The organism is Methylobacter sp., from assembly GCF_023227905.1.
GTDB lineage: Bacteria > Pseudomonadota > Gammaproteobacteria > Methylococcales > Methylomonadaceae > Methylobacter_A.
The window spans coordinates 57,672-106,316 of the sequence record NZ_JALOCF010000011.1 but is presented as its reverse complement, the minus strand read 5'-3'; the positions used below and the strand labels follow the sequence as shown (position 1 = coordinate 106,316).

Below are 48,645 nucleotides of genomic sequence, written 5' to 3'. Positions count from 1 at the left end.
GCGGTTACGGGCCGATTTTCGCTGGAAATAAGACAAAACCGGGGTCAGGGCAACACATCTTCGTGTTGGAAAATCATTATAACCTATTGATGAATATGATATTAATTAATTTTCATTCAAACACTACTTAGCGGAATAATCCAAGTATGCCAGAATTTTTACGGCTTCCGCCGCAAAAATTCAGAGGCTTTGAAGTTGGGCAATGGTTGTCTATCAAACTGTAAACTGTCTATAGGCTGTATTTGCTCTAGCCCATCTATGATGGCTTGCTGGACATAAAACTGCATCGAGAATAATATCTTTTTAAAACAGTCGGCTTAAACTGATTATCGGCCAAGCCTTAAATTGCCGCTCGGTTTAACCTACTTTTATCTTCCTGATAATGCTCTGCTGTGAAACGCACAAAGGCATAACGTTATTAGATTCTTCTAGCCATTACATTGAGGTGTAAGCCATGAATGACAAGGAACTTATCGCCAAACGTGCCGCCGATCAAGTGACTGACGGAATGCTGGTTGGGCTTGGCACCGGCTCGACTGCGAATTGCTTTATTGAAGAACTGGCGCATCGCAGCCGTGAACAGGGCCTTAAAGTAACCACCGTCTCCAGCTCGGTTGTAAGCGCGGTTAAGGCGCAACAGCTCGGCTTGTCGGTGCTGGGTTTCGAACAGGTAAGCCATGTCGATCTTTATGTCGATGGCGCCGATGAGGTATCGCCGGATTTAACCTTGCTCAAGGGCCAAGGGGCTGACCTGGTACGTGAAAAACTGCTGGCAACCGCTAGCAAGCAATTTTTAGTGCTGGCTGAGGCGAGCAAACTGGTTGATCGTATCGGCCAGCGTTTCCCTATCCCCATTGAAGTGATGCCTTTTGCCTGGCAACTGGTCAAAAAGCAGCTGGAAGCAAACGGAGGACAAGGCGATTTACGTCAAAATTCCAATAAAAACGGTTTTGCGATAAGCGCTTACGGCAGCTTGATATTGGATATGAACTTTGACGCACATATTGATATGGAAACGCTCAACAGTACCTTAAACAGCATCCCCGGCATTGTTGAACATGGCATTTTTTACGGACTGGCCACGACGGTTTTAATTGGCGCCAACGGTCAGGTACAGGAGCGAAAGCCGGATAGCCTGTACGGTTAAGGTTTCATTTTTTGTAATTTATCCTGATATGCACTGCGTACCCTACCTCTGAAATCCCAAGCAAACTGATGAAGCTATCGCTGGCAAACGTTTAAAGGAGTTATATAGATGACTGAGCTGGAAAGTTTCAAGCTTCTAAGCATTGCACTGGCAATAGGTTTACTCATCGGCCTGGAGCGTGGCTGGCGTACCCGTGAACTGGAAGAAGGTATGCGCGTTGCCGGATTGCGCACCTACGGGATGATTAGCCTGCTGGGCGCCTTGTCGGGCATCCTGGCTCAACAAATAAACGCTTACTTTATGGAGTTTGCTTTTCTGGGTCTAGCATCAATCTTGCTGGTTGCCTACAGCAAAGGTCTTGATAGGTTTAAGGATTTCAGCATCACCGGCACCGTTGCGTCGATGATTACCTTTACCCTGGGCGCGCTGACTGTATTCGGCCATATTGCTCTTGCTGCTGCAAGTGCAGTCGTTATTACAGCATTGCTCGGCTTTAAGCCTTTGCTCCACAGTTGGATGAAAAAACTGGAGCAGGAGGAATTGGATGCCACGCTAAAATTATTGTTGATCTCGGTTGTCGTTCTGCCGATACTGCCGGATCGGAATTATGGCCCTTTGGCTGCCGTTAACCCTTATCAAATCTGGTGGATGGTGGTACTGATTGCGGGCATTTCCTATCTGGGTTATTTTGCCGTCAAGATTGTCGGCAATCAGTATGGACCGATTTTAACGGGCGCGCTGGGAGGGTTGGTATCTTCAACCGCCGTTACCCTTAATTTATCCAGGTTATCGAAGCAATATCCAAACATGGAAAATGTGCTGGCGGGAGGCATTTTAACGGCCTGTGCCACGATGTTTATACGCACTCTTCTGCTAACTTCGGTTATGAATCCCAAGTTATCCCTGGCGCTGCTACCTGCCTTGCTAATAATGTCCGCTTTTACTTATTTTACAGCTTTTCTGTTATGGCGAAGCGGGCGAGGGTTTCGGACCGATGAAGAAATAAAATTGGAAAACCCTTTCCAGTTAGGCATGGCGTTAAAGTTCGGTGCATTTTTAGTCGTTATCATGTGGCTATCCAAACTACTCAACGTTTATTTCGGCGATATGGGCAATTATTTTCTAGCGGCAACTTCCGGTATGGCGGATGTTGATCCTATTACCCTTTTGATGTCGCAGATGAGCCGTGACGGAACAAACCTCAGCGTCGCCGCCAAGACTATTCTTATTGCGGTATCTGTTAATTCAAGCGTTAAAGGCGTTCTGATATTGACTATTGGCAGCCAAGCCCTGGCGCTTAGAGTTGGAGTTCCTTTGGTAGGAGCTGTTATAGCGGGCTTATTAATCACGCAATAGCGTTGTGCAATCATTACAAGCTACCGGCAATGTGCGCTCGCACGGCATTTTTAGCTGGGTATATTCAAGCTTATTTTCTTGAACAGTCTGCAGCACAGTTCCGCATTAAAGATGTTTGCTGCTTTCTGGCCACAGAAAAAAGGCAGACAACCGTAACAACCCCGAAACAATCGGCCAACCAATCATCAACACCCGGCATACGCCCCGGTAGCAGTATTTGATGCAATTCATCTGCCGCGCCCAGCGCAACCGCCAAAATAGCGACGTATTTAAGCGGCATGATATTGCTCATGGCTATAGCAAAGGTGAAGGTTCCAAAATAGAGAAAATGCACCAGCTTATCAACCGGAGACACAAACAAGCCGGCAGCTTGCGGTTGTGAGCCGGCTATAAACAGCGCCAAAACAAGACTCAAGGAAAATGTGATAAAGCTAAATCGATAAATATGCGATGTCGTCATAGGATAATAATGCCTTTCACAAAATTATGGTTTACGGCTGTAATGTTCAAAACAGCTACAGATATGAAGCGCTTCAGCTATTATGAACGATAATGCCCTCTCAGGTCATCTTACGAGCGCTCTGTTTCGATTTTTTGCTGGTCCTCATCGACTGTCCGATCCTTCGCGTGCTGATTAAGTGCCTACAGCCATAGAATACAACTCAATCATTCACTCATTAACTCTTTGATTTTTACCTTAAAAAACAAGACCAAGAGTACCGGGCTTTGCTGGGAATGACATCAACAGACTGTACGCTGCCACCTTCCACAGCCTGATTTTCATCGGTACACTGTTAGCCACAACGCTCGGATCGTGCCGACCCGCATTGCTTTAAGGGTCTACAAGCTTGAAAGCCTCAATAAAAATTTTCGCTTTAACTCACCTACATCCTGTTCCTTATATATAAGTAAGGCAAACTCTTAATTAATTGATCAAAAATTGGAGATGATTACCGATAGGTGAAAATACTTAGGTAATTGTACGTATTTTTAAGAGAACATTAATATTTCACGGATAAACTTTAGCTCGAGTTATATAGAAATTTTTTCGCATCAATGGAATATCAAAGCATCTCATGCTTGTTGTGATTTTAATTATAATTCAATGTGATATAAAAATGAGACACCGAATGTCTCGCAATTAAATGGTTTTTGTAATAGAGATAATTTATGACTAAATCGACTAAAGTAGCATGTTTGTTACCTCCTTCAACTAGCTTTTCAGCGGCGACTCTTAGCTTGTCTCGGAAACACGGATCAGATCTGAATGACTTAAATCCGGGCTTACAATCTTTAAGTCAAGACGACCGGCAAATCCGTCCCACTACGAAGCATTTTTCTCGGACATCCGACTTACGCGTCCCACATACAGCATCACATGGGGCCACAACTGTAATTAAAAATTCCAAACAAATTAATATGAAGAAAAAAATTTCCAGCAAACTATTTTTTATTGTTTGCATACAAGGCCTATTCGGACTTCAACAAGCCTATGCGGCAACTTACTATGTTGCGCCCGCGGGTTCTGACACCAACAACGGCACATCACTTTCAGCGCCTGTAAAAACTATAAGGCAAGCGTTGAGCAAGGCTAGAAGTAGCGGCGATATTGTTTATGTAAGAGCCGGTACTTATGTGGAAGCCGTTAGCATCAGCCAGAGCGGTATTACACTGAGCGCTTATCAAGCTGAAAAACCTATTATTGATGGTCAAAGCTCATTGCCTAGCGGAGATTGGGGATCGCTGGTATCAATATCAGGTAACAACAACAAAGTTTCCGGCTTTGAAGTAAAAAACAGTAACATCAAGGGCGCACGCGCAGGTGGTTATGGTGTTTGGTTAGGGGGGCATCATAATACGGTCAGCAAAATGAATGTCCATCACACTTGGGAAAACGGGATACTCGCTCAAGGTGACTACAGCACTATCGAAGACTCTTCAGTATGGCAGGCCGCAAGACGGAATGCCAATGGTTCTGGCGGCGGCATGTGGAGCGGCGGCTTGAATGCGGCCCGCAATCGCAACGCCTCTGCCTTAAAGCCCGGCATTACCTCATACGCGACTATTCGCCGCAACAAGGTTTACAACAACTGGGGTGAAGGTCTGTCCTGCTATGAGGTAGATCACTGCACCATTGAAGATAACATTGTTTACGACAACTGGACCGTTAACATGTATCTTTCTGACGCCACCAATAGCGTGGTGCAACGCAACATGGTTTATGCTTCTTCAGCACCTGCCATTACTACTCGTAACTCGGGTCGCCCAGGTATCGCGATGTTTGATGAAGTGGCAAGCAGGCCTCGCTCTTCCGGCAATACGCTGATCAATAACTTCCTGCGTGGTGTTGATTTCAGCGCCTTCACTTGGACCGGCGTTACCAATTCCGGTTTAAGAAATACACTGATAGCAAACAACACTATCGTTGATGGACGCTTGAACGTAGGCGGAAGCTCTTCGGTGATCCATTCTAATTCCCAAATTAGAAATAATATTCTCGCGGGAGGCGGTAGCGTAGCCACTAAAAGCGGCCTTACCTTCTCTCACAATAACTGGGCGACAACACCTCCGTCAGCAGCAGCGGCCTCAACTAACGTAGTTAGAGATCCGCAAGTGTCAAGATCGGGATCAACTTCACCGGGCGCTTTGACACCAGCTTATTTTAAGGTATCGGGAAGCTCGCCTGCGATCAATGCTGCAATGGCGTTAACCAGCGTGTCTAATGACTACTTTAAAGCTAGCAGAGGAAGTGCGCCGGATATAGGCGGTCATGAATATGGTTCAACCACGACCACGACCAGCCCTACTACAACGACTCCGACTACAACTACTGAGCCTACGACTACCAGCACGCCGACGACTACCACGCAGCCAACGTCGACAAGCGTTAACATATCGTCCAAATATGCTACTAACATAACTCGCAATTCGGCTACTATTAAATGGACCACTAACGTTCCAACTAGCGGAACAGTTTGGTACACAGTGAAGAGCGATGTTGCGGCTGCCGGCACCTACACTCTCAAAGTTGTTGACAGCAATCTGTCTACAAGTCACTCAGTAAATCTAGGTAATTTGTACAATAACACTACTTATTATTACAAGATTACCGCAACAAACGGTTCTTCAACCACGTCGACTACTTCGACCTTCAAAAGCAGTCTAAATTAAGGGCAATACTGAAGAAGTAGGATGTATAACGCTGTGCCGGATAGACAACAATCTTCACCGGCACAGCGTCTAATCATTTCGGAAACCACCGCGTACAGCTTAGCAAAGCGAAGTTGTCGTCGCGGTGGACCAAAAGCCGCCGTCAACCTGACCGGCGAGCGCAAATAAGAATACCCAAAGACCCCATTTCGGATTTGTCAGTCCGGAAAGCATCAGCAAGATAGGGGGCCTCTTTCTCCACACGGGAATCGTCAAGTTTAATCAGCGGTTGTATCGTGACATCGCGCCAACCATTTTTCTCGAACAACTCTTTATACTGATAAGGCCTGACTCGATTAGGCGTGCCTTTAAAATAAAACTTGTTATACAGCCAGTCAGGATAACGATAAATATTGTTCGGGTCCTTGTCCCGTATCCATCTGGAATGGGTTTGAAGATCAACGCTTATTATTGCTACGGCATTACTCGAGCATCCAGCGCTCAGCTCCTGAATGGTACGTTGTACATCGTCAAAATGTTCAAATGCAGCCTGGCTAAACACAATATCCACCTTGCCCTCTCCCACTGCGTCAAGAATATTGAAATCCGGCCGGCAATGAAATTTCAACCGGTCTGACATGCCTTGTCGCTGCTCATAAAGCTCTCTTTTCAGTACATTGGCATCAATCCCAGGATTCTCTTTTTGCAGTCTGTCTAACAAACAATCATAAAACTGCATCGGAACGTTTTCGATCAGGTTATTCACATCAATCGCCGTATAGCTTTGCGCCCCATACGAAAGTATTGTCAGCCCGCTGCCAAGATCCGATCCAGGGCCAAGTTCCAGCACATGCTTCCCGACCAGCGATCCGGGCAACCCTGCGTAAGTATCCAATGATTCAATCCATTCTTTAACCACCTTAATATCATAATCGACACACCGTTCCGCATCAGACACGCCGAATGGTTTAGGGGTCTTGTAGCCTTCCAGACTATGCTTAACCTTGGCAAGAAGCAGAAAAACGACTCCTGCGGCAAAATAAAAATAATTTGAAAATAAATTACGCATTAGCAAATCCTCTATTCCCGATTGATGTCATATACGCCCCAGTATCCTGCTTTAGCTTGGGCTTTTAACAATAGGATCAGGCCGATTCCGGCTCATACAGTTGGCATAAAGCTTAACCGTTTTCTCAGCGATATCTTGCCAATCGTAACGCTGGGCAACCCATGCTCGAATGCTCTCCCGTGCGGCAAGAGTTAAACCGTTACTCGACTGCTGCCTGATTTTATCTGCAAGCGCGTCAACATTGCCCAGCGGAAAATAATGCTCCGCTGGCAAACCCACCTCCAGGTTGGCCGGAATGTCGCTTGCCAACACCATCAACCCATAGCTCAATGCTTCCAGCAAAGCGATGGGCAACCCTTCGTGAGACGAAGGCAACACAAAAAGCCCGGCATGCGAGTAAAGCTCTTGCAATGCCGAACCCTGCTGGAAACCCGTCATAACAACGCCGGCTTCGGCTGCCTTTTTTATCACTTCGCGCTGATAAGCGTCGGGATGATCGGAGCCGCCGACAAACGCCAATTTCCAACCCGGCAAATGGGCCTGCTGAAATGCCGCAATCAAATCGAGATGGCGTTTTTCCGGAACCAGGCGGCTGACCAGTAACACATAGCGGCCGCGAGTCAGGCCGAATTTCTCAAGTGTTCCGATAGAATCCAATAGCTTCGGCAAAACTACGCCATTCGGTATCAGCTCTGGCTCCACACCATGCTTGCTGCGCACCAAATCAGCAATAACCTTGGAAATCACAATGCGCCCGCTGGACCAGCGCGCGCCCCAGCGTTCGCCCAATTGAAGAACGAAACGGGCAAAGCGCCCCCATTTTTGCCGGTCATAATCCGGGCCGTGATGCGTCACTACAACACGCAAGCCCATCAGTCTGGCAGGCAAGGTCATGATGGAGGGTCCGATGGCCTGGATGTGCAAAATATCCGGACGGCTGAAGCCCGCATAGAGCACGCCCAAAAAGCTGTGAACGATAGCTTCCAGCGTTTTGGATTTCGGCGCCCAGAGCTTTACGAACTTCACGCCCTTCCATTCCGTTCCAGTCGCGGCCTGGTGATACGGTGAGCGGACCAGCACAGTCACATCGCAGCCCCTCTCTACCAGTAACGGGCATAAATGTTCGGCATGCGTTTCCACTCCGCCCTGCACTCCGGGAAAACTGCGCAAGCCCAGCATCATCACGCGGATTGGCCGATTCATGTCAGTCCTGCCTTGGCGAGAAAACCGCCAGCACATCACGGGCCAAATTGACCCAGTCGTAATCCGATTCGAGCAATGCGCGGCCATTTCTACCCATTTCAGCAGCCAGTCCCGGATTAGCCAAAAGCTCCAACACCCTGTTTGTCATCCCTGAAAAATCATTGGGCTTTGCCAGAGAGCCCGTTTGTCCTTCGATCACAAGGCCTCGATAAAACAGAAAGTCCCAGACAACGGCAGGCAACTGCATCGCCAAAGCCTCCAGACACGTTCCCGGCAAACCCTCGTAATAGGAAGTCGATGCATAAACCCGACTACGGGCGTAATAGCCCATCATTTCAGCAAAAGGAACTTTACCGGTCATGACGACATTCGCTGAAAGACCGGCCAACTGCTGCTTAACCCAGTTTTCATCCTCCCCATATCCGACAATGTAAATCAAGATATCCTGTTTCTTACGCACCAATTGCCGGCAAACTTCCACCATGCCCTTACTGCCTTTCAGGTTTTCGATCCTTCCAGAAAACAAAACATCAATGTCCTTGACGTCATCAGAGATTTTGAACTGATTTAAATCAACGCCGTTTGGAATGATATTGATCGGCTTGTCGTAGCCATAGGCTAGAATCTGTTCACGGCCAAACTCGGTTAAGGCGATGGCTCTTGTCGATTTTTTATAGATTTGCGCTTCCATCCACATTTTTATTTTTAAGGAGAGCCAGTTAAATTCGCTTTTATAAAACTTTTCGGGGTAAAAATTACCGGAAAAGCCAAGGTAGGTTGAATGCACTGTTTGTACGATCGGAATATGCGAAGGCAGTAACAGGCCGGGAATCAATGGCGGAAAATGAAGATTGACGCACTGGATCTTGCCTTCATCATAAAGACTTATCAGCTTGCTGCGGACTTTCAAGCCCCAAAAGAGAAGGCTAAAGCGATCGTGAGTGCAGGGAAAATGGATAATTTCGACGCCCGGATATTCCCGTTCATCCCGATGCTCGTCACTGGTAATCAGATAAACAGGCGGGTGATCTGCCGGCAAATTGCCAACAAAAGAGTTCAGGTATCTTGCAATGCCGTGGACGCCGTAGAATTGAGGATTAACAATCGCAAGCATTTTCACACTCCTAAGATGTTTTCAAACTCATCCATCAAGCTAGTCCGCGTATGCAATACAATCTAGTATTGCTGCTCCCGATGGGTCATTTTGAAATAAATTGCGAAACTATGGGACTACGCTAAAAATAATACTGTTACCCAGCTATTCCGCATCAGGTTGCGCTTCGGACTGACGCGATTGATCTATCGAGGCTAAGAAAGTCCGCCGCAACCTTGCGCGCAATGCTGTCGTAATCTCTTTTACTTACCGCATACTCGCGGCCTTTGATCCCCATCCGCCTCATTGTTTCCGGGGAGTTTAATAAGCCAACCACCGCTTGTGCAAAAGCTTCCCCATCCAACGGCGTACATATGCCAGCGCCGCTTTCTTCGAGCACCTGGGCCTGGTCGGGATTGTCGTTCGCCACAATGGGCAAGCCCAACGCCATGTATTCCATTGCCTTTGTGGGCGATCCCATATCCAGCAAATAGCCACGCGGGATGGGAGACAGCCCTATTTCTGCTGCGCGCATATAACTCCAGGCTTCGGATGCCGGCAACCATCCGGTCCAGAGCACATCGTCAGCCACACCCCAACGGCTGGCTTCCTGCTGTAACCAGTCCCTGTGCGCCGCTTCCGAGGTATCGCCTACCAAAACCAGCAGAATATCGGGCACTGCCTGTTTGCAGAGGGCAAGCATGTGAAACAAAACCTCAATCTGCCGATTCGGGTCCAGCGTACCCAGATAAGCCACGACGCGCTTGCCCTTAAGACGCGGATCGTTAGCCGGCTGAATATTCTCCCGGCCGACCGCTTCCGTATCCACCCCCATGGGCACCGGGGTCATCTGCGACATAGGTATGCCCTGCGTCTCAAGAACCTTTTGCATCTGGCGGGTTTGCACAAACACATGATCCGCGTTGGGGAACACAATCCGATGCAACAGCCATTTCCCGAAAATGCCTTGCACCAGGGGAAACCAGAAACGCACACCCCCTTTAATCCCTCTCATCCTTGCTCTATTGATCTGGCTTTCCGAATGCGGAAAGGAAAGCCAGTAAAAAAACTGAACGCCCCTCAGTCTCGCTACGATAAGCCCAACAAGCGCTGTCAAGGACATGTCGCGCACCTGGATGGCATCGTATTTTTTCGCGTCCATCGTGCTCAGGATCCGCAGGTTGTGCCAGAATTTGACCAGATACCGGCCTGCGCGACTGGATGGCACTTTAAACAATATTGCATTCCCTCCTCCCCAAGAGATTGCCGGGTTGCCTGCTTCAGCGATGTCATGATCTGTTACCAGATCGCAAGTAATCCCATACCGGGGCAAATATTTGCCAAATAAGGTGACAACATCCGGGCGGTACGTTGGCCAGGCTTCTTCGGTAAGATACAGCAAGTGCAAGCTATTCTTATTCGTTGAGTCTGGATAATCCATGGAATGAACTCCTGCCACGAAGGCCTTGATGTCTCAATGAATAGCACCGTAGGGTACGCATCGCGTACCGTTTTCAATGTTTTCAACTTGATCAAATCCCAAAATGGTACGCGATGCGTACCCTACGGTACTTATTTCCCTGTAATCGGTTCAATGCAAGCGCTGTGTATCGAGAGACAATGATCCACATTCGGCCGATACGAGCGCGCCACATTGAATTCATCGGCCAGTGTTCCTACGGCCATCAGCATAATGATCTGCTCGGATGGCGAAATAGGCGCAGCGGCCCGCATCGCTTTGTCGTCATGAGGTTCCTTGGACCAGTTAAGGCAGCAGGTTCCATAGCCCAGGTCATGAAAAGCAAGGCACAGCGACATTGCGAACATGCCGCCGTCGATCCAAGGCTGATAGCGCTCATCAATCCCAAGAAATTTACGCAACTCGCAAGTCACGATCAGCACATAAGAAGCTTGATGGCCGAAACCGTTGCTGCCGCTTTGGATGGCAAGCAGCCGCTCCATTTGTCCTGCATCATTGAAAGCATGCACACGCCAAGACTGCCGATTACAAACCGATGGCGTTTTTTGCGCGAGCTCGACAGCGCTTCTAATATCTCCCTCCGGGATAACACCGCCGGCAAACTGCCGCACGCTGTATCTGGAGTTAAAAAAACTTTTAAACCCGGCATTCCGCGCCATTGATAATTCGGCTCTGGTAAAAGGCAGCACGCCGCCATGCCACAGGCGGGCAACGTCCAAAGGAATATGGTGCTTGTCCAGGATCGAAAACAATCGGCCGCGTACAAAATCCACTGGATGCCCGATCCGCTCGTGATAATCCAGGTAGTTAAACAGCGCAGCGATTGCGTTAGTCGCAGGCTCGGAAATGCCATAATCGGCAAGATAAGTGTCTACATCATCCAGCAACCCTGGAATCACTGTCATGCCAAAGCCCGATCGAGGACTGGCAAGACTCAGGCCTTTCTCGACCTGATGATAAAAAAGGGTAATTCTGGCTGCACGCTCGGTTTTGGAATCGCGGCTTTTATTCAAGCCGGAGTATGACAAAAACCGCTTATAATCATAGGCATAGCAGGGCAACAGTTTGACCGAAAAATACGCATCCCTGAGCAGCTTATGCAATAGTGGCGGGGTGTATCGAAGTATACGTTTTTTAAGTAACATGACCTACAACCTCTCAGGCCCAAGTGCCTTTGTCAGAAAATCCAGGGATGCTTGCCGCAAATCCAGCAAATGTTTGTTAAATGTGTCGTAGGGCGCAGGCGTAACCAAGATGTCATTTATATCGGAAAGATTGTTGATGATTCTTGACTCCATGCCGAACTGGTGCAATAAAAAGTGCACCTTATTGAAATTGCTGCCAAATTCATTTTGGCCTCTCAAAAACGCCGCAAACTGCTTAGTAAACTTCATGGAAAAAATGCTGCCATGAAAAGTATCGGTCACAACAAATGCCGCATCCCTGAATAAGCTCAGCAGATCGAAAGGCCAAGACACGACAATATTATCGTCGCACCATGCGTGATAAGCGCCGCCGCCGCCTGCTGCGATAACCTTCAGCTTATGTCGGGCGGCAAAATCCCTGACTGCATGAACTTCCGACTCCGACTCTGTCCGGCCCTCATAGGCGTAAACGAGAAGATAGTCGCCATCAATTATCCGCTGTTGCGACATCACCTCGTCATAGTCGTAAATCAGCGTCGGATCCAGGGCAAGTGCTGGCGAACTCCCTGTGCAATGCTCCACCAGCAAGCGAGTGTTTTCGTCCCTGACGGAAATATATTTCATGCGCTTTAGCCCGGCGCCGATCTCATCGACCATGCCGTCGGCAATCACATCATCCCAATTGGCATAACCTGCCGAAGCGGCGTAACTCAGGATGAGCGGCGCATTAATGTTATGGCCGAACAGGCAAGGCACATAGCCTAAAGCGTCGTTCTGTGTATAGTTGAACACCTCGTCACTGCCAATAACCATGACATCAGCTGTCAGATCATAGTCAGGCGTCTCTGAAACATTAAGCAATGGCCAGCAAATCTGTTTATAGTACTTATTGGATTCCCGCCGGAGCGCACGTTTCTCCAAGAATTCATCTATATTACTGATTATAGATGGAATTTTTGCGACCTTATCCAAAACACCGGGTGCCTTGGCTTTTTCGCCGATATGGTGGGATTCGCCTCTTCGGAAATCCTTGAACGTCACATGATGCCCAAACGATTCGATCACACGTTTCAATGCATAAGCCTGCATGAATGAGCCATAATTCAGCACTCGATGCATCGTAAGAATACCTACTTCCATATAAAACCTACCTTTCGTATTATGATTTTCACCTGTCAATTCATCGATGAAATGTATCCTTCCGCTGAAGCTGTATTTCATGAAGAAAGCAATAATCCGCATCTCTATCAGTACCTCTCTTATAGTTAACCCGGCGTTATTAGCCGGCTACGAAGCCATGCCTATCCGCTAATGACCGGATTAGCCGTAGTGGCCAACAGCCCCACAAAGCGTTGCGCAAATGCCAAGACTTAAAATCAAGACCAAGCCTGCTTATGGATAAACGCCTTAATAGAAACTGATAGCGTTTAAAGGCTATTTCTATCATTACAGCTTGTTAATTTTGCGCTCGGTCTTAGTATTGATTTCATTGCCTTATCTTCATGTGTGTTGAACAACAGCCGGCTCAGCCTCATTCTCTCGTCTACCCGGAAAGGCTTGAATAAACAGGATGCCAACAAATAAAGGCTGGAAGCTAGCGCAGCCGTGGCAGCCAAATCCAGCCAACCATGCACAGGTATTGAGACCTGTTGCACTACAAACTTAGGAATAAGGTCTTGAATATTTTTTAATGATTCAACAAAATCATTTGCGTGCAACTGAAATGAACCGGTCCACGCCATTTTTAAAAAGATACTTAACACGAATCCTACTAAAGCCGCTGTCAGCAGCTTGAACAACCCCATAACATCGGGCCGGTAAGAGGTGGAGGTTCCCATGGCGACAATGAGCGTGACGTTGAATATAGTTTGGCTGGCGATCATGGCCAAAACGGGGCTCCACAGTCCCTGTCCCGATTCAAAAAGCCAATAAGCCAAGGGCAGAACCAGGATGCCAAGGGCGCTGCACCTAAAGCATAAGTGACCATGACCGGAAGCCACTACCACAGTCTCCAATGTCTGACGCTGGCTCAAGGGAATCAGCCCCAGCAGCATACAGCCAAAATAATATCCGGCCTGGGTGAATTTTCCGCCACTCAACAAGCTCACCAATTCGCTTCCGGTCAGCCAGACGCATACCAACAGAGGCATCAGGATGAACAGGCTAATCTTGCCGGCAAGATTGGCGTTGCGTGTCAATTGCGCCATCCCGCCTTCCCCGATATACGAAGCCACCAGTTTCGGCCTAATCAGGCTGAACAACAAAGTGGCCGGCAGATATCGGTAAATCTGCGCGTACAGGTTGGTCAGGAACCCGAATAGCGCGGTGGTTTCCAAGCCAAGGAAGCGTTGGGTCAGGAACACAAATACCCACGGGCCATAGGTCAGGGTAACGAGATAGCTGAAGTACATGTGCCTGGCGGTCAGCCACATTTCCGACCAATTTGAAGGCTGCCAGCCTTTCTTCCCTTTCAAATTAAGATGCGCGCGCAAATACCGAACCACTCCATGCAACGACAATACAACGCTCAGAAACGACCCTGCCAATTCGGCTAGCACCACATGCTGAAGATGAACCGCGCCTTGAGTTGTCAGTACTGCACCCAGGAATAACAACAAAGTCAGATTGCGCGCTACCAGGCTGAATTGCGCCCGGCCTTGCTGCAATAGCGGATCCAGAATGCAATCCTGGGTATTGAGCCTCAAGCCCTCCAGCATAAACACCAGCAGATAAAGTTTTGCCACATCCGTTTGTTGGGTAAGATCCAGGGATGCCAACAACCATGGCATAGCCACATAAAGCAACAAGGCACCGGCCACTGAGAATAGGCCGCTCAGGGCAATAATCTGCCATACGAACCGGGCAAGCTGTTGCCCTTTGGCGTACAGACGAAACTCCGGTAAATAGCGCGCAGCTACCCATGGCAGGCCGAATGACATAATAGCCAACCCCAAACCCATTCCAGCCTGCAAAGTCACATAGGTTCCATATTCCTCCACGGCAAGCAAGCGCACCAGCCAAAACAAGATGCCTACGGAAAGAAGGGCGGAAGTAAACTTGCCGATAATGAAGTGTACGACGCCACGCTTGAATGCGGCACCTGAATATGGCAAAGCGCTCATGTGGAGTTCCTCATCATTGAATCCACATGTCTACGGTATAGCCAGGCCAGATAACCCAATACAGCGGCAAACACGATCTGAAAACTCACAGCCTCCAATAAACTGGAGTTATAAAAAAGATGAAAGACAAATAGCGATAAAGCTGCCTGAATGGCGTTGGCATCAGCCCTGACTATGGGATTGACTGATTCCCGGTACAACCTGCCGGCGATGAACCAGGCCCGGGCAAAAACGGCGATGAGCAGACCGCAGCCAAACACACCCGTTTCCCAGAGCAGGGTCGAAGCGCCTGTTAAGCCGATGCCGTAGTAAGGATAGCGACTTTCTATATGACCTCCTTGGCCTCCCTGGCCTTCCATATTTTGATGCGCACTACCCAGACCGTTTCCGAATACAAAGGAGACTGGATCATGAGCGCCTTGCTGGTTGGCCCAAAAAGTCAGAACGGTTGTGCGATTGAGTAACTTTGAGCCATAACCTGTCTCATAGACGTTGTAGCGGAGGGTATCTGTTATCAGTTCATCCATGGACATTTTCGAGATGCTCATATAGGCGTATCCCATGCACACCGTAAGCAAACTGCCGGCCATCAGCCCCACCAATCCGTAGTGTGGCCGGGCAAGCAATTCCCGGCGGTAAAGCACCAAAAACGAGAGCGGCAGCATAACGATCACGACTTTGGTTTCACCCAGAAATAAAGGCGCCAGCACCCAAGGTATCAGCAAAACAAAACGTCCGACTGACAGCGTCCTGTGCATTCTCTGGGACAGCAAAAATGCCAACACGATAACCAGAAAAGTGGACATTTCTCCACTGTTGCCTCCGCCGTAAATGCTCGACCCAAAAGTTCCCGCAACAACGTCAATGGGCACCATACCAGGAAAGGAATCAATCATTCCTTCCCGCAGGGGAACCAAGGTAATAAGTTCATAAACCACAAAAGGCAACTGCACCAAGGCGACGATGAGGAAGAACTTTCGCCATACACGAATGTGCCTCTCATCGAAAGCTATCCAGCATAAGGCGAACAACACCCCCCAGAGCTGGAAATAGCGTTTGAATCCGCCGATGAACTCTTCTGCCGAGTAGCATTGGATAAACGAGTTAAGCACCGCATAAACAAAAAAAACAAGTAACAACCATATAAAAGAAGGAGTGTCTTTCCGAGCGTCCGGCGTTGTGAAGGACTTGAAAAACGCCAACGACAATAAGATGAAGCAAAGAAGCGAGATAGCCCATCCTGCTTTAGAATCCAGACTGTCATCATAAATAGGGATAATACCCAGCACCAATAAGCCGCTCGACAAAACAATCCATACTATCCATATGGGGCGGCTCAGCAAAAATCCTCCGACAAAAAGCGCTACCGTAAAGCTTATGAGTATCAAGTTGGCCGTGGTCGACACCAAGCCAAACAAAATTGCCATAAACAGGCTTGCCACCATAACGGCAAGCAATCGATTCCGGTCTGATAGACTGACTGCTGAATTCATCTTGTCAGCAAACCGGAAAGTATGATGACATTGAATTTCTTTGTGTCAGGGTTCGTGAATGTAGTTTTTTTTTGTTTTGTTTCATAATAAAAATAATGAATAATCAAAGATTTAAAAACACACTACCTGCCTGGCACTACCCAGGATAAGGCATCACCCATCGTTAATCGATCTATCCATGCAGGCTGTTAATTTTTCAGCGAGGGTTTTGACATGAGGCTCATTAAATATCTCAAAATGGTTCCCGGTAATCTGTTGGATATCCAGTCTGTCATCCATCAGCTTTTTCCATGCTTGCTCCGGAGGGACATACCGATAGAACAGAGTCTCCCAAGCGGATGCTTGAAACAATATGACTCGGCCGATATAGCTTTTTGGCTGGTAGCTGTTGCGGCAGGAAACGTTAGGCGCCAATGTATAAATGTGAGGCCAAAAATCCGTCCCGTATTTGTTTGATACGACCAGGCCACTGATTTTATTTTTGGCAAGCGTCAACAGCCGCCTTGGGCTTTGCCTAAAAAACTTAGAGATAATCCGGTATAAAGGCAACGGCTGCTTTTCCCAGTCCAGGTAGGTATCCAGCAATGCGACCAAGTTCACTCTGTGTCCGTTTGCCTGTAGTTGCCGTGCCATTTCATAGGCAATCACGCCGCCAAAGGAAAACCCCGCCAAATAATAAGGCCCTTGCGGCTGCACCTGTTGCAGCTCCTTAATATAGTGCTTGGCCAATTCTTCCAATGCCGGTAATTGAACAGGGTGATCGTTAATCTCTGCTGCCATCCCGTACCGTAAAAAATACAGCGGCTGATCCTTGCCCAAATGCCGTGGCAAATCCTGGAGCGTGATTGTGTGAATCGCAAAGAGAGGCGGACGCGAACCTTGCGTCTGAATGGGGACAAGAGAATACCAACGAGGTTTTTGGTTATCTGACGACAGCATTGATGCCAGTTGCTTAATGGTTGGATATTGATAAATTGCGCCCAAGGGCAAGTCAATATCGAACAGTTTATTAATCTCAACGACCATCTTAACCGCTAACAGGGAATGCCCGCCCAGATCGAAAAAGTTAGCCTGAATGCCAATATTCTTCAGGTTCAATAACTCCTGCCAAATATCGACCAGTTTATGTTCAATCTCATTGCGCGGAGCGGAAAATGCCACAGCCACATTTTTTTGCCGATTCTGCTCTGGTGCCGGCAGCGCTTTACGATCCACTTTTCCGTTAGGCAAACGCGGCAGATTATCGACAAATACAAATGTGCCGGGGATAAAAGGTGTCGGCAATTGACTGCTGAGATAAGCGCGAAATTGCCCGGACTCCATTGACTTGTGGGGCTTCAAAACGACATAGGCGACTAATTCGCCCTGCCCCTCTTTATTCTTTGTGGCCATAACATAACAATTTTCCACAGCCTCATGACGCGCCAGGCTTGCCATGACTTCGGCGGGTTCGATTCGAACGCCGCGTATTTTCACTTGATCATCGATCCTGCCTGAAAGTTCTAATAAGCCATCCGGCCGATAACGGCCAAGGTCTCCCGTGAAATAAAGCAGATCAGAGTCATCGTTCCGGAATGGATTTTTCCGGAACCGCTGCTGCGTCTGTTCAGACAAATTAATATAGCCTCGGGTGCGAAACGGAGTTCGCAAGACAATTTCACCTCGTTCGCCGATTCCGCACAGGCGGCCGTCCTGCCCCAAAACCAGCGCCTGCGTTTCCGGCAAAGGGTAACCGACCGGCTGAATTCCTGGGGATAGTTGCCGGGGTATCGGGTAGAAGCACTTGGCCAGGGTGGTTTCGGTGGGTCCGTATAAATTCACGATCTGGCCTTGCCCGGAAAAAAAACGGCGCCACTTGCAAACTAGAGTCTCAGTGAGCGGTTCCCCCGCTACAAACAGCCATCGTAAGGCCTGTAGATCAATGGGATGTTGAGCTGTCGACAACCAGGATTGCAATAGGGATGGAGTGGTATGAACTACCGAAATACTTTCCTTTGCCAACCAAAACAAAGGATTTAGCAGGTCGTTATCTTCTGGCATACAAATTCTCGCGCCACTGGTTAACGGAAGAAAAATATCCCGCATAATGACGTCGAAGCCTAGATTCGTTAGCTGTGACACTCTGTCGTCTACGCCTATGGCAAACTGATTCCGTTGCCAATTAACAAAATGGCTTAATCCCTTATGCGTCCCCAAAATACCTTTGGGAGTGCCTGTGCTTCCTGAAGTAAAAAAGATATAAGCCGCGTCATTACTTTCGATGTCCGGCAAGTCATTTGCACCGGCGGCAAATTGATAATCAGCGCCTATTAAAGCGCCGGTTTCCGAGTCGACTGATATAAAATTAAGCTCAGGCTCTTCTTTTATCCAGTCCTTCAACGATGCATTTTTCCCGTTACAACTTAAAAGAGTTTTTGCTGCGGCCTCCCTGGCAATGAGCCTTTGACGCGAGATCGGTAATGTACTGTCGATCGTGACAAACACGCGTCCGGCCATGAGTACGGCCAACATACTCGTTATCGTTCCGAAACTACGCGAACCCATAATCGCAACCACATCGCCTTTATGCGAATCACTGCTATAGATATGCACAGCTAATGCTTTGGCTTTTTCAGCTAGTTCTCCATAAGTGAGTTGCCGCATCCCTTGGCTTACGGCGACCATTTCCGGTTTTAGCTCCGCCCATTTCAAAAACTGTTCAGTTACCGGGTCTTGAGGATGCTCCGGCAATTCGATAGACGGATCAGGCAAACCCAGTTGCCGGCGTTCGGGCTCGGTCAGCAGAGGCAATTCGGACAGACGCGCCTCCGGGTCAGCGACGATGCCTTCGAGCAAGGTCTGAAAATGGCCGATCAGGCGGGTGATAGTCGCGGCCTCGAATAAGTCCTTCGCGTAGGTCACATAGCCTTTGGTGCCGCTGGAAGTTTCGTCCACATAGACAGCGAGATCGAATTTGGCGCCCTCTTCAATGACCGGAAGGCTTTCAACGGTAAGGTTGTTTAGTTGCAGCTCGGTATGTTCGATGTTTTGCAACACAAACCAGACCTGAAACAACGGATTACGGCTGCGGTCTCGCGGCAGATTGAGGGCCTCGACCAGTTTTTCAAACGGCAGGTCCTGATGGGCATACGCCCCAAGCGTGACCTCCCGCACCTGCGCCAGCAGCTCACGGAAACTGGGGTTGCCGCCAAGGTCCGCGCGCAACACCAGGGTGTTGACGAAAAAGCCGATCAAGCCTTCAAGCTCCAATCGGCCCCGCCCGGCGGCCGGCGTACCGATCACAATGTCGTCCTGGCCGCTGTAGCGCTGCAATAGCACTTGAAAAGCCGCCGCCAGCGTCATGAACAAGGTCACGTTTTCCCGGCGGCTCAGGTCTTTCAGCCCGGCAACCAACTCCGGCGACAAACTGAATGGCTGAATGTCCCCGCGGAATGAAGGAACTGCCGGACGTGGCCTATCGGTGGGCAATTCCAGTGTTGGCGCTCCATCCAGTCTTGCCTTCCAGTAATCCAGCAGCCCATCCAGCGTCTCGCCTTGCAGCGTTTCCCGTTGCCAAACAGTAAAGTCGGCGTACTGAATGGGCAGTTCCGGTAAGGACGGGGGCAGGCCTTTACTGAACGTCCCATACAGCGCCGACAACTCGCGCGCCAACACGACCATCGACCAGCCATCAAAGATGATGTGATCGAAAGTAAGCAAAAAAATATATTCTTGTTCCCCTAAGCGCAACAATTGAGTTTGCAGCAGCGGGAGTTTTTCCAGGTCGAAAGCTGTCGTCTTATTGTCTTGAATGCGCCGCGCCACCTCTGCCGCTCGTTCAACTTCCGGATAACCGCGAAGATCGACCATCGTCAGCGGGATTGACAGCGAGGAATGGATAACTTGCGCCGGCGTACCCTCCTGCTCGGTGAAACAGGTCCGCAGTATTTCATGGCGGAGGATAATTTCATTGAGCGCAGCTTCAAGAGCCGCTACATTCAGTGGTCCTTGAAGCCGGAACAGACTGGGAATGTTGTAGTTTGCGGTAGTACCCGTCAGCCTGTCCAGAAGCCACAAACGCTGCTGTGGAAATGATGTGGGAAAGACAAACAAGTCGGCCGCTAAATCAGTTTCCTCTGACAAATATTCAGGGGAAATGTATGAGGTATCTTCTAATATTTTCATGCTTATTCCTGATTTGCCTGCTTATGTATCAGCCGTTAAAAAGCGGTATTTGATGAAAATAATGGGGCGCCGCTGCGTTATTTCATGAAGCTCTCATCTTATAAGCCGACCTACGCTGAGAGATAATGGGGCTGGAGTCATTTGTCGTACTTGCTTTAGCATTTTCAATCAGCTTTGCCAATTCGGCGATAGTCGGCGTCTCGAATAGGCTGGACAGGGGAATGTCCACCGATAGTTGTCCACTAACGCGGATAATGACTTGCGTGGCGAGCAATGATTGCCCGCCTAACTCAAAGAAATTGTCGTGAATGCCGACGCGATTAATTCTCAAAACATCGCACCATATCTCGGCTAGCTGTTCCTCAACCTGATTACGCGGAGCAATAAAATCGGCATTCAAATCCTGCCGAGTCATATCCGGCACTGGCAGGGTCTTGCGGTCGATCTTGCCATTGGGCGTAAGCGGCAATTCATCAAGAAACACAAAAGCCGAAGGAATCATGAACTCCGGTAGCTGCGGTTTAAGAAAATCTTGAAGTTCAGAGAGGGTTAGCACAGAATCGCCAGACGCCACCAAGTAGGCTACCAGGCGTTTATCTCCCGGAAGGGGCTCGTACAGGTCCACTGCCACATCGCGTAAGTGCGGATGTTGGCGCAAAGTCGCCTCAATCTCGCCAAACTCAATGCGAAAGCCACGAATTTTGACCTGTGAGTCGTTGCGGCCTAGGTATTCAATGGTACCATCAGCCAGCCATCGAGCCAGGTCTCCGGTTTTGTACAATCGAGCCTGAGGGTCATTATTAAAAGGATGCCTGATAAATTTCTCGGCGGTTAATTCAGGCTGATTGAGATAGCCACGCGCCAAGCCATCGCCGCCAATATAAATTTCTCCTTTTACACCGATGGGAACCTGTTGCAAATGATCCAGAATATAAATCTGAGTATTATGTATAGGCCGCCCAATGGGAGCTGTAGAAGAATTAAAGTTTTTATTACTGAGCCAGTAAGTGGCATCAATACAAGCTTCGGTCGGTCCATAAAGGTTGCATACTGGTACATCAAGCTTTGCAAGAAAGCTCTGTAGGAGACGGCTGTTTAAAGCTTCGCCACCACAAAAAACTCTTTTCAAACTTGTACACTCGGATAACTCAGGGCATTCTTTAATATTTTCAAGAATGGAAGGCACAAACTGGATGACTGTAATAGCTTGTTGCTTCATGACATGGACAAGCATGGACGCGTCTTTATGCAATCCGGGTGCCGCTAAAACAAGTTGTGCTCCTGAGATGATGGGCGCGAAGAACTCCCAAACAGATGCATCAAAACCGAAAGGGGTTTTTTGTAAAACTCTATCATTACCGGATAAGGGGAAAACACTTTGCATCCATGACATATGGTTCACAAGTGCATTATGAGGGATCATAACGCCTTTAGGCTCCCCAGTGGAACCCGATGTGTAGATAACATACGCCAGATTATTTGGCGAAGCGTTGCAACATAAGTTCTCGGTACTTTCCTGGGCAAAATCATTCCGATATTTATCGAGGCAGACAAGTCGGCCTGAAAAAGCGGGGAATTGCGCAGCCAATGATGAATCCGTCAATAACACCGGCGCTTTTGTATCATCCAGCATAAAAGTTAGGCGTTGCAGGGGGTAAGTCGGATCTAACGGCACATAGGCTCCGCCTGCTTTAAGAATAGCGAGTAGGCTGATCACCAAGTCAATAGAGCGATCCATATTAACCGCCACCAAGGTATCGGGTTTAACCCCCAAGGTTTGCAGATAATGCGCCAGCTGGTTAGCTTTAATATTAAGGGCCTGATAAGTCAGTTGTTCATCTTCAAAAACCAGTGCTATGGCATCCGGTGTTTTTGTAACTTGCTCTTCAAAGAGTTGATGGATGCATTTGTTTTTAGGATAGTCGGTCTGAGTGGCATTCCATTCGACTGATAACTGGTGACGTTCAGGCACCGTAAGCAGCGGTAATTCGGCAATGGCGGTTTCCGGATCACCGACAATTGCTTGCAGTAAAGTTTGGAAATGGCCGGTCAGCCTGGCAATGGTTTCGGGATTGAATAGATCTGCATTGTAGTCAATCGTGCCTGCTAATCTACCGGGATGTTCCATTAATGAAAGTGCTAAGTCACATTTGGCTGCACGATTACCCGCAGTACACGTGTTAATCGCCGGATTTGATAATTGCGCCTTCTGCAATAATTCAGCGGACTGCAAATTCAGCATGACCTGAAATAACGGATGCCGGCTCATATCCTGTCGTATGTTTATTCCATCTACCAATTTTTCAAAAGGTATAGCCTGGTGACTATATGCACTCAGGCAGACTTCACGGACCCGCGTTAATAGCTGGCGAAAGCTTGGCGTTCCCGATAAATCGGTTCTTAATGCCAGCTTATTGACAAAAGAACCGCTCAGATTTTCAAGTTCCTGCTGATTGTGATCAGCAATCGCGGTGCCGACAACAATGTCGTCCTGGCCGCTGTAGCGCTGCAACAGCGCTTGAAAAGTCGCCAATAAGACCATGAATAAAGTCACGCCTTCCCGGCGGCTCAGGTCTTTCAGCCCGGCAACCAACTCTGGAGGCAAACTGAATGAATGAATGTCCCCGCGGAATGAAGGGACTGCCGGGCGCAGCCGATCAGTGGGCAATTCCAGTGTTGGCGCCCCAGCCAGCCTTGCCTTCCAGTAATCCAGCAGCGGCTCCATCGACTCAAGCATTTCCGGTTTTAGCTCTACACATTCTGAAAACTGCACAGTTACCGGCTCTTTGCATGGGGCTGGCAATTCCACAGACCGACCAAGTAAGCTCATTTTTCATATACCTCTAAAATAAAAGTTTGCCTTGTACGGTAGTCTTCGCAAAACAGCCATTTATCATCGGTAACATTAACCAAAGACCGGCTGGCGTTTTGCATGTGTTTGTAGGTTAAAAGTTTCCCCCTCTTCAATCAATAAGTGTGAGTACCTAAGCAGAACAACCGGTTTTATTAATCCCTAACTCCTGATAAAGCCCACCCCGCGCTTTCATCACAATCACATTGACGGCTCCAAATCAGCTGCTTTAAAAGTCGTCGCATCAATTGAACGCTTGAGAAAATAAGCCTACTTTGGGCTTCATACGGCTAAAGATATTTGAACAAAAGACTTTGCGGCGGACGAAAAAGACTGTGACATGGGCAAAAATTCAAAGGCGCAAGATCACATTTGATGGAATTGTTTTGGGGTTGCGCGCCGACCATTTGGAGCGTGCGCCTGATACCAAAGGCCTGGTTATTTCGAAAAAGGTTTTGTTTGAATCCGAAATTTTTTTTCACGTCCACGATTAACTTAAAACAAGTCTACCTGAGTCGTGCCGGACGGCTGCCAGCCGTTATTTCGGTTGAAGACACCTGCAATCAAAAAAGCAGGAAAAGGACATTAAGCTTAAGGCGGATCAAGTTGCCAAAATCCGGGATAAATCCGCCATGGCTCAGCACCGTCAGAAAGACAGCGCTGGAGCATAAAAACTACAGCTAATACTTAGCTATTCAAGATTTACTTAGCTGCACGGCAATAAAGCGCTTATGTGTTAAAGCGTATGGAATTTAAAAATCCGCTTGTAAATTAACACCGGCCGACTTACTTTCGTAAGATGCAATCGGGTTGTTGGATTCGCGGTTTTCAAAGTTCAACACAGGGCCTATGCTGATGCTGTCCAATGGATGGTACATCACATTTAAACCGACATTGGTCACCTTATCTTTTTGTTGGCCAAAACCAGCGGCACTGGTACCGCCACCGCCCAGATAATCCTGTTCTTGGTACGATATGGGCAGCATGAGGGCAATTTTAGGAGTGGCTTGCCAATTAAAATCAAACCATATGCCTTGGGTGAGCACAAAACTTGAAAACAGGTTATCGGCTTGAGAGACTTGACGTCGTGCGGAAAGATCCAATATGGTTTTTTCGCTGGCTTGCCAATTCAGGTTAACCTGCGCGATTATGTCGTCAAAATTACGGAAGCCAAAATTCTCATAGTCTTGTTGCACATAGCCGACAAGGCCATCAATACGCGTTTTACTATTGCTATGCCAATCCCAGGTTAATGCATAGTTCATTCGGGTATAGGCGTTATCCTGAGTGCTGCCAGGAAGTATTACGCGTTCCGGATATTCACCATCAGTTGCAATGACTTGTAAGCCTAAAGTGCTTCCGGTTGGACTTAAGTATTGCAGATCGGCTTGGACATTATTTTCAGCGTTATTACTAAATTGTCGGCTTGTACCGTCAAAATCTCTCTCTGTTCGAAATACGCCAAGCTTGATCTTGCCGTTGGGGTGAAACAGGTACCCGCCGTTGGCAAAATAACGTTGGGAATTTATCAGGTTGTCTAGCACGCCATTTAATTGACCAAAACCACCCAAGGCTTGAGCGTTGGCATAACCGATTTCGCCATCCAGATTGTTTCCTAACTGCCAATTCCATTGCGCGAGAGTGTCCCACCCTGTGTAATCCAAGGTGGTGAAGTTTTGGAACCAGTTTTGGTTAACATTCGCGTGAACGATAAAGTGCTGCCTGCTAACCGTCCAGTCTAGATCAAACCCGGCTGCCACTTGTTTGACGAATTCGCTTTTGTCGCTTTGGCCTGTGAGCGCTACCGGATCGGCAGTATCGGATAGCCTTAAAAAGTTGCTGTCGTATAGCAAGGTGGAGGCGACGTACGGCTTGATGGTGTCGTCCGGCGAAGCTACAGCGTAGCTTTTACTTGGCATCCCTCCTAACAGCAAAAAGAAACACGACAATAAGTACCGATTTTTAGCCGCATCGTTTTTGTTGCCGTACTGCAAATAATCACAAAATAACGACGCCATTATTACACCACTAAAGATAATAAGCTTTTAAAGCCGTTATCAGTTACTTTGTCTTTAGCAAGCGTTTGTCCGGTGTTTTTGCTGATACAAGCATTACGTGACGCTAAGCCACGCAATACGATGGTTTTGTAAACTTTATTTTTGTTTTTCATAGTCATGCCAGATTTTTATAATTATTGCAAAAGAATATCCAGGGCTTAATTGACTGCCAATAATCTGAAAATTATCTGTTAATTACCTAATGTCATCATAGTAGACTTTCGGTTGATGATTAACAATATTATCACGCTGTCTGCCAGTACTCCTGTAAATATTGTAATTCTAACCCGCTATTAGCGCTTATGATGCGCTGAGGTGCTTATTCTCATTCTCCTTGGGAAGCAGAATAACGGACACAAAATAAATGGACCTTCCCTTGCCTTGTGCTCATTGATTCCTTGATAGTAATCCACTGAAACGATTGCTTTTCAGTATTTGCTTTACTTTCGATCAGTTTAGCTTTTTGTATAACAAATGATGCAAGAGCTGATCCATAGCCATTCGCCAAGTTTGCTTGGCGCGGCACATCCTTTCATTGCCTGACAGATAGATATTCCTCTGAGGTCGCTGAACCAGCGTTTCGTTGTTCCGAAATGCTTCACTATCGTGAGTGATTAAAAAGCACAAATCGCCTTTGGCGTCTCGCTTATGGTGATTACCTATTGTTCCATGATTACGCATTAAAGCCTCAGTCATCTTGGTCCTTGACCATTTTTAATCGGTTCATTAATAAACTCGGAGCTGTTGCCATTGTGTCTATTGGCCAACGACGGAACTCGAATTGCAAATCTTCTAATGCCTGGATTGTAAGATGCTGAATAAATCAAAACCATACTTTAGTAATACTCTTGCTTTAACTTCTATTAAATAAGGATATATCTTGAACTATTAAAAATCCGTCAGCACAACACCGAGACATTGACTGCCTGTGTCTTGCAAGGCATCTTTTAATAACTGCAAGTCATTCATCCGGGTTTTGTGTTGGCGCACCACCAAAAGAGAACCACCACAATTTGAGGCGACGATCTGCGCATCGATAGCCTGCTCTGCGGGTGGAGTGTCTATCAGGATTACATCAAACTGTGTTTGCAATTCTTTCAGACATTTTTTTAAACCTCTGCTGATTAATTCGACCGGATTCGGGGGTATTGTGCCTGCCGGCAAAATCGACAAATCCCGGAACGCGGGAATTCGCGTAATCACCGTTAAATCAGCGCGTCCGGCCAATACGTCCGACAAGCCGTAAATGCTTTGTAGCTTAAACAATGCATGCTGCCGAGGCTGTCGTAGATCGGCATCGATTAACAGGGTGCGTTCGCCAAGCTGGGAAAAAACAATCGCCAGATTGGCCGCCATAAGACTGCGCCCCTCACCCCGGCTGAGACTGACTAACGTCAAGGTTTTATGGACATTGCTAAACCAGCGCAGCATTAGTTGCCCGCGCACAGCGCGCAACGCTTCCACTTGCGTACTCATAGGCTGGTACGCGGCAACCAGTTCCTGACTGAAGTTTTCTTCACCTGCGGTCAGGAATGGGAAGTCAAATTGGTATGACAAGGCTTTTTGTATGTCATCATCATCAACCAACCCTAGCGCCTTCGCAGCATCACCAAAGAGCATGCCTTTCTGCTTTTGCAAGGCGATTATGCGTTCGGCATCCCGAGGACTTATTTTTCCGGCATCCAGTAACAGAGCCCCCATTGAAGCGGTATTTTGCAGCTTGGTTATTTTGCTGCTCATCTTGCTGTTAATTGTGGTTTCTGCTTGCATTATGCATTGCCTCGATTATTTGGAATCGCCGCCAGAGCCATCAAGATGAGGCAGCTGAGCCATTCGATTTGGATTCGAATCAGGAAGAGAAATCACCGCAAGTACTGGAATAGTCAACAGCTGCGAAATGTCAAAGGCAGATCGCACTCGTCTATCCATCAGCTCTGCCACTAAGGCTGATCCTATTCCTAACATGCCCCCCAGAAATACTGACAGAATCATGTTTATCAGCACCTTGGGCTTGGCAGGTTTTTCCGGAGGGACGGCGGGATTAAGCACAGCCGTATTGGTTTGGCGCATCTCGCTTTCCATGCGACTCTGTACCGCTCGCTGCAGGGCAGCATCGTATATCCGTTGCGCGCTTTCCACCTCACGATTTAGCACTTTTATTTGGTCATGCTGTTGTTTTAGTTTCAGCACCTTTTCTTTTTGTTCAGCAAAGGCATTGGCGATTATCTTGTCATGCTGACTGGAGGAAGCCACCCCTCCCTCAATGCTGTGTAACACCATTTTAATTTCAAACTGAACTTTCTGTCTCAGGCTATCCACCTCGGCTTTCGTTTGCTTGTATAGGGGATGATTTACATCAAGACGCTTGGACAATTCGGCAAATTTAGCTTCTGCTCTTGCTAAATCCGACTTGAGCGATTGAATAACAGGACTGCTCAATACCTCTTGCAACGATTCTAACGATCTGCCTTGTTTGGTAGTGGCTGCCAGCAAATCTTTTCTGGATTGCAATTCGCTGGTGCGAGCCTGATTGTCTACCAACTGTTTTGATAGTTCTGCCAGGCGGGAACCTTCCAAGTCAAGACGATCATCCGTCGCGACGATACCGTGTTGTTGCTGATAAGTGGACAGCACGGATTGGGCATGTTCAAGATTATTTCTCAATGTGGCCATTTGTGAGTCAAACCAGTCTGCACTCAATTTGGCCGGCTGAGCTTGTAACTCCATACCCGTCTGTATATAAGCATCGGCAAAGGCGTTGACAATGTTCGCGGCTATCTGGGGATCAGGATAAGTAAAATCAACCTGCATCACACTGCTGTCGCGTGACGGTTTGATTTCCAGTTCTTTCAGTAACGAATCCGCAATCCAGTCTTCGATATTGCCAATGCTCTCGGATTTTGCAAAGTCTTCTTGTATTTTTGGGTCTTCACTCAGTTTCAGTTTTTCACTCACTTTGCGCGCCACATTGCGGCTGCCGATTATATCGACCTGCGTCGCTATATACCCCGGCAGCAATCGGACCGGCAAGGTCATGCCCGTCACCGGATCGACGCTTTTCTGGTCAACCACTATCGAAGTCGTAGCGACATATTCCTTGGGCAGCAACAAACTGACCACCAAGGTCGTGATTATCGTCATCATCAATACCGACAAGACAATCGATCTGTGTGACAGGAGAATATTAATAAATTGATAAAAGTTCATAATGTTCCGCTGCGTGGCTGGCTCAACCTGAGCAATCGACAAAATAAAATATTTACAGATTATTGCTTGCTGAATTAAAACCAGCGTTCGCCAACATAAATCACATCATCTTTTAATACAGCATCATCCAAGTCCACATCAATCTCCTTCAAAGCGCCGCTTTTGTCCTTGCGTTTGATGGTTATGCCGTTTTCCGTACCGCGCAGCGTTAGACCGCCACCCATCGGCAAAGCTTTCATCACTGAAGCATCCGGTTCAACCCGATAACTGCCCGGGTGCTGTACTTCGCCATAAATATAAAACATGGGGGCTTTAGGCACATAGACTTGATCGCCTTGACGCACCTTAAAAGGTACGACATTTCCAACATCTTCCAGATAAGCTTTTAAATCCAGTTCCTGCCTTTGCGGCTTGCCGTCGACAGTGCGAGTGACTATCACCTTGGTGTCGCCCATTTCGTCAATTCCTTCAGCCATGGCAATCAGATCGACTATTGAGCTATTGGAATCCAGTGGATAACGGCCTGGTCTATTAACATGGCCCAACACCGACACCTGTTGGCTGACATTGTTTAATACAGAAACACTGACTTGGGCATCATGAATAAACCCTCCTTTGATCAGACGCACGGCAATGGCCTCCTCCAGCTCTATGCTGGATTTTCCGCTAGCGTCCACTTCTCCGATTAGGGGAAAGGTAATCCGGCCATCAGCTGAAACGCGGGTTTCAGTTCTTAGATCGTCATAACCGTACACAGAGATACGCAAGACATCATCCGGACCAATATTGTAGGCTGCTATACCTTGCTGAATAGGTGACAATAACAAAACCATTAGCAATAGATAGCGTTTATAAAACCATTGTAATTTAGTATTAGTAAGCATTTTTATCCTCTATGACCACGTTGATAGTTTTAAATATGATCAATAAGTCGAGAAATAATGACCAGTTGCGCAGGTAATCGAGATCGTAATCAATCCGGGCCTGCATTTTTTCCAGAGTATCGGTTTCACCACGGAAACCATTGATCTGCGCCCAGCCGGTAATGCCGGGCTTTACCTTATGCCTGATCATGTATCCTTTGATCAGGCTGCGGTACATTTCATTATGACTGACAGCATGCGGTCTCGGACCGACAACGCTCATGCCTCCCTGTAGTACATTGATAAACTGCGGTAACTCGTCCAGAGATGTTTTCCGTAGAAAACTGCCAAACCGGGTAATTCTTGGATCATTACGGGTTGCCTGGTTAACCTGTTCATCGTCTTCCATAACCGTCATACTGCGAAATTTATAAACAACAATCTCCTTGCCATCCAATCCATATCGACGCTGCTTGAATAGCACCGGTCCGCGCGAGGTAAGCTTTATGCCAACGGCAATCAACAGCATCAAAGGTGAGATAACCAGCAAAATCAACAGCGAGATGATTACATCGCTGACCCGTTTAATTATGCTGTTGATACCGACAAACGGGCTTTCACACACTGCTACTATGGGAATGCCGTCTATGATGCTGATGTTGGCCTGAATTAAATCAAATGAAGCTAAATCCGGCACAAAGTAAATTGATGCGGTGGTGTCGCGTAAATCATCCAGTAACGCCAGAATCCGCGGCTGTGCGCTCAAAGGTAAAGCGATGTAAATATGCTGAACGTTATAGGCTTTAACAAACGCAGCAGTCGCAGCAATGCTGCCTAGCCGCGGCTGGCATTGTTTGTCTTCCGGCAAGCGTTCCGACCAGCGATCATCGAAAAACCCCATGCAGCCCACTCTCAACAACGGGTTTCGCTTAAATTGGTGCGTTAACTTGCGGCTTATATCGCTAAGCCCGACAATAACCGCACGGGAGGACCATCGCCGCAGCACTAAGCCAGCCATGGAGTTACTCCAAATAGTTTTACTGAATTCAGAATCTATACTGTTAATCATAATGAATGGCCAGTAAAAAAAGCGATAGGACAATAATTCAAAAAAACCATCTTCAAACCGTACATGAATTATTAAGAGGGCTTAAGTTCCGTGTCACCCTACCCTCACCTGCGCAGCGCTGATCAAGATTAGCAAGTACGAACGAGCCTATAGACAACAAAACCAAGACATTCTCTTTAATAATTTTCATGGTGAACTCCTAAAAGGATTATGAAAATAATTTGCTTTTTGCATCACCCATCAATTTAAAACGATTGCTGAAACTGTCATTCAATCCAGTCCAATACTTAATGATGCAAACACTTCTATGTCTTAAAAATAAGCATCCTAAAAACAAGTTAGTCTGTTGGAAAAATAGGAACAGTCTCAGATTATAAGAAACACATCCTTTGAACAATTAGTAAAAACACTTAAATACTTCAAGTGCTTAGCTTCTGCTTGCGTCGACAGGCCGGCAATTTCTCATCATGAGGCATCAAAAAAATCAGGAAGAAATTCAAGGAATGTTGTTAACAATAATTCGCTGTAAGCCAATGCAACAACACATGACCCCTTAAATTAATAGCGGCAGGAAAGCGGTTATCAACCGGTTTAGCATTGTGGGAAAGATCTGATGCCTATCCAACAAAAACTGCTTACACAAAATTCGAAATCGCCTGTGCAAGCAAGGAATGCATAATTTTTGTGCCAAGGACTTAAGTATTACTCAATGCCATTCGCACAAAATTGTTGCCACTGCCATAGATCGGCACACATCTTTTCCAGATCTCGGGTTGCCTCACAACCAAGCTCTGCCTTAGCCAGCTCAGTATTAGCATAGCAACTTGCAATATCGCCTGTTCTTCTACCAACAATGCGATAGGGTACGGACTGTCCTGTCACTCGCTCAAAGGCAGCAACCATTTCAAGCACACTATAGCCGCGCCCGGTACCAAGATTGAACGTATAAACACCTGGCTCTGCCTGGTTGATTTTTTCCAAGGCTTTTTTATGGCCATTGGCCAGATCAGATACATGAATATAATCCCGTACCCCCGTACCATCCGGCGTTGGCCAATCATTGCCATATACCGGGAGCTCGCTCAATTTGCCTGCCGCCACTTGCGATACATAGGGCATCAAATTATTGGGAACGCCGTTAGGATCTTCACCGATCATGCCGCTCTCGTGCGCACCTACCGGGTTGAAGTAACGCAGCAGCATGATATGCCAGCGAGCATCCGATACAAACAAATCCCGCAGGATCTCTTCGTTCATCAGCTTCGACCTGCCGTAAGGATTGGTCACTTTAAGCGGAAAATCCTCACTAATCGGCACGCTTGCAGGATCGCCATAAACAGTAGCTGACGAACTGAACACCAGTTTAAATACGCCGAATTCCGTCATTACTTGGCACAAGGCTAAAGTACTGCCGATATTATTGTCGTAATATTGCAGCGACTGCTGAACCGATTCGCCCACCGCCTTTAGCCCTGCAAAATGAATCACCGCATCAATCTTGTGTTCTGAAAAAACACCGCGCAGCGCCTCCTTATCGCGGACATCCGCCTGTATCAGCGTAGGTCGCTTTCCGGTAATGGCCGCCACTCGGTCCACAACACTAGCTTTACTGTTGAGCAGATTATCAATGATTACCACTTGGTAGCCTGAATTCAACAACTCCACACAAGTATGACTACCAATAAAACCTACTCCGCCTGTCACTAAAATATTCATGCTATATTCCTTTATCATCTTGCCGCGACAACCTTTCCCTTGATCCCCGCATTCCTGTCGGCGTTCGCAATATTTCCCGGTCAGCCATCCCCATTAACGTCTGCGAGGCACAAGAATGGAGTTCAATAACTTTGAATCCAGTGTTGTCGTAGCGCTTGAAAAAATGCTTGCTTAATTATTTTGTAGACATGACTTCATTTTCCCCGTCAGGTGAATCTCGGAGAGAACATACATCTACGGGCACACATTAAGTTAAATGACGAGACCTTGGTATATCGTCAAATACTTAGAAAAACGTTAATTAAATCAATATGGGACGCCGTGAGCGGCAGGTTAAATCTGTAGCATGGCATATGCTGTCAGGACATCATCTGCCAAGAATGTGGCAGCGGCAAAATTACAAAATCCGAGCGTTCAGAACAAGAAATACAACGTTATTGACGGCAATAAGGGTTGATCATTCAGAATCTTCCTTTCTAACTTTTGTCGCAGGAGAAGCTCTGTTATTTGAAATACAAGGGACTGGTGTTGAGGATTAACAAAAAGCACAGTCATCAGTACGCTAAAAAGCGGACCGCCAGCAAGGAAGCAGATCCTATAGCTACACGGCTGCGTCAAGCAGTATGGAAGTTGGACTCGAAGCCTTCTTTAAAGGCCGGCATAGACTGGTAAAAGCGCTGATTTATCAGTTTATTAATGCAATCAATGTTCTTGAAACTTTAATAAACCGCCTTCTCGCAAAAATCAGCGTTTGAATGGCATGAAAATGAAAGACGACGTTAATTAAAACTCATCATTTTTAATAAAATCACGCACCAAAAACATCGCATCCCCATAGCTGAAGAATCGGTAAGATTGGTCAATAGCATGCTTGTAAGCATTCATAATATGCTCATAACCGGCAAACGCTGAGACCAGCATCAACAGGGTAGATTCGGGCAGGTGAAAGTTGGTCAATATTGCATCGACTGATTTGAATTGATAGCCTGGGGTAATAAACAAGTCAGTATCGCCAAAGCCGGCCTCAAGCTGGCCACTTTGGGATGCCGATTCCAGCGCCCTGACCGCAGTCGTGCCTATCGCGACAACCCGCCCTCCCCTTGCTTTGGCTTGCTGAACGGCCGCTACCGCCTCCGGCAGCACGGCAAAATATTCTTTGTGCATTAAATGTTCGGATAAATTCTCTACCCTGACCGGCTGAAAAGTACCGCTGCCGACATGCAAGGTCACAAAAGCGCTTTGCACACCTTTGGCTTTAAGTTTCTCCATCATGGCTTGATCGAAATGAAGCCCTGCTGTGGGCGCTGCAACGGCTCCGACCTCTCTTGCAAAGACGGTCTGGTAGCGAGCCAGATCGGATTGATCGTCTTCTCGGGTAATATAAGGCGGCAATGGAATATGGCCGATTTGCTCCAATATCGTAAGCAAACTAGGCTCGCCCTTAAATTCCAGATGAAAGAGATCGTCCGCCCGCCCCAAGACTTCGCAGCCATAGCCGTTATCCAATTCAATTAAAGTACCCGCTTTTGCCGCTTTGCTGGCTCTGACATGAGCAATGGCATGATGATCGTCCAAAATACGTTCGATAAGAATCTCGACCTTGCCGCCGCTTTGCTTTTTACCAAACAATCTAGCTGGAATCACTTTAGTATCATTAAAAACCAACAAGTCACGCTCGTCGATCAAATCAATGAAGTCGATAAATTGCCGGTCAGCTATTCGTCCGGTATTTCGATCCATGCATAACAGGCGACTTGCAGTGCGTTCCGCCAAGGGTTTTTGCGCAATTAGCGCTTCGGGTAACAGGTAATTAAAATCACTTTTTTTCATAGCGGGCGATATTATCAGGTTAGGCTTTTTAAATACACCTTAAAAAAAGCTGGCCTTTTTGATAAGTCTTGCCTATAATGTCCGTTCTTTGCCGGGGTGGCGGAACTGGTAGACGCGCCGGATTCAAAATCCGGTGATGGTGACATCGTGCCGGTTCGATTCCGGCCCTCGGTACCAAACATTGGTTCAGAGCCGTGCAAAGAACCCTAAAAACCCGCAAGTCGTAAGGCTTCGCGGGTTTTTTATTGCCCGGTGAAATGCAATAGAATGTAGAACCGCTCGATAATTCTTCCAACATCTTAATATCAGCAATAAAATTAATTGCAAATTGAGGCCAAGCGCTTAACGGCCATACGCAACGTTCAGCCGGGAAATAAAGACAGCCGTTTTAACGACAATTCAAGCGACCCACTGTCCAGATAAATATCCAGTCAACTTATAAGTTGGATCCCTACTAACATTTTAACCAAATAGCGCCGTCCCATTTCTTCTGTTAGAGAGACGGACACCTTCTTCGTACCATTAAATTTATCGACAACCCCTACACTATCAATGACTGCCTGGTATATCCGGGCCGATGTTTTTGCCCTATAAATCTCGTTGTCCTTTCCTCATAACAAAGCTGAAAATAGCACATCAATCCTATCAAGTAAGTCCTACTGCTCACGTATTAATATTTCATTGTCCGCGCCCACAATGACCCGGTAAAAATATTGTCCATTACATGGCCGCGCCCGTCTTTATTGATAATGCCTTTGTTGAACAAGACCAGGACTTCAATTGGACTGCTCCTCAATACTTGAGTCCAAATCCTTTCGCTTAGCCATAGCCGCCTCGTAAGATATTTAGTTTATGTATAATTTAGAAGGCATCGAACGATTGCTGAGAATAGAAAAGTTAACTCAACAAATTCGTTGACATGAATAACTCTTCTACTTGCTTTCAAAAATGGTAAACTTACAAAAAGGGTAAGGCTGAACAAAAACACACATTAAGAAACTTGATTCGTTCTACTACGAACATCTTGCCTAATGCCCCAAACAGAGGCTATTACAACTAGACACAACGCCGCTGAAGCATTGATACCCTGTCATAATATACTGAATTGGAATCTTCCGAATTTAGCTTATTAGTTAACACATTGATTGATTAACGCAACGATTTTGGATAATTAGCGAATGAATACATTCACCTTAAAGAATTTGATATCTTCATGTTATAGGGGCAGTCTTGGGACGATTTTTTTTAGTTGCATAGTTTTTTTACTGTCCAATTCGACTTTTGCCCTGGCAGGCAATGTTTACCGCCTCAATCCTGGTGATAAACTGGAAATCACCGTTTGGCAAGAGGAAAATTTAAAACAGGAGGTAGTAGTGCTGCCGGATGGTACGATCTCCTTTCCCTTGGTCGGGCACGTTCCCGCTGCCGGTAAAACGACTGAAGACTTGGTTAGATTACTACGGGAGCGTCTTAATAAATTCATTCCTGACTCCGAAATAAACGTCAGAATGCTTGCCGCAGAGGGTAACTTGATTTATGTCACTGGCGAGGTCATACACCCCGGTCAATTTATAATGAAAGGCCCCATGGATGTGATGCAAGCCTTAAGTATGGCTGGCGGCTTAACTCCATTTGCAAAAAAAAATAGCATCATAATTTTGAGACGTGAAGCAGACGGTCGAGCCAGAACCTTTCCCTTCGAGTATGGCGATGTGGAGGACGGAGAAAACATAGAATCCAATATCTTATTGCAAAGCGGCGATACTATTGTTGCTCCTTAAATCATTCCAAAAAAACATGTGCCGCAACCGAAGCATAGCATTGCTTGTTCTAACCTGCATTGCTTTTGGAAAAGACGTAGCCGCAGCTGAATGGGCATTGAAAGGCTCTTTGGAGCAAGGGCTGCAATATAACGACAATATTGCATTCAGTTCTATTCAAAAAGATTCTGTGGTTGGATACCTTTTGAAACCAAGTTTAGAAGCAACCCGAAAGACAGGGGTACTGGACCTTGGCTTTGAAGGACAGGGAGATATTCGTCGTTACGATAACTCTCACTGGGATTGTGATAATTATAAACTAAGCTCGAACAATGGCTATCACACCAATCGCAGTGTCTTTAATTTAGATGGTGGGTACAGCGCTAGCTGTTCATATGCCCAACAAATCGAAGATACAGGGCTACTTACACCCAATAATCAGTCTAAAAGCTATTACGTGGCTCCCTCGTGGACCTGGCAGTGGACACCACGCGATCAGTTGGTTCTAAATACTTCATACTCCAAGACAAGCTATAGCAATCCAGTTGGCGGAGTCGCTTCAATTGACGGACTAAATTTCAGAGGGAACGAGACCTACAAAGTTAGTTTGGGTGGAAGCCATGAATGGAACCAGCGTCTATCTTTAAATGAAAAACTTTTATTTTCCGACATCCAATACACTGGCTCGAATACATCGGCTCAAAATCTGTTTGGCTTTCAACTGGGCGCGAACTATGAAATCAATCACCTTTGGTCGGCAAGCGTGTCTGGCGGCCCCCTGTGGGTTGACTCACAGCAGGATTCAAACGGCGCGACAGATGGACAGAATTCTTCATCGTCATTAGGCAGTGTTGCTGATATTAGTCTAAAATACAAGGACGAGTTGACCCAGTTTTCTGCCGGTTTTACTAACTCTGTTGGTCCTAGCGCTATCGGGCAAACACTGCAAACCAGCTCCATTTTCGCTAATTATTCGTACCGTTTAACCCAACATCTCTTACTGGATCTCAGAAGCAATTATAGGCGTAGCGAATCGTTCAACAACATCTCAGCCAGTCAATTTAATCGCAACTACTACACTGTGATCCCGGGCGTTGCTTGGGAGCTCGCAAAAGATTGGCAGCTAAAGGGCAGTTACGCTTACAGTTCTCAGGATTTCCAGCAAGACAATAATGATTTTCAAAATTTAACTGATGGATCGATGGACTCTAACGCAGTAATGTTTTCGCTGGGCTATTCCTGGGATGGAGTCCGAATTTCCCGTTAGCTTATTAAATTGACCAAAGCTTGCCCATCAGTTTCTCATAACCTCGAAAAAAATACCGGCAATACATCAATCGCCACAACATTCTGATTATAAATAAATAACAGCTCACCCGATCATATTAGAGAAAAGCCAAGTCCATTCAGAGGCGCGTCATCGGCTCTTACCAACCAGTCTCATAAGCTCCGCTTTTGGCATGACGACCGCTTGAGGCGCGAACGTTAAGCCGAACACAGTCTTTAATGTCGAATAAATACACATTGAAAGGTATTTATTGGCAGTTCCTCACTCTTGTTTCTCGCTAAGACACGGTTAAAAAGGGCTTTTTTAGTTATGCTCGACATTCCCACATAATCATCTCAAATTGGCAATTGATCAATGATGTGCTCGCCGATTGCCAGAGAGGCTGTAGCGGCAGGACTTGGGGCGTTAAGGACATGCAAGGCGTCCTGACGGACTAGCAAATGAAAGTCATCCACTAAATCCCCTGTAGGTTTCATGGCTTGCGCACGGACGCCGGCGCCGCCGGGCACAATGTCAGATGCGCGAATATCAGGCACAAGCCGTTGTAGTGCATGACAAAAGTGCACTTTGCTGAATGATTGGATCAGCTCTGTGCATGCCATAGCAGGATATTTATGGAGAAACCGCCATAAACCGGGAAAAAACAACATATCCAGCATGTCGCTGCCGTTAAATTTCGTTAATTGATAGCCTTCGCGAGCAAAAGCAAGAACTGCGTTCGGACCGGCCTCGATGCCGCCTTGAATCATCCGTGTGAAATGGACCCCGAGAAACGGAAATTGTGGATTAGGCACGGGGTAAACCAGGTTTTTCACCAGATGCTGGGCCTCAGGCTTGAGATTATAGTATTCACCGCGAAACGGAACAATTCGTAGATCTCGCTGCTCGCCTGCCTGCTTAGCCACGAGGTCGCAGTGCAACCCGGCGCAATTAATCAGGAAATCGGCATCGAACTCAGCGGTCTTCGTGGTGGCGACCCACGCGCCCGCTTTGCGTTCGAGGCGTTCGACTTTGGCGGCTGTAATGATGCGCCCTCCTCGTTCTTGAATACGAAATGCCAGTCGATCGCAGACTTGCCGGTAATCGACAATGCCTTCTTCCGGTACATGAACGGCGGCGACACCGTTGACATGCGGCTCTATTTTTCGCATTTCAGCCGCTTCTATTTTGCGTAATCCTTGCAGCCCATTTGCATTGCCACGTCGAAGCAATTCATCCAATCGTGGCAGCTCTTCTGGGGTCACTGCCACAACGAGTTTACCGCAGATTTCATGAGCGATACCCTCCTCACGGCAAAACTTTGTCATTTGCCGGATACCGGCTACGGCTAATTTCGCTTTGGCTGAGCCGGGTGCATAATAGAGGCCTGCGTGCAGCACTCCGCTGTTATGCGTGCTTTGGTGCATGCCGACGGCCGCCTCCTTCTCAAGCAAGGTGAGGCGCGCTAGCGGAAACCGCTCCAGTAACCGATAAGCCGTTGCTAAACCAACCAAACCGCCACCGATAATAAGAAAAGATTTTTGTCTATTCATAAGGCTATGCTCAAAAGTTATGGATATAGGGTATATACGGTTGGCCATCGCTTGTTTAAAACGCTTGGAAAGCGAATCATCAGCCGAGTGGATGGAGTGCGCATACCTTTATGTCAGCCTCTTTCATGTCCATAAAGACCACCTCGCCTGGGTCAGGACAAAAATAGCAATCAGCGCATTAGTCGTCATATGAGCAATGACAGCGTCGCCAAGCTGTCTGCGATGGTATAGGGCCAAGGCATAACCCATTCCGGCTAGAGTCCCAGCAATCCAGCGGTCGTGCAACAACCCGAAAAGTACCGATGTGAGCACGAATGAAAACCATGAAAACTGCCCGAGCGGCACATTTTCGAAGTCTTTCGCAATCAACTTACGGATTAAGTAACCGCGAAAGGCAAGTTCCTCGACCAAAGGAATAGCTATGACCGATCCGAGCACGCGAAAAACCAGCCAGGCTACTGCTGTTCCGTTTGTAAGTTCCGCCAAACCTTGTGATAACGCAGTCTTGCTGCTGTCAACATTTGGCTCCAGTAATACCCAAATCACGAACACCGCAATCCCTATTGCTGGCGCCTGCCAAGTCCACTGCCAACCGAGCCCCTTATAAGACCTGCGGAAATAACAAAGCACCAGGGCAATCGCAACAACGCGTAGAGGGTATAAAACATCAAAGCCGCCGGTGGAGGCTGAAGTTAACATCGAAGCAGCCATCAGAGCCAATAAGGGAACCAGCAGAGCGGCAGCAAGAGGCTTGTCGGTTCTAACAACGGAAAACTCCGGCTTGCTAGCAGTAAAAAATTGCATCCGGTTCGATAAAGCAATTGCGCCGATGGCGATTAAAGTAAAAGCTATCCAACCGGCTTGGGCGTGAAAACCCCGTAACGCTACTTCAGGGGAATAGGAAGCGCCGATAGCAATCAGCATGGCAATGCGTACGGCGTTGGCTAACCAAGTAGCTATTATCCCTAAAGGGAAAAGCCAGAAAACTTGCGGAAAGCGCAGTTCGTTGCGAAATAGCCAAAAGTAGATGGCGAGAAATATAGTGACCAGAGAAATGCCTTCAATACCCGAACAGGCATAAGTAATTTCAACTTGGAAAGAGGCCGTACCAAGCAGAAATGCTTCCGGCCTATAGACGAGGTCGGCGTAAAACCAGCTAAGCAGTGAATGGACAAGCTGTAAAGTCGGTGTAGCCAGGGAATCCCAAAATTCTCTTTGCCCCAGGAGTGAGGTTTCATACTGACTGAGTATTTTTATCAGCACCCAGGCGCTTACTCCCAGCAGGCATCCCATAAGCAATGCCTTGTAGTCTTGGCGAATCAGCTGCCGCCAAAAATGACCTGGAGCTATGGCAAGCAGCCATAGCAGCAGTGTTGTCCCTGCCAACACAAACCATGCTGCAAACCAGGGCGCCGACAGACGGGCAGGATCAGTAGGCATTGCAAATATAAAGGCAGTGACAATCGCAAACGCACCGAAAGCGAAAATATGTAATGCCAGCCGATTCAGCCAGCGATATTCACTCGACTGTTCCAGTAAATTCCCGAGAACGACCTTGAGTCGCGGACTGAGAATAAGAAGACAGGCACAAGAAATCCAGAGGCTGACTGGCCATATTTCTTTCGAAAAATGAAACAGCCATATTGTCCAGCTGACATTATTCGCCAACAGAGGGGGCACTTCATATCGAGCGGTTAGCATTACTAGTTCGAGAGCCAGAATCGCCAGAAGCACCACCCAGCGCAGAACCAAACGCTTCGAGATGTCAAGCACGCTTATCCGCATCGCATATTCAAACATAATTTATTACTCTACTCTCATTTTGCACAACAAACGTTCAAATTAGGATGCGGTAAACCTGTTTAAGCAATTGAATAACAATGTCTGTCAACTCTTAAAAACGGATGTTTAATGAACCCCGGATCAGGTAACAATGCTTTCACGTTAAAAGACAACGGCCAGGCGGCCTCCTGAAGAAGCGATAACACGCGCGTTTTTGCACAACGTTTTGCACAATTAAAGCACAGGTTTTCTGGAGTTAAGGTGTCATTGCGCACTCCATTTTTATCCTCTTGTTGGCTATAAGACGGGAGTGCTGGATGGCTGGACAATGTAGACGTTGCTTTTTCCGCTCGCTTAGGTTGGGGCCAAACAAGCAGCAAAATAGCATTCCCTCCTCTGCCTTTAATGCCCAACTAATATTAACAACGTCGAGACCGAGATCTTTCCCCCGCCAGCAACAAAGCCCCTGTTAGCAAAACGATCGCGCTAGTTCCGGATGCAGCATCAATTTCAGGCGCCCTGGCATAACCACGGCCTGGCTTTGGCTTGTCTCTATCTGAATGCTCTATAGGGCTTGAGTGATTTGAACGACTTGGGCGATTAGCTTCATCATCAGCCCAAACAGGGCTAGTCGTTAATAACATAACCGTTGCAGCCCCTAACAAAATTTGTTGAATTTTCATAAAAATCACCTCGTTTCTTATATTTGTTTACGAAGAGAAACCAAACTGTCTTATATAGCTTAAATAATGCTAACTTTGAGAGTTAAGCTTTTTCCAATTCAACCCCTAACTTTGCGTTGCAACTTTTTAATTTCATCCATTTATTCCACTCAAGCTTTAAGTTAATCGCCGGCATTGCCTAATCCATAAACCCAGGAAACCATTGAAATACTAGTAAAAACATTTTAGAAAGAATAAATCACCTGCGCAATCGGTGGAAATACCTAGGCTCTGTTGTCATTCCATATTTCAGAGTCCAATCTTCCTGTGCCCGGGACTAAATGAAAAGCCGCGGATTTGACCGGCATGTCACAGGGCCGGTTATTGCCGCTTCCGGCAAACGGAACTTGGACTTAAACATTTTGGAGATAGTGCGATTGTCCAAAACGCAAGTGGTTGGAGTCATGCTGAAGCCAACACACTGAACGATCAAAAGATAGCTGCTGTACCGATATTGACATTTAGATAATCCGCTAGATTGCATCTTGACAGGAGACCAAGCGAGCATATTGGTCAGATCAGCACCTTATTGTAGTTTACACCGACGGTTGAGGGGCCCGGCTAAACGTCAAGGGTGACGGCGGATATGGGTTTAGCCAACCTCGCTCAACAAAAGGCAGCAGCCATTCCACCTCATAGTAAATGGAAGCGTCGATTGCCCGCTCCGCCGGAAATTAAGAATCACAGACATCTCATAACGGCATCAGCGAGGCCGAACAGCTCTCAAAGCCGCCAAACTCGGATGCCGGCCTGCTCCAGACTGGCCTGGTCAAAACATGCCTTGACATCAATAAAAGCCCCGCCCTTAATCACTTTTTTCTGAAAATCATCTATCGGTATAGAGGTCAGTTGCTTGTGGGAGACTGTCGCCACGATGGCGTCGGCACGAGGCAGGTCGTCCCAGTCAATAAGCTTAACCCCGTATTCGTGTAGCGCTTCTTTCGGATCGGCATAAGGGTCATGCACAAACACCTCAATACCATAGCTCTTGAGCTCGTTAATTACGTCCGCCACCTTGGAATTGCGCAGATCGGCACAGTTTTCCTTGAAAGTAAGGCCTAACACATTCACCCGTGCGCTTTTGATATAACTGCCTGTAGCAATCATGCTCTTGACCGTTTGTTCGGCGATAAGCTTACCCATGCCATCATTAATGCGACGCCCGGCTAAAATCACTTGCGGATGGTAGCCCAGCATCTCGGCCTTATGCGTAAGATAATAAGGATCTACGCCGATACAGTGCCCTCCCACCAAGCCGGGACTAAACTTAAGAAAGTTCCACTTGGTACCCGCCGCTCTAAGCACCTCACTCGTATCAATATCCAATTTATCAAAAATTATGGACAGCTCATTCATTAGAGCAATGTTGAGGTCGCGCTGCGTGTTCTCAATCACCTTGCACGCTTCCGCCGTTTTAATCGAAGAGGCACGGTGCACGCCGGGCTCTACGATAGTTTCATAAAGGGCTGCAATTTTCTCCAAGGTTTCCGGTGTATCGCCGGAAACCACTTTGATAATTTTCGTTAATGTATGCTCGCGGTCGCCCGGATTGATACGCTCGGGTGAATACCCGACAAAGAAATCTTCCTTCCACGTCATACCGGATTCGCGCTCCAGTACCGGGATACAGACTTCCTCAGTCGCGCCCGGATATACCGTAGATTCATACACCACAATAGCGCCTTTTTTCATGTTTTGACCGGCATTGCGGCTGGCACCGATTAACGGAGAAAAATCCGGAATATGGGCCTCATCCACTGGCGTAGGCACAGCGATAATGATGATATCTGCCTCAGCCAAGCACTTTGGATCAGACGAATACTCGGCATGCACCGCAGCACGCATTTCCTCATCGGGTAGCTCACGGGAAGGGTCGACGCCACGCTGGCAGGATTCGACCTTGGCCTCATGAATGTCAAAACCGATAGTGCGCGAACGCTTGCCGAATTCAACAACAAGCGGGAGGCCAACATAACCAAGACCGAGAATTGCAACAGTAGTCATTTAATTAATACTCCTAAAATTCTTACAATGCCTTCGCCTGACGGCAAAGACGTCTCTTCCGCTAATAGGACGATAAAAGAGAATCATCCGATAAACCTCTCATGCCGATAGTGAAAATAATTTAAGGCCGGTATTGAGCAATATTTCCTTGGCTTGGACTTCAAAAGATCTCACTCCGGTCGTTACTGTATATGAAAAATTGACAGCAGCGTCTCAAGCTTCAACTCAAAAGCCCCCAATCCGGAGGACCAACCATAGACCTCTCCATACCAATGAACCCACATGGAAAATAAAGCGCAAGCCATGAATGCAAATATGATCCCTTTTACGTTGGCAAATGATTTATTTAACGCAACTGAACCGCTTGCCGCACTTTCAAGAACCGGTTCTAAGTCATTGCCTTCGTTATAAACAGAGGGCGTAAGACGGAGCCACTGTAATACCTTTATTACTTGCCGGGGAAGCTGGTTCGGAGAAATAAGGTTGAGGATCACTTGAAGCGAATAAACGCCACTCAACGCCACAGCCAGCGCACCGACTCCCATTGCTAACAAAGGGGGTAATACATAAAAGCTGCAAAAAATGACTGCAATCAAGGCAAGAAAGAGAGAACTTGTTTGCAGGTTCGCGATCGACCACCGGAAACCGGTGAGCCGTCGAACGATTACGTAATTCATCAGCACATGAAAAGCATATGCTCCAAAAAAAGCGATGCCGGCCCCCTTCAAACCGAAAGAACTCACACTAACCCAAGCTAGACCCAGATAGACGACGGTCCAAGCTAATTCGCTGAATATAAATAAGTTTTGTAGATCTCTTTTAGCAACAATAATATAACCCAGCGGCCAGGAAATCACGCGCAGGGTCATGCCCAGACATAGCCAGCGCAAGGTTTCCACGGCGCCTTCGAACTTAACGGTGTAAAAGAGCGAGATAACCAGCGGAGCAAATGCCAGGGTAGCTATCACCCCCGGCGCGGCTAACAACATACTGACATGGGCCTGTTCATTCACTATACGGTTGCATTCGGTATTGTCATTGACGATAGCGGTTAACCGGGGATAGAAGTCAGACCCCATCGCTTGCAAGATGAAACTGATATAGAACCCGCCAAGTCCCCAAGCAGCCTGGTACAATCCAGCTGCGTCGAAGCCGACTTTGCGAACGACTATGAGCCGTACCGCATAGGCGGCTCCTGCCATCAAAAGCCCGCTGATCATGAAGGCAAAACCGAGCTTTAATAGAGAGGCGGCTTCTTGCCCGACTTGGGAAACAGATATTGCCGGTGTTTGCATCTGTATTTTCCGGCTATACCACCAGGATACAACAAGCCCCATTGCGGCAATAAGTATAAGTAATATGACTACTCCCTCTTCATGGAGAAAATAGACTACCGGAATACTGATGAGCGTACCGAAAAAGGCGCCCAATATTCTCATCTTAGCCAAATCGGAGATACGCCGCATGCCTTGAATCAACGCGCCCTGCCCTATAGACACTAGATTCAAAAACACTGCAATTGAAAGCAGCGCTACGGCGGTAGCGTATTGGTCGCTACCGAAAGTCAAAGTCGACAGCGGTCCGGAAAAGCCGATAAGAAACACGGCACCCAACACTCCGAGAAAAATCGATATTCGTTGAAGTACTGCGGCAGTTCGCGCTATCTTGTCTTCGTCTCCCGAACCGACTGCCTCGGCAATCTGCCGCACACCGCTACTATTAATACCCATTCCGACAATGCTAATCGTAAGATCGATAATCGATCCGTACAGGCCCATCAATCCAACCCCGGACGGACCCAGCAACATTGCCATGGCCTTGGTACGAACAATTCCAATGGCAACGTTTACTACCGAAGAGCCTCCAATCACCGCTGAAGACTTCAAAATCTGTCCATAGGTATGTTTTTTAGTCATTCGATCTCCTGATAGCAAGAAGCTTCGCCTGAACAACGCCAGGCATCATCCGGGAATTGATAATTATGTCTTTCACAAGAAGGCGGACGCTCATGGCAACCGGATTTAAAGTCAGTAATTGACTCATTAACAAGGAAAGGATATTCCTGAGCACTTAATGACATCATGGCGCCAAAACACACCTTGTTTTCGGAGCCGAGCTTCCTGCCGCCGCGTCTAAGCTCGTCGCCCGAGCAAACATCCTCTCCCTGAGCTAAACAGAAAAACACCTGGCGCTCAGCCATAGTATGAACAGATTTGAATGCCCAAAGGCATAGACCGGGATAACTGGTCCAACTGCCGTTTCAGAACCAGTGCAGACCGGCCAGCCATGGCCTGGCTAATCAGGAATCCAATGCTCAGAGACCGCTGGATACTCTTAAACAGCGCACTAAGGACTAGCGAAATGACATATCGACAGGATCGACATTGAGAGGTATCTAACACAAAGCTTGATTCTATCTCACCGTAATAACGACAACTAGAATTCTGTATCTTAGAAGCTCTATCCAGAGTAACTGTATATGCGGCCTCAATACCGAACCGCTGGGAAGCCTCAGAGGTCGACAGCTTTGGTTGGACTTGCACAAGGTTCATCGACATGGCGCATCCTAAAATGTATTGGCTATCCATATACACTCGCCTGTGCTCATGATGTGAATGATGTCAAAACACGCCGAACAACTTGCAGAACCATATTGGGCCATGTAACCGACTTCCTTTTTGTATTAACTAAATCTTTGATTTTTCGCGCCATATACTGCGGCGCGTGCGGGCCAACGTTCTTATTCTTCTTTGCCGCCACCCTAATAACTGTGCAGAAAATGGCATCAGCGATTGAAGCCGAAAGACTAGAACATCCCCCTTCTTACTCAAATAGGACGTCCCGATTTGGCCGCCTGGTAAGCGAATGGGCTTCAATAAAACACTTGGCCGTATATTACCTGTCAAATAGCACCGGAAACATTCGTAGCATTACCTAGGCAAAAATATGTAAGCAACACTACGCATATTTAAGCCCGCTTTAATATTTCACCAATAAACTCTAACTGATCTATATAGAAAACATTTCACATATAAAAAAGAGGAATGGACCTCAATTTGTGATCTTCTCGATAGATTTTAAATTGGATATAAAAAAAAATAGACTCGAGTGTCTTGTAAATTAATGGCTTTATGTAATAGAGGTAATATTGTGAATAAATTAACAAAATTGGAATTTTTGTTGTCGTCCTTAACCCGCTTTTCAAAAGCGCCCTGTAGCTCGTCTCAGCCCCATGAGACTGCCTCTTATGACTTTAAGTCCCACTAAGAGGATCATGGAACTTATTATGAAAAATTATCTTACGAACATCTCCTTGCGCGAGCTGTTCCCTAACTTTTTATTGGCTGGGCTCGCCCTTTTCTTATTCAGTAGTAATTTATTCGCAGCGAGTGCTAACCTCGCCTGGAATGCCAGTACATCATCCAATGTAGGCGGGTATAAAATATCCTACGGCCAAACCAGCGGCAATTACGCCTCAACTATTGATGTAGGTAACAAAACCACTTATGCGGTACCGGGTCTACAGGAGGGTAGCAAATATTATTTTGCTGTGAAGGCCTATGATTCAACCAAAACCGTTGAAAGCGGTTACTCCAATGAAACCAACTTTACAGTGCCCGCTACCACGGCGGCATTAACGGCGGATTTCACAGTGAGTAAAACCAGCGGTGTCGCAAGTTTGGCGGTAGATTTCACACCCGTCACAACCGGGACAATTACAAGCTGGAAATGGGATTTTCCCGGTTCTCAAACGCCTTCTGTGACGAACACAACGGCTAAAGTGACCACAGCGACCTATGCGACCGCAGGATCATATAATGTAAGTCTGACGGTAACCGGATCCAGCGGAAGCGTCACCAAGAGCTATCCGAACCTGATTACCGTAACAGCTCCCACTACATCTACGGGAACAGGTACGACTACGCCTACAACAAGCACAGGAACGGGAACGACTACTACCAGCAATAATGGACTTGTGGCGGCCTATGGCTTTGAAGAAACCAGTGGCACGACGGTTAACGACGCTTCGGGTAATAGTAATATCGGCACTATTAAAGAAGCTGTCAGGATCAACACAGGCAAATACGGCAAAGCGTTGCAGTTTGATGGCATAAACGACTGGGTAACCGTCAATGACAGCGCAACACTAGATCTTACAAACGCCATGACTCTCGAAGCCTGGGTATATCCCCAGTCCTTGGCAAACGGCGGAACTGTACTGTTAAAAGAAAAATCCGGGGGTGCGGTCTATAACTTATATGCCTATGAAACTTCCGATCTACCTGTTTCTTCTTTCAATGATGGATCTTACCGTGTCATTTCCGGTACTAGTAAGTTGCCGGTTAACCAGTGGACCCACCTCGTGGCAACCTATGATGGACAATACCAACGTCTTTATGTGAATGGCACACAGATCGCCCAAAGAGCGCAAACCGGCCTGATTCAACAAGGCGGCATATTGCGCATCGGCGGCAACAGTGTTTGGGGCGAATACTTTAAGGGATATATCGACGAGATACGGGTGTACAATCGCGCTTTGACCGCAACGGAAGTCAAAAACAACATGACGACTCCCACTTCATCGGCTAGTGCTTCAACCACGACGCAGTATGTGATCGGTGATCAGACCGTAGAGCCTAAGCTCGATTATAACGGTCAGGGAGTTGCGCAAGCGTTTAAAACCACACCTCAGAAATCCAGCACAGTAACTACTTTGCAGGTTTATGTGGATGCGACGTCAAAAGCGACAGAGTTGGTTGCCGGTATCTATAAGGACAATTATGGTCATCCGGGTGCTCTTGTTGCTCAAGGCAAGTTGGCTACATTGAAGCCTGGAGCATGGAATCCTATACCGATTCCCGCAGCCTCTGTTACCGCTGGCCAACCTTATTGGTTAGCAATACTGGGGTCAAAAGGAAACTTAATATTCCGCGACCAACTGAAATCGGGGACAGCAGTTTTAGAGATAACGAATACCAATACGCTGACAAGTTTGCCTAGCTTATGGCCCGCAAGTTATGCAGCCAAAGATGGCCCAATGTCTGTTTACGGAACCGGATATTGATCATATCACTGACTGTTTAAACGGCATGCCGACGGGAGCGAAGTCCGCTTCCGTCGGCTACTGCAAATGATGGGTAACAACCTGCCGACTTTGGACTTTACCAGAGCTGAAGATGGTTTCTGGCGAAAGATTAGCTACAACATAGTGTCTTGGGCTATTTACCCAAGAGAAGTCAACTATATTAAAGTTAATCTTTTCAAGATTCATTTGATAATAAGCCATGACGGCCAAATTAGTATAGCTACGAAACGAGCGTCTAATAGAGAGAGACCTCCAGTTCATAGCCGACAAGATTGGGCTTAATATTATCGATGAGCGCTAATGCCTAACGACTTCAACTCAATTTACTTTATGAAGAAACATCCATGAAAACTTATCATCTTAAAAAAACTATTTTTTTCTTAACTCTGCTTGGGTCATCCCATGCTTCTTGGGCGGCATGTAACCAAACCCTTAGCCCCGGCGCCAACGTGGCTT

Annotated in this window: 32 protein-coding genes, 1 tRNA gene and 1 pseudogene (1 of these 34 cut by a window edge); 8 read left to right on the top strand and 26 right to left on the bottom strand. The window is 47.2% G+C overall.

The features are described 5' to 3' along the window. The first annotated feature begins 454 nt into the window (after positions 1–454). Together rpiA and M0R47_RS06810 are read left to right on the top strand one after the other, a co-directional pair. Positions 455–1,147, top strand: coding sequence for a ribose-5-phosphate isomerase RpiA (gene rpiA, locus M0R47_RS06815; protein WP_292552214.1), 693 nt, complete (start codon positions 455–457; stop codon positions 1,145–1,147). Positions 1,148–1,255: 108 nt separating this feature from the next. After that, on the top strand, positions 1,256–2,503 hold the full coding sequence (locus tag M0R47_RS06810) for an MgtC/SapB family protein (protein ID WP_292552211.1): 1,248 nt from the start codon (positions 1,256–1,258) through the stop codon (positions 2,501–2,503). A 70-nt stretch (positions 2,504–2,573) separates the two neighbouring features. Here M0R47_RS06810 and M0R47_RS06805 read toward each other — a convergent pair whose 3' ends face one another. Beyond that, positions 2,574–2,963, bottom strand: coding sequence for a VanZ family protein (locus tag M0R47_RS06805; protein ID WP_292552208.1), 390 nt, complete (start codon positions 2,961–2,963; stop codon positions 2,574–2,576). A 959-nt stretch (positions 2,964–3,922) separates the two neighbouring features. Between M0R47_RS06805 and M0R47_RS06800 the strand changes: the two genes are divergently transcribed. Further along, positions 3,923–5,674, top strand: a complete 1,752-nt coding sequence (locus M0R47_RS06800; protein ID WP_292552205.1) for a right-handed parallel beta-helix repeat-containing protein — start codon at positions 3,923–3,925, stop codon at positions 5,672–5,674. Between the two features lie 142 nt (positions 5,675–5,816). Here the strand turns inward: M0R47_RS06800 and M0R47_RS06795 are convergent, their stop codons facing one another. From M0R47_RS06795 to queA, 18 genes are all read right to left on the bottom strand, one after another. Then, entirely contained in the window at positions 5,817–6,722 is a 906-nt protein-coding gene (locus M0R47_RS06795; RefSeq protein ID WP_292552202.1) for a methyltransferase domain-containing protein, read from the bottom strand. Between the two features lie 51 nt (positions 6,723–6,773). After that, complete coding sequence (locus M0R47_RS06790) at positions 6,774–7,925, bottom strand: glycosyltransferase family 4 protein (protein WP_292552198.1); 1,152 nt, start codon at positions 7,923–7,925, stop codon at positions 6,774–6,776. Position 7,926: 1 nt separating this feature from the next. Continuing rightward, the gene (locus M0R47_RS06785; RefSeq protein WP_292552195.1) at positions 7,927–9,039 is read right to left on the bottom strand and encodes a glycosyltransferase family 4 protein; all 1,113 of its coding nucleotides are present in this window, start codon (positions 9,037–9,039) and stop codon (positions 7,927–7,929) included. A gap of 154 nt (positions 9,040–9,193) precedes the next feature. Further along, on the bottom strand, positions 9,194–10,459 hold the full coding sequence (locus M0R47_RS06780) for a glycosyltransferase family 4 protein (RefSeq protein ID WP_292552193.1): 1,266 nt from the start codon (positions 10,457–10,459) through the stop codon (positions 9,194–9,196). Between the two features lie 131 nt (positions 10,460–10,590). Further along, positions 10,591–11,643 (bottom strand): nitroreductase family protein, encoded by a 1,053-nt coding sequence (locus M0R47_RS06775; RefSeq protein WP_292552190.1) that lies wholly within the window; start codon positions 11,641–11,643, stop codon positions 10,591–10,593. A 3-nt stretch (positions 11,644–11,646) separates the two neighbouring features. Beyond that, a complete protein-coding gene (locus M0R47_RS06770; RefSeq protein WP_292552188.1) occupies positions 11,647–12,783 on the bottom strand; it encodes a polysaccharide pyruvyl transferase family protein in 1,137 nt (378 codons plus the stop codon). 287 nt (positions 12,784–13,070) lie between these two features. After that, entirely contained in the window at positions 13,071–14,765 is a 1,695-nt protein-coding gene (locus M0R47_RS06765; RefSeq protein WP_292552185.1) for a hypothetical protein, read from the bottom strand. Next, positions 14,762–16,258 (bottom strand): hypothetical protein, encoded by a 1,497-nt coding sequence (locus M0R47_RS06760; RefSeq protein ID WP_292552182.1) that lies wholly within the window; start codon positions 16,256–16,258, stop codon positions 14,762–14,764. The genes M0R47_RS06765 and M0R47_RS06760 overlap by 4 nt, the downstream gene beginning before the upstream one ends. Positions 16,259–16,411: 153 nt before the next feature. Further along, positions 16,412–20,422 (bottom strand): non-ribosomal peptide synthetase, encoded by a 4,011-nt coding sequence (locus M0R47_RS06755; protein ID WP_292552180.1) that lies wholly within the window; start codon positions 20,420–20,422, stop codon positions 16,412–16,414. Between the two features lie 82 nt (positions 20,423–20,504). Beyond that, complete coding sequence (locus tag M0R47_RS06750; RefSeq protein WP_292552179.1) at positions 20,505–23,195, bottom strand: amino acid adenylation domain-containing protein; 2,691 nt, start codon at positions 23,193–23,195, stop codon at positions 20,505–20,507. A gap of 830 nt (positions 23,196–24,025) precedes the next feature. After that, positions 24,026–25,291, bottom strand: a complete 1,266-nt coding sequence (gene epsL / locus M0R47_RS06745; RefSeq protein ID WP_292552177.1) for an XrtB/PEP-CTERM-associated polysaccharide biosynthesis outer membrane protein EpsL — start codon at positions 25,289–25,291, stop codon at positions 24,026–24,028. Positions 25,292–25,293: 2 nt separating this feature from the next. Further along, positions 25,294–25,443 carry a hypothetical protein gene (locus M0R47_RS06740; RefSeq protein ID WP_292552175.1) on the bottom strand — a complete coding sequence of 50 codons (150 nt, stop codon included), beginning with the start codon at positions 25,441–25,443 and terminating at the stop codon, positions 25,294–25,296. A 775-nt stretch (positions 25,444–26,218) separates the two neighbouring features. Continuing rightward, positions 26,219–27,100, bottom strand: a complete 882-nt coding sequence (gene epsG / locus M0R47_RS06735) for a chain length determinant protein tyrosine kinase EpsG (RefSeq protein WP_292552172.1) — start codon at positions 27,098–27,100, stop codon at positions 26,219–26,221. A gap of 15 nt (positions 27,101–27,115) precedes the next feature. Next, a complete protein-coding gene (gene epsF, locus M0R47_RS06730) occupies positions 27,116–28,537 on the bottom strand; it encodes a chain length determinant protein EpsF (RefSeq protein ID WP_292552169.1) in 1,422 nt (473 codons plus the stop codon). 74 nt (positions 28,538–28,611) lie between these two features. Further along, positions 28,612–29,421, bottom strand: a complete 810-nt coding sequence (epsE, locus tag M0R47_RS06725) for a polysaccharide export protein EpsE (protein ID WP_292552166.1) — start codon at positions 29,419–29,421, stop codon at positions 28,612–28,614. Further along, entirely contained in the window at positions 29,411–30,418 is a 1,008-nt protein-coding gene (locus M0R47_RS06720) for an undecaprenyl-phosphate glucose phosphotransferase (RefSeq protein WP_292552163.1), read from the bottom strand. The genes epsE and M0R47_RS06720 overlap by 11 nt, the downstream gene beginning before the upstream one ends. Positions 30,419–31,171: 753 nt before the next feature. Next, positions 31,172–32,185 (bottom strand): UDP-glucose 4-epimerase GalE, encoded by a 1,014-nt coding sequence (gene galE / locus M0R47_RS06715; protein ID WP_292552160.1) that lies wholly within the window; start codon positions 32,183–32,185, stop codon positions 31,172–31,174. A gap of 783 nt (positions 32,186–32,968) precedes the next feature. After that, a complete protein-coding gene (queA, locus tag M0R47_RS06710; protein WP_292552157.1) occupies positions 32,969–34,015 on the bottom strand; it encodes a tRNA preQ1(34) S-adenosylmethionine ribosyltransferase-isomerase QueA in 1,047 nt (348 codons plus the stop codon). A 90-nt stretch (positions 34,016–34,105) separates the two neighbouring features. Between queA and M0R47_RS06705 the strand changes: the two genes are divergently transcribed. From M0R47_RS06705 to M0R47_RS06695, 3 genes are all read left to right on the top strand, one after another. Then, a tRNA-Leu gene (locus M0R47_RS06705) sits at positions 34,106–34,192 on the top strand. A 1,001-nt stretch (positions 34,193–35,193) separates the two neighbouring features. Continuing rightward, positions 35,194–35,796 (top strand): polysaccharide biosynthesis/export family protein, encoded by a 603-nt coding sequence (locus tag M0R47_RS06700; RefSeq protein WP_292552154.1) that lies wholly within the window; start codon positions 35,194–35,196, stop codon positions 35,794–35,796. Then, positions 35,783–37,042 carry a hypothetical protein gene (locus M0R47_RS06695; RefSeq protein WP_292552152.1) on the top strand — a complete coding sequence of 420 codons (1,260 nt, stop codon included), beginning with the start codon at positions 35,783–35,785 and terminating at the stop codon, positions 37,040–37,042. Before M0R47_RS06700 ends, M0R47_RS06695 begins: the two co-directional genes overlap by 14 nt. 356 nt (positions 37,043–37,398) lie before the next feature. Here the strand turns inward: M0R47_RS06695 and lhgO are convergent, their stop codons facing one another. The 7 genes and pseudogenes from lhgO to M0R47_RS06665 all read right to left on the bottom strand — a co-directional run bounded on the left by lhgO (position 37,399) and on the right by M0R47_RS06665 (position 45,303). After that, complete coding sequence (lhgO, locus tag M0R47_RS06690) at positions 37,399–38,595, bottom strand: L-2-hydroxyglutarate oxidase (RefSeq protein WP_292552149.1); 1,197 nt, start codon at positions 38,593–38,595, stop codon at positions 37,399–37,401. Positions 38,596–38,718: 123 nt separating this feature from the next. Further along, positions 38,719–40,395, bottom strand: a complete 1,677-nt coding sequence (gene xrtE, locus M0R47_RS06685; RefSeq protein ID WP_292552146.1) for an exosortase E/protease, VPEID-CTERM system — start codon at positions 40,393–40,395, stop codon at positions 38,719–38,721. 401 nt (positions 40,396–40,796) lie between these two features. Beyond that, complete coding sequence (locus M0R47_RS06680) at positions 40,797–41,060, bottom strand: VPEID-CTERM sorting domain-containing protein (RefSeq protein WP_292552143.1); 264 nt, start codon at positions 41,058–41,060, stop codon at positions 40,797–40,799. Positions 41,061–41,822: 762 nt separating this feature from the next. Continuing rightward, positions 41,823–43,103 carry a nucleotide sugar dehydrogenase gene (locus tag M0R47_RS06675; protein ID WP_292552141.1) on the bottom strand — a complete coding sequence of 427 codons (1,281 nt, stop codon included), beginning with the start codon at positions 43,101–43,103 and terminating at the stop codon, positions 41,823–41,825. Between the two features lie 405 nt (positions 43,104–43,508). Continuing rightward, positions 43,509–43,742: a hypothetical protein gene (locus M0R47_RS21900; protein WP_366513174.1), complete on the bottom strand. Its 234-nt coding sequence runs from the start codon at positions 43,740–43,742 to the stop codon at positions 43,509–43,511. Between the two features lie 269 nt (positions 43,743–44,011). After that, positions 44,012–45,019: pseudogene (locus M0R47_RS21895) on the bottom strand (oligosaccharide flippase family protein); the annotation flags it as partial. Then, positions 45,016–45,303, bottom strand: coding sequence for a hypothetical protein (locus tag M0R47_RS06665; RefSeq protein ID WP_292552135.1), 288 nt, complete (start codon positions 45,301–45,303; stop codon positions 45,016–45,018). The gene M0R47_RS06665 and the pseudogene M0R47_RS21895, both read right to left, overlap by 4 nt. Before the next feature lie 1,086 nt (positions 45,304–46,389). Between M0R47_RS06665 and M0R47_RS06660 the strand changes: the two genes are divergently transcribed. Beyond that, the gene (locus tag M0R47_RS06660; protein ID WP_292552131.1) at positions 46,390–48,168 is read left to right on the top strand and encodes a LamG-like jellyroll fold domain-containing protein; all 1,779 of its coding nucleotides are present in this window, start codon (positions 46,390–46,392) and stop codon (positions 48,166–48,168) included. 365 nt (positions 48,169–48,533) lie between these two features. Beyond that, positions 48,534–48,645, top strand: partial view of a hypothetical protein gene (locus M0R47_RS06655; RefSeq protein ID WP_292552128.1) — the beginning only. 1,154 nt of this gene lie beyond the right edge of the window; the window shows 112 of its 1,266 coding nt (coding positions 1–112); the start codon lies at positions 48,534–48,536; the stop codon falls past the right edge of the window.

What these genes read in the sequence shown, in the direction of transcription:
- galE (WP_292552160.1), bottom strand. Translation starts at nt 32,185, where the DNA reads ATGAATATTTTAGTGACAGGCGGAGTAGGTTTTATTGGTAGTCATACT.
- M0R47_RS06680 (WP_292552143.1), bottom strand. Translation starts at nt 41,060, where the DNA reads ATGAAAATTCAACAAATTTTGTTAGGGGCTGCAACGGTTATGTTATTA.
- lhgO (WP_292552149.1), bottom strand. Translation starts at nt 38,595, where the DNA reads ATGAATAGACAAAAATCTTTTCTTATTATCGGTGGCGGTTTGGTTGGT.
- epsE (WP_292552166.1), bottom strand. Translation starts at nt 29,421, where the DNA reads ATGCTTACTAATACTAAATTACAATGGTTTTATAAACGCTATCTATTG.
- M0R47_RS06675 (WP_292552141.1), bottom strand. Translation starts at nt 43,103, where the DNA reads ATGACTACTGTTGCAATTCTCGGTCTTGGTTATGTTGGCCTCCCGCTT.
- M0R47_RS06785 (WP_292552195.1), bottom strand. Translation starts at nt 9,039, where the DNA reads ATGCTTGCGATTGTTAATCCTCAATTCTACGGCGTCCACGGCATTGCA.
- epsG (WP_292552172.1), bottom strand. Translation starts at nt 27,100, where the DNA reads ATGCAAGCAGAAACCACAATTAACAGCAAGATGAGCAGCAAAATAACC.
- epsL (WP_292552177.1), bottom strand. Translation starts at nt 25,291, where the DNA reads ATGGCGTCGTTATTTTGTGATTATTTGCAGTACGGCAACAAAAACGAT.
- M0R47_RS06810 (WP_292552211.1), top strand. Translation starts at nt 1,256, where the DNA reads ATGACTGAGCTGGAAAGTTTCAAGCTTCTAAGCATTGCACTGGCAATA.
- M0R47_RS06795 (WP_292552202.1), bottom strand. Translation starts at nt 6,722, where the DNA reads ATGCGTAATTTATTTTCAAATTATTTTTATTTTGCCGCAGGAGTCGTT.
- M0R47_RS06780 (WP_292552193.1), bottom strand. Translation starts at nt 10,459, where the DNA reads ATGGATTATCCAGACTCAACGAATAAGAATAGCTTGCACTTGCTGTAT.
- queA (WP_292552157.1), bottom strand. Translation starts at nt 34,015, where the DNA reads ATGAAAAAAAGTGATTTTAATTACCTGTTACCCGAAGCGCTAATTGCG.
- M0R47_RS06720 (WP_292552163.1), bottom strand. Translation starts at nt 30,418, where the DNA reads ATGGCTGGCTTAGTGCTGCGGCGATGGTCCTCCCGTGCGGTTATTGTC.
- M0R47_RS06765 (WP_292552185.1), bottom strand. Translation starts at nt 14,765, where the DNA reads ATGAGCGCTTTGCCATATTCAGGTGCCGCATTCAAGCGTGGCGTCGTA.
- M0R47_RS06800 (WP_292552205.1), top strand. Translation starts at nt 3,923, where the DNA reads ATGAAGAAAAAAATTTCCAGCAAACTATTTTTTATTGTTTGCATACAA.
- M0R47_RS06740 (WP_292552175.1), bottom strand. Translation starts at nt 25,443, where the DNA reads ATGAAAAACAAAAATAAAGTTTACAAAACCATCGTATTGCGTGGCTTA.
- M0R47_RS06805 (WP_292552208.1), bottom strand. Translation starts at nt 2,963, where the DNA reads ATGACGACATCGCATATTTATCGATTTAGCTTTATCACATTTTCCTTG.
- M0R47_RS06760 (WP_292552182.1), bottom strand. Translation starts at nt 16,258, where the DNA reads ATGAATTCAGCAGTCAGTCTATCAGACCGGAATCGATTGCTTGCCGTT.
- M0R47_RS06755 (WP_292552180.1), bottom strand. Translation starts at nt 20,422, where the DNA reads ATGAAAATATTAGAAGATACCTCATACATTTCCCCTGAATATTTGTCA.
- M0R47_RS06700 (WP_292552154.1), top strand. Translation starts at nt 35,194, where the DNA reads ATGAATACATTCACCTTAAAGAATTTGATATCTTCATGTTATAGGGGC.
- rpiA (WP_292552214.1), top strand. Translation starts at nt 455, where the DNA reads ATGAATGACAAGGAACTTATCGCCAAACGTGCCGCCGATCAAGTGACT.
- M0R47_RS06660 (WP_292552131.1), top strand. Translation starts at nt 46,390, where the DNA reads ATGAAAAATTATCTTACGAACATCTCCTTGCGCGAGCTGTTCCCTAAC.
- M0R47_RS06770 (WP_292552188.1), bottom strand. Translation starts at nt 12,783, where the DNA reads ATGGAAGTAGGTATTCTTACGATGCATCGAGTGCTGAATTATGGCTCA.
- M0R47_RS06665 (WP_292552135.1), bottom strand. Translation starts at nt 45,303, where the DNA reads ATGGCTGAGCGCCAGGTGTTTTTCTGTTTAGCTCAGGGAGAGGATGTT.
- xrtE (WP_292552146.1), bottom strand. Translation starts at nt 40,395, where the DNA reads ATGTTTGAATATGCGATGCGGATAAGCGTGCTTGACATCTCGAAGCGT.
- epsF (WP_292552169.1), bottom strand. Translation starts at nt 28,537, where the DNA reads ATGAACTTTTATCAATTTATTAATATTCTCCTGTCACACAGATCGATT.
- M0R47_RS06775 (WP_292552190.1), bottom strand. Translation starts at nt 11,643, where the DNA reads ATGTTACTTAAAAAACGTATACTTCGATACACCCCGCCACTATTGCAT.
- M0R47_RS06790 (WP_292552198.1), bottom strand. Translation starts at nt 7,925, where the DNA reads ATGAATCGGCCAATCCGCGTGATGATGCTGGGCTTGCGCAGTTTTCCC.